Below are 57671 nucleotides of genomic sequence, written 5' to 3' on the forward strand. Positions count from 1 at the left end.
TCGATTGCGATTGTCGTCGCTGAACATTTCAACAGTTTTAAAACGCCTATCGAGATCATTGCTTCCGATATCGACAGCGGGGTACTTAAAAAGGCTGAAATGGGCATTTATCCTTTAGAGCGTATCGATACTGTCAGCGATATTCGCAAGAAACGGTTTTTTCACCGTGGAAGGGGTTCACAGTTGGGTAATGTGCGCGTTGTGCCCGAATTAAAGCAGATGCTCAAGTTTACCCGCATCAATTTACTCGATTCTTTTTGGCCGCTAAAAACGCCAATCGATGTGATTTTTTGCCGTAATGTAATGATTTATTTCGATAAAGAAACGCAGGAAGTCATATTAAAACACATGATGAACTCCCTTAGCGAGGATGGGCTTTATATTGCGGGACATTCGGAAAATTTTAATATGTTCCCGCAAATCATCACTGCCGTTGGTCAAACAACCTATCGGCCAGTGAAGGGGCTCATGAGTGCTAAAACCTAATATCGAATATGCTATTGCAGAGCCGAATCGCTATCACGATCATCATTTTGGTTGCGATGCGGTAAAAATATTACCCGGCGAATATTTTGCCACCCGTGAAAATACCATGATAGTGACAGTGTTAGGCTCCTGCGTCTCAGTGTGCTTGTATGATCCTAAGCTCAAAATTGGCGGAATGAATCACTTTTTATTGCCAAGTGACAATAGCAATTGTACTGGGGTGCTCGCCGATTCTGCCCGTTACGGCGTGTATGCCATGGAGTTGTTAATCAACGACTTACTCAAGCTTGGCGCACAGCGCAACTCACTCGAAGCTAAGGTGTTTGGGGGCGGTAATATGTTACGCAGTTTTACTGTGCACAACATAGGTGAGCGTAATGCTGAGTTTGTGATTGAATATCTCAATCTTGAAAATATCCCTATCGTTGCTGCCGATTTACTCGATGTGTATCCGCGCAAAGTATATTTTTTTCCCCATACGGGAAAAGTGAAAGTCCGTAAAATTAAATCCATGCATAACAGCACAATTCTTGACAGGGAAAGTGAGTATCGTTTACGGGTTCGTAATTTACCTTCGGGCGGTGACGTTGAACTATTTGGTGATTAAGTTATGACGATCAAAGTGTTAGTTGTTGACGATTCTGCGCTAATGCGCAGCTTGCTCGGTAAAATGATTGAGGCTGACTCTGAACTGTCTCTGGTTGGGCTCGCTGCCGATGCCTATGAGGCCAAGGATCTGGTGAATCAATTTCGCCCCGATGTGATTACCTTAGACATTGAAATGCCCAAAGTAGATGGTTTAACATTTTTGGACCGCTTGATGAAAGCCAGGCCCACTGCAGTAGTGATGATTTCATCGTTAACCGAGCAGGGCGCTGATGCGACATTTAACGCCTTGGCCTTAGGCGCGGTGGATTTTATCCCTAAACCGAAATTAGACTCGCCCCAAGGTATTCATGATTATCAGGATTTGATTTTAGATAAGATCAAATCTGCCGCGAAAGCCAAAATCATCAAGCCGCAGAAATTTGTTGAGCCAGTACGCCCTGTTTCAAGTAAGCGGCCAATATTGGCCAATACAACCCTGACACAGCATTTAGTCGCGATAGGCGCATCTACTGGCGGTACAGAAGCCATTCTTTATGTATTACAACATTTACCCGCGGCTATGCCGCCGATAGTGATCACCCAACATATGCCAGCGGGGTTTACCCGCACTTTTGCGGAACGTTTAAATCGACAGTCACGGATTACTGTCAAAGAAGCCGAGCATGGGGAACGACTCTTACCCAGTTATGCCTATGTTGCCCCTGGCGATCATCACCTTGAGATCATCAAAGTGGGTGGTAGTTATAAAGTTAAATTAACCCAAGATGAAAAGGTCAGTGGCCACAGACCTTCGGTCGATGTGATGTTTACGGCCTTGGCCCAATGTGCCGCGCCCAATATGAGCGCGATGATTTTAACCGGTATGGGCAAAGATGGCGCCGAAGGCATGGTGGCGTTACACCAAAAAGGCGTCACTACATTTGCCCAAGATGAACAAAGTTGTGTGGTATTTGGCATGCCACGAGAAGCAATAAAGTGCCGTGCAGTAGATTATGTAGTGGAGTTATCGCAGATGCCGAGCAAGCTCATTAACCATTTAAGCTCACTGTGACCGCCCACGCTGAGTGGGATTAAAAAGTAACGAATAGAACGTGAGTCTCGCAGGAAGAGCATTACGCCGAACTGATTTGTGCGCTGCAGTGGCTCATTCTGTTTAGGGTTAGTCAGTCGTAGAAACCACGAGCTGATTTCTACCTAAACGCTTAGCTTCGTAAAGGTTTTTATCTGCCAGTAACAGACAATCTTGAAATTCCTCACATTGATCCGAAAAGGCTAAACCGCCGCTGAGCGTCACCTTAAATTCGACGCCATCTTCAACAAATACGATATGGCTAAAGCTTTCACGGATCGCATTCAACTTGGCAATCGCCAGTGGTTTTTGCATATCTGGCAGCACTAACATAAATTCTTCACCACCGTAGCGGCCGGTAAAGTCAGTTTGACGTAAGGATTGTTGTAACAGGTGGGCAAATGCCAACAACACCTTATCACCACCGGAATGACCATAAGTATCGTTGACCTTTTTGAAGTGATCTAAATCGAACATAGCGATACAAACTTGAGAGTTAATCCGTTTCGCTACGTTAAAACAGCGTCTCGCCGCCACCAGAATTTGGGTATGATTTAACAGCCCAGTTAAGCTGTCGCGACTAGCCGAACTGCGAATATCATGACCCCGTTGCGCACGGGAAATCACCTGCGCGACGAATAAACTCGGTGCGGTTTGCTTTGAAATTAAGTCATCTGATCCCGCTTGTATGATGCTGACCTTATTCTGCATCGTATCGTCTGAGCTCAACACGAGAATTGGGCTCGAGGTGTATTTATCCAATTGGCGGATCATCTTTGCCAGCTCAAGCCCGTTCACTTCGGGCATGTACAAATCGAAGATAAACAAATCAGGCTCAAATTGCTCAAGGGCAGGCAAGACTTGCTCGGCACTGGACAACCCTTTTACCATCAAACCATGGCTGCGTAATAGGCTTGAAAAGTAATCCACCATAGATTGTTGATCATCCACCAGTAACACCTTAAGCGGCTGTTTCTCTGACATCTTGAGAGATTGATGGATTTTGCGCACCAATAAAGTGGTTTCCGCAGGTTTAACAAAATATTCGCTGACGTTGGCACGAATGGCCAATAGCCGCATGTCAAAATCCCCCCGCGAGGATAAAACAAATACTCGGGTATTGTTCTTCTCAAACTCAGTGGCAGCTTCGAACAAGGCCTCTTCAGTCCAATCTGGTAGAATTAAATCTAATAAAATCAGATCGAAGGGCGTTTTATTTTGCACCACCAGAAAGCTCGTGAAATTCAAAAAATGCTGCACACTAAAACCGAACTCTCGCAGCTGCTTTGTGATCATAGCGCCGACATTACCATCGTCTTCTATGATTGCAATATGGTGCTCATGGCGCGCCTTTGATGGTTTATAGGGGCTTTGCTGCATTTGCGCCTCCACTACCGGCGCCGACGGTTGGCCGCGCATATTGTTTTGTAACAACTGGTGGAAGAGGGTATCTAAGCCTTTGATAGTAGGCAGTTCGGGGGCTGGCGCATTGAGCAGCCCCTTAAGCAGCAACTCCAGTTTATCGACTATGTGTTTGGTATCTGACAACCCAAAGGTCTCGCTCGACCCTTTTAAGTTATGCACCTCTCGGTACACGGCAGACAGCATGTGTGCGTCCCAATTTTTACGCAATGAAATCCACAAGGTAATGATTTGTTTCTTTTTATCCGGCAGTGCATGTAAAAACTGTCGTTTAAGTTGCTCTAACGAATCTTCAAAACTCATAGGCAATAGATATCCTAAATAATTGAGCCCTAGGTCTTAATCTCTATGTAGACGCTACGCTAAGACGTTAAAACCCGTTCACTCCCACACTGAAATGGAAACTGCTCTGGAGAAGCATGTAACAGATTCAATCAATTGCACTTATCTTTACACTCACTCATAGAGTGTAAACCACTGCGACAAAAACGACGGGGAAATGCTGAGATTGCATAGGCATTGATAAGAATATTGGGTCGAATAGCCGAAATCGGCACAGTGATCGCGAACAGTATAATGCTAAATATTTTATGCAAAACAGCATGATAATGATGACATGTATTTTTTATCAAATACGACTGTGATAAGTTAGCGTCTGTAAAAACAATCACTTGTTGCAAAAGGATCGTTGTCAGTGAGCACAGTGTTTTATAATAACCACGCCGAAATACTCGCGGCACAGTATTTGTCTAAAACCTTTGAAGAAGTGCATTCGAGTTGGTTGCATCATCTTTTGCCTCTACTTACTAAAAATACATTGTCGATATTGGATGTAGGAGCTGGTTCTGGCCGGGATGTGTATTATTTAGCCGAAAAAGCACAGGGCAAAGAGACACAAATTATTGCAGTCGAACCTGCGGTTGTTTTAGCGAAAATGGGGCAGGTGTTAACTCGGGATCTACCCGTGCGTTGGATTGAGGATGGTTTACCTCAGTTGCAAAAAGTGGTTGGCCTAGCGCAACAGTTTGATCTGATTTTACTCAGCGCTGTGTGGATGCATTTATCTCCCTCAGAGCGCCCACTTGCACTAGCAACACTCTCACGCTTACTCAATTCGACTGGACTTTTAGTCATCAGTTTGCGCCATGGCCCAAGCCCCGATGCGCGCGTTATGCACCCAGTCAGTGCCGATGAACTGCTCACACTTGCTGCAGATTGTCAGCTACGACTTTTAGATTTGAGCCAAGATGAAACCGATAAACTCGGTCGCTCACAAGTGCATTGGCAGACGTTAGTTTTTACACCCAAACTGATGCCAAACGTAAATGCACCTGAAGCAAGCGTTATTATTCAGGAGCGACTGAATGCCGATTGATGCGAGAAGACAAGTTGAATTTATTAGCTATTTACAACGTCTGTTAGTTGAAGGGGATTTCGTTGCAACTTACAAATTTGCCTTACTGCATGCGATCGCCGATATCTGTATCGAACGGCCATTAATACTCAATGCCGAGCCTGCGCTGAAAACCGCCATCAGTATTGATGATTTGGTAGAGAAGTTTATTGAACTTTACTGGCAACACTCTTTGCCTTTTGGTGCCAATGATGGGTATTTTGTCTTGATCCAAAATAGTGGAAAGCAATCAGCCTTGATCAACAGTTTGATTGAACTACGCCATCAAGGTGTTAACAGTCTATCCCAGTTAAAAGCGCATCTTAGTTATCCAGCTTTATTGCGTAAAACGCGCGGTACGTTTAAAGATGGCCCCTTATGGCGCTTACAAAACTTGTCACGTAATGAAGAATGTTTTCTTTATCCCCATGATAAAAAGAAAAATTACATCGAGTTGAATCCGGGGATCGCATTTTGCTTCAGGCGATTTCACGATTTAGTGGTGTCATTGGCTCGTACTCAATGGGTACAAAAAATCGCCGAGTTTCCCGCAAATCAGGTCATTATAGGCAGTAAAGGCAATTTAAGTGAGTTTCTGTTTGGTAGCGACAGACAGACGATCACCCATGCTAGACCTGTACTGCTTGATATCCAAAAAGGCCAATGCTTCTATTGCCAAAAATCATTAAAAGAAACAAGCGAAGTGGATCATTTTATCCCTTGGGCACGATATCCTAATGATTTAGGCCATAATTTTGTCCTCGCACATAGCAGTTGTAATAATCAAAAACGCGATCATCTTGCCGCTCAGCACCATAAAGATAACTGGTATGAGCAGAATATTATCCAGCATGGCCAAACGTTACACTCTGAACTCAGTCGATATTTTGTCTGTGAGAGTGATCGCTCTGAAGCCATTACGACTTGGGCTTATCAGCTAGCAGGACAAAATCGCTCGCCTCTCTGGCTCGATAAAAAGACCTTTGTGCCTTTTAATGCATTAGACAATGACCTGTCAAATACAGCAATTTAGAGCATGCTCACAGTTTTATGGCACTTATTTTTAGTACTCGCCAAGGTAAGCAACTGTGCTGCAATTGAATGAGCAACGCTGCCAAGCTAAAGTAATCAATGAACTATTTACATGTTATCTTGGTGGCATTACATTTTATCTTCATTGATTTTGTTACCTGTTGATAGTAAAGGTTTACTTTCTGCAAAGGTAATTGATTTCAAAGAGAATAAGGAGTATTTGGTAGACATATATGGCGCACTCGTTCAGTGACAACAAGCAGATGAATGCACCATGGAATTTATTGATAATACATGTCTAGTTTTGGAGGTTCGATGATGAAATCGATTTTCTTACTGCCCATATCTGTGCTTGTGCTGATAGGTTGTACAACGCCTAAATCGCCGAGCGAAGTCTATGACGAGTACAATGCTAAGGTACAGCAGGGGATGAGTTATCAAGAGGACAAGGCTTACTATACCCAACGTAAGCAAGCGGATGTTGAGTCTAAGTTCCCACAGTATATGCAGCAGATGAAGCAGTCCCGCGATGAAGTGATCGCATCTTATCTTTCATTTTCAAAAGCCGCTGCCAAGTGCAAAGCACTCACCTTAGTGTCGCAGGTGATAGAAGGGGATACGGCCGTTCTTGAATATGCACAAAAAGATCTCTGTGGTAATGCATCGGAGGCGAATGAAAAACAAAGAATTAGCATGATAAATGAAGGTGGTTGGAAAATTGATGAGCTCCAAATTAGTCTCTAAATCATTTGGAATGTCGTATCTATGACAGGATTTTATGAGTTTTTTAGCCTGCCAAACGGAGTTGAAGTTACTTGCCCCCATTGTGCTGGCTGCGCCACTTTTACCTTTGCCCATGTTTTTCGTTTAGAGAAAAAAGATGTGCATTTATTTGAGGGTAGGCAGTTTGAGATCAAGCTGTTTAATCAAAGATTTGCCCATAAATGGCCTGGAGTGCAGTTTTTCCCTCCGCTATTGGATGCTTCTTGGCGGGAAAAATTGCCAGAAAAATACCAAGGTACTTCGACTTGGGAACATAGGGCAAACAGTGCTTTTACAGATGGTACAGATCTTGGTCTTATTTGTTGTTATCAGTGTATGGCAAAACAGAAACATCGACTTGAATGGCCCAATGACGCATTTTATTCCCTTGAGTTTAAAGGTCATTCACTTTGGGCATTTAATAAACAGATGATGCTTCAGATCCGTGATTATATTCAGGCCAAAGATCGCGATGCGGTATTCGAGTCTGAGCCGATAGTCATTCGACATTTGCCGACAATTTTTAAACTGGCTAAAAATCGCGAGATATTGGTTAAAAAAATTAATAAGCTAATGAGTAACTAGTCAGATTTAGCCCAACAAAAAGTCGTCACAGGATAACCAATGACGACTCTTTAATGCGATAACGCTCGGTTAATCGGCGTAAGTTAGCCTAATAACATTACGCGCTCTTTCTCGCTTCCATTTCAGCTTGGCTTGAAAGGTACTCATCGAAAGTGCCTTGGAAGTTAATCACTTTTTTATCTTTAATATCAATGATACGTGTTGCGAGTGACGATACAAACTCACGGTCATGACTGACGAATATCAAAGTGCCTTCAAAGTCTTTCAACGCATTATTGAGTGCTTCGATGGCTTCCATGTCCATGTGGTTAGTCGGTTCGTCCATGATCAGCACATTGATGTCTTGCATCATTAACTTACCGAATAACAAGCGGTTTTTCTCTCCGCCTGAACAGTTACGCGCTTTCTTGTTCGCGTCATCTTCAGTGAACAGCAGACGGCCTAACATGGCGCGTACCATAAGGTCGTTGTGCTTAGGTTGGCGCCACTGTGACATCCAATCCATTAATGTGTAGTCATTATCAAATTCGTCACTGCTGTCTTGTGGACAGTAGCCGATTGATGCGTTTTCTGACCACTTGATCACGCCTTTATTATGTTCTAAATCATTGACTAAGCAACGTAGGAAAGTGGTTTTACCCACGCCGTTTTCGCCGATAATCGCTAATTTTGCACCGGCTTCGAGGATTAAGTCGCCGCCTTCGAATAGCAGCTCACCATCAAACCCGTGGCCCAAATCTTCGAGGATCAGTGCTTGGCGATGCATTTTCTTGCCAGCATCGAAACGAATAGAAGGGTGGATACGGCTAGAAGATTTGACTTCATCGAGCTTGATTTTGTCCATTTTTTTCGCGCGCGAGCTGGCTTGTTTTGCCTTAGATGCGTTGGCACCGAAGCGGTTAACGAAGTCTTGCAGCTCTTCGATTTCAGCACTTTTCTTGGCGTTACCCGACAATAATTGTTCGCGCAGTAATGCCGATTGTGCGAGGAAGTATTCGTAGTTACCTGGGTAAATGCGCAATTCGCCATAATCGATATCCGCCATGTGGGTACAGACGGCATTTAAGAAGTGCCTATCATGGGAAATAATGATCATGGTGCATTTACGTTTGTTCAACTCGGTTTCTAACCAGCTAATGGTATGGATATCCAAGTTGTTGGTTGGTTCGTCGAGCAGCAGAATATCTGGGTTGGCAAATAGCGCTTGGGCTAACAAGACCCGCAATTTCCAGCCCGGTGCCACTTGTTGCATTAGACCGTAATGGAAAGATTCTTCAATACCCGCTTCGAGCAGAATTTCACCGGCGCGACTTTCAGCGCTGTAACCATCCATTTCGGCAAATTCACTTTCAAGATCGCCAACGCGCATGCCATCTTCTTCAGTCATATTCGGATTGGCGTAAATGGCATCGCGTTCCTGCTTGACTTTCCACAGGGCAACATCCCCCATGATCACCGCATCGATCACACTGTATTGTTCAAACGCGAACTGATCTTGGCTTAGGGTACCGACTTTTAAGCCGGGCGTGATGGACACATTGCCAGAGGTTGGCGCTAATGCTCCGCTGAGGATCTTCATAAAGGTCGATTTGCCACAGCCATTCGCGCCGATCAAACCATAGCGGTGACCATTGCCAAATTTCGCTGAAATGTTTTCAAACAATGGCTCAGGGCCAAACTGCATCGTGATGTTCGCGGTAGAGATCAAAGGAGCTTTCCTAGGTATTTGCTAACGGGGATTGTGACAAACAAGCCTCAAAATGAAACATGCGCTTCACCCACTCTAAGCCAAAATAGTAAAGTGGGGATAATAAGGTCGCGGAGTATACAGACTAAGGGCTAAATATGCGAGCTAGTATGTGATGCGTAGCCATAAATCGAGCCGTTTCAGTTGCGTTTATTTGCGGATCGGTGAAGGCGTGAGTTTTTAGCTGTTTGCATGATATCGCAGATATGCCGAGCTAAACTGCCAGCTTGCGGTATTATTTCTTTGCACTTAAGCCGACGCCAAACCTTGCTAGCGCAAATAAAAGAAGGCGTTTAGCGTATTTACCGTTATTATTCCCGCAGTTTTGTCGAGCAGCAGATTTTACGGCTAAAATTTAATGGCTCAGTTTGAAGGCTGTAGGACTGTAAGACCTAAATGTCGCGAGTTTTGTAGCGAATTAAGTCACTCGTTTAACCACTCAATACCGTAAACTAATACCTTAAAATCAGCCAATTGGGCTGGATTTGGAATTCCCATGATAGAAGAGCAACAGAACAACCCATTACACGGCCTTAAACTCGAGACAATGATCACTGAGTTAGTCGATTTTTATGGTTGGAAAATTTTATACGCGGCATTAAAGCTAGGCTGCTTTAACACTAACCCGACCATTGAGGCCTGTATCATTTTCCTCAAAAAGACCGAATGGGCGCGGGAGAAAGTGGAAAACTTCTACCTATACCGATTCAAGCGTATGCCTAAAGCCGTCGGTGAACAGTTTGATCTTAAGCCACGTGAACGTGGTTTTGCCTCGGGTATCGTCCCGCGTAAACCGATGGAACTCACCATAGAATCTATCGCTAAAATGCAGGCACAAGCCAGCGCCGAGTACGAAGCGGGTAATAAACGTCCTAACTCTGGTTATGGCTCAGGTAAGAGCTTTGGTAATGGTTCAGGTAAAAGCTCAGGCAAAAAACCTACGGGGGGACGTGGCACCGGCTCTGGATATGGTTCATCGAATAGCAACTCACAGCGCCGCAGCGAACCCCGAAACGATTTAAAAATGGCTGAGCGTTCAGGACCAAGCCCATCGACGGATGACAACGATCCGTGGGGCACTAAACGCGGCTAATCTCATATCTGCCGAATTGAGTGGGCATAGCTTTCACAGGCGTTAGTTTTACATTCGTTATTTACAGTGACTAGCCTCAGCTTGCTATTTGTATACCCGTAAAAATTAGCTCAGGTATGAGTTAGCTTTTGTAAGAGTCGTTTTGAAGTCATGGCTCTGGTTGTATGATAGAACATCTGATTTATCGCCTGATTTAAAGAGAAGAGGTTAGCTGTTGAATACAGCCAACCTCTTTTTTATGATTAACTATTCACTTTATTGCATTGAGGTGAGAAAAATTTCGGGGATTATAGTTTTAGATTTGCATATCATGTGCATAACCAGTTAATTCATCAATTTGCAATCAGATGGTGCCGGTTGCTCATGTTTACGACCAATACCAGCGCCTTCTCTAACTCCTGTGCTTTATACTTTGTGCCTTTTGTTCATCTTCGTCGCTTAAATGTCCAGAGTTAACGTCAAGATGTTTGACGATACAGCTCCAAGGTAACCATTTAAATGTTTGATTATCATTGGGTAAGTAGTTTTAGCCGTCTTGCTCCACCAGCATTCCCTGTTGCCAAACGCCGCTGCCGACTTGCAGATGCGTAACGGCCAAACCATAGGTTTCGGCGCTGCCGTCATTCAGCGCCAAGGGATATTTCAATCACTACTATATGCGAACTGCGGTTAGGCTTAGCGGCTGGTATTCTTTTGTGTCTAATGCGGGATAACTTAAGTTTGCCTGACATAGCTGAAAAACTGATAATGAGCCCAACCACCTTAAAAGGTGTTTGGCCGAGATGGATTTAAACTTTGGCCAACTTGCCGATATTTGCTGATGAGACCCGTTTAATCAAAGCACGCTATGACTTAGCGACACCTGCGCAAGATGCCCACAGTATTACCACTTCTTTATTCTTCAGCGACGCCAGTGATTATAGGCGTTCCTTTAAACGCTGGACTGGCCCATTACCCACTTATTTTCGCAGCTGGCTTGCTTAAGCCATAAGCCATTAAAAACTATCCTACTTATATCTCTAAGCTGATACTGTCGCTGTTTGCCTATTCCAAACACGAATAACCATGCATAAAAAACGTAGATAAGTGAGAAAAATCCCGAGGTTATATCCCATATTTTGAATATTTAGCGCATAAACAATCAATTTGGCGTTTTATGGCCATTGCTGGTGAATCTTATATTTTATGCGGTTTTATAGGAGGGTCTGTTGATTGCAGTTTTATCTATTATGCAATGATTTAACCGAACGAATAACTAGACACTTTTTTCCATCGCTTTTTTGACTGTGCCATGGTCTCAGATAAACAATGGCATTTATACTCGTTTTCCTATTGCAAAAAACGTGGTGAATAAAAGGCTGAGATGGAGGAACTGAGTGATGAGTGACGAAAAAATCACTGGACTTTATTTCATCGAGAAACTTCAACGCATTTGGATTACTTTTACATTTAGACATCCAGAGCCAGTAGATGACATCGACCATAAGACGTATATGGAGCTGCTAGATAAAATAAAAAATTCAGATGGAACGCGATATGATTTGTACACCTATCTCCTATCAAAGCAAAACAAGTGCACAGACATTCTCCAATTTCTTAAAACACACCAGAACTGAGAATAATTTATCTCAAGAAGATTTATGTAGTCTGCTCAGGCAAAAAAGCTGCCTGTTCGATATGTTAGATTCCATCACTATTAGCCGTTGGGAGCGGGGCGTTAACATTCCATCCCTAGCTAAACAGTCTGAAATCGTTGAAATATTTGGCTCTGAACTGTTTGATATTTATCGGGAGGATAAGAAATTCATCAACGAAGGTTTAGCGTTAATTAACCTTTTTGAATCGACCATAGAACGCAGTGATCATCCGTACTACCGTAATACTCCTTATCGTGTCGAGTTTATCGAAAGCCACCATCAAAACTTTATGACCCTGCTGCAACTTAGTTTGGTTTATGAAAGTAACCCGCGTTTATCCTTTGTGAGCCGTAAGTTATCTCAACCATTTTTTCGTGGACTCTCATTGGTGGTGGCTTTTAGCTTTGGGGATCAAATCATTGGACACAGTCTATTCTGCCGCACTCAAGGCAAAATTGCCCTCGAATTTATGAATGATGAGGTGGACTTGTTTGAGGTCATTAACCATAACAGTCAAGCTTTGCCAGATACCTTAATGGTGTTCTCCTCCTTTGGTGTAACGCCTTATATTGAAAATTATATGATGTCTGTTTATCTCAATGAATTGGCCACGAGTCGCTCACTTAAGTTTTTGAGTTTTAATATCTGTGATGAGTCACTAAAACGAAAATTGACGCAATTTAAGTTGCCCATATTTAAAGTAAGAACGATAGAAGGCGGCTTCAAACCAGTCAAAAACTATTCGTTTTTCTCCAGTCGCACAGAAGTCATGGCGAATCGTAATTTACTTAAGCTTTCTGTTATCCCTACATCCAAATCCCAGACGATCGATCCCATTTTCTTTATGCAGTTAGAGACCAATATATGAATATTCTCATCATAGATGATCAACGCTTTATTAGAGAAACCATGAAAGCTGATATCCATAAGTACTTAGCAGAGGACAATGTGGAGATCTATGAAGCCAGTAATGGTAATCAAGGAATTGAACTGATCTTAGCTGTAGAAGCAAAACTTGATTTAGTCATTTTAGATTTAAAAATGGATCAAGGTGACGGTATTGCGGTGATTAATATGTTGGCCTCCGAGCCCCGATTTACTGCCATTCCGATTGCGGTGATAAGCTCCTCGGATAAACGGACTTTAGAACTGGTGGATAGCATTATCACGGGTTTGAAACTCAACTTGCTTGGCGTATTTGCTAAACCTATCAATGTGAATGACATTTTAACGCCATTGCTAGACGCCTCCGACGATAGAAACCGTGCCCATCAAGATGAGTCTATCGTGCAAGACATGGCGGCGAATATCAATGTGCGGCAATTGCTCAAAAATGAACAATTAATTTTGTGTTATCAACCTAAGATTAACCTTAAAACAAAGGAGATCATCGGTTTTGAAGTGCTTTCGCGGCTTTGCGATCAATCCAATGGCTATATTTATCCCGACGTTTTTTTGCCATTGGTGAATCAGCAGGGGCTAAATAGCTTGTTTTCGCGGATGGTTATTTCCCAAGCATTGCAATGTTGGTCGCGCCAACCGTTATTAATGGCGTTTGCCCTGTCGATTAACATTACCGCAGATGATTTGACTTGTGATGAACTCATTGAGTACATCATCGAATGTGGTCGTGAGTATAAACAAATCCATTTGATTTTAGAGCTCACCGAATCACAGGAAATCATTAACCAAGATAGAGTACTTAACTCAATTGCACGGCTGATCATCAATAATATTGATATTTCCCTCGATGATTTCGGTAAAAGTTATTCTACCTATGATCGTCTTGATGCCATTCCCTTTAAAGAGATCAAAATTGATAAAAGTTTTGTCTCCGATATGGATATCAATCACCAACATTATCTCATCGTAGAATCCACCATCGCGCTTGCGCAGAAGATGCACGTAAAGGTGGTTGCAGAAGGCGTTGAGACAAGTGCAATAGAGTTAATTCTCTCTGAGTTGGGATGTGATGTTGCCCAAGGTTATTTGTACAGCCCCCCGATTGAAGGTCGTTATCTTATTGATTGGATTGCTCAATATAATAGGAGTGCCTAATGTATGAATGCTAATACTGAGTTACCCAAGGCCTTATCTGTATTCTTTGAGCAATACAGCCAAGAACAGCAATCGCGACTGCGATTGACACTGATTGCTGAATTACAGCGAATGCGACTTGAGCTAGAACAATATGAATCTTCTGACAATATCGAAGGGCTGAAACATCAATTTACGGGTATTGCGCGCTACTTGCAGCTTAAAGATATGCTGTCTGTCATGGATGTTTGCGAGCGAGAGCAGTTTGAATATCAGTTATGCAGCTTGCTAAAGGCCGTAATGGATTGCGCTAATGAGCTTTAAATATAGCGCTTGTATCAATATGTTCAGTGGCTTATGGGTCACTCTGTTGGTGCTGTGGTTAACCTTGTCCCACTCACGTTATGAATTTGACTCCATTTACAATAAAAAAGCAGAAGCGGTTTTTACTTCTTCACGGGATATGTTCTTACAACATGAAATTATGTTGGATGCGCTAAAATCGTTTTTTTATGCTTCGAGTGAGGTAACGTCACAGGAATTTGAGGTTTTTGCTAAGGACTTACTGAAGATCAAATCTGCTGTCGCTTTTACACTGACCCCCGAACTTGAACTGGCCTATATCTCTGATCAGACAATGGCGCCAGAACTTAAGCCACTTAAATTAGTCAAGAATAGTAAAGGGGAACTTCAGGCTAGCCTTGCCGATTACACGTTAGCGGTTGTTAATATCGATGGGCCTAATACGCTTTATTTAGTCTATGCCATTTCTCATCAGCGGATATTAGCGCGGATTGAGCAGGAGCAGGGTGTATGTATTAGCTATCAATTTGAACAATCGTTATTGCAAAGTTCATCCTGTAACCATGAGTTTTCCACAGGCATATTTTCAATGTTTAGCTACTCAGATAGCCGAACTTTGGATATTCCTGGATACCAAACCCGTGTGAATTTACGCATAGAATATCAAGTGCCACAAAAAGAGGTTGTCGAGCTAATCGTGATTATCTTACTGATAGCTTCTCTTGGTATTACTCTGTCTTTTCTTTTGTACTTTAAGTCTAAAAATCAGCATATTGTAGAGCAGATTAAGCTCGATAATCGATCTAGATTAGCAGTGCTTTCCAGCATAAATCATGAGATCCGCACTCCTATCAATGCCATTCTTGGCTACAGTCGCATGTTAAAAAAAGCGCGTTCACAACCGCAAAAACTGGACGAAATTATCGATAAAATGACCTGGTCAGCTAACTTACTTTACTCGGTTGCCGAAAATACTTTGAATTACAGTAAGGCTGAAGCTGGGCAGTTAAAATTGAATCGGCATTTAGTCAATTTACACGAATATCTGAGCAATATTGAGGATTACTATCGTGCTTTTAGTGCGACATCGGGTAAACGTTTACAGGTTGTCGTGAATGAGTCTCTGCCGAAGTTTATCGAGCTCGATGGGACTAAGTTATTCCAACTCATGACTAACATTATCAATAATGCCTTTAAATACAGTACGGGTAGCGAAGTACATTGTTATATGGACTTACGTCTTAAACGTAACCATAAAGACCATAGTCCTATGCTTAGGGTACTGATCCGCGATTTTGGCGAGGGTATGTCAAAGGAAGCGCAGCGCGCTTTAGTTGATCCCTTTATGCACGCATCTAACTCATATACAACAACATCGGGCATGGGATTAGGACTCTATACTTGTAATCGATTGCTTGAGCAGGTTGGCGGTAAGTTTATGTTGCGCAGTCAAAAGGGCAAAGGCACCACAGTGCTGTTACATTTTCCCTGCCAACTTACCGAGGTGAAAGAACGATTAACGATTCAATATGATCAACAAAAAGTGTTAATCATAGATGATAATCTGTTTAACCTTGAGATTTGCAAAGCCATGCTAGAGCACTATCATTTTCAAACCTTCAGTGTTGATAACGCAGCGCAAGCACTTAAGATGTTGATTCACTCATTGCCACATATTGTTATTGTGGATTACCGTTTACAAGATATGAATGGCTTGCAACTTATCAAACAGATGCAACAAACATTACAAAACCTTGCCAGTGATACCCAGATTGAGCATCACTGTCGCTTCTTTTTACTTTCAGCTAATGATAGCGATGATATTCCTGAGTTAGCATTATTCCCTGAGGTACATTTCATGCAGAAACCTTTTAGTGCTGAAATATTTCTCAGTAAATTGGCCGTAAAATCGTAAATTATCAAAGTATTGGATCTGATTTTTAAAGCTTATTTGCCGAATGTGTGGGATTTATATCGCGGTAGAGCCAATCCCGTTGCGGTAATATGGGGGTAAAGACAAAGACGCTGTGATTAGTGTAGAACGCTGCTAATCTAAACATGTCGGAGATCTTCTCTAAAAGCGTCATTGCTAGGAATAATCGATGGAAAAAGAATCTCTTGAGTCTGTTTACCCCTTTTTAACCGAAGCCTTACGGCTAAGCGAGAATGGCCTCGCTGTTTTGGACAAGCACAATCATTTTATCTTTTATAACCATACCTTTGCGAAAATGTTTGGTTTTGTTGATCAAGACATGGCTGGCCGGCATTTTGACGACATGATGCACTTTGCCTTTACCCATAAGCAAGGGCCTAAAATTGATCATGAAACCATAGAGGAATGGCTTGAACTTATTCATGCGAATCAACGTAAATCAGCTTTTCGACGTTTTGAAGTGGATCTGGTCGACGGTAGCTGGTTGCAACTTTCTGAGCAGGTTTATCACAATGGCGATATGGTGATTGTTTGCACCGATATTACCCCGTTAAAACAGGTCGAATTTGCCCTAAGGAATGCGCAGACTGAGTTGAATCGACTCGCACTCACCGATGAATTAACCGGTATTGCCAATCGACGGCATTTTTTCCAGCAGTTAGAGCATGAAATCAAACGCTTGAGTCGTCTACAGTTACCTTTGTGCCTTGTCATGATGGATATCGATTATTTTAAACTCGTTAATGATCACTATGGGCATCAAGTGGGTGACAAGATACTGCAGCATTTTACCCAATTTATCAGTGCTCGCACGCGCCCATACGATATCTTTGGTCGCTTCGGCGGTGAGGAATTTGCGCTATTACTGCCAGAAACGTCGGTCGATGTCGCGCAGAAAATTGTGACGCGTATGATGTTAGCGCTTGCGAATGAAGATATTTCAGCGATAGTCGCCGATTTTCACTATCAATTTTCGGCAGGAGTGAGTGCGTTAACACCTGTGATCACTCATCATGCCATCGAAGAAAACAGCGGTATTTTAGCGCTTCAGTCTGTGCCTTCACCGATTGAAATAGGGAGTCAGTGCCGTTCAGATGCTGAAAAGCTGGTGGCCGAGGCCGATAAAGCCTTGTATCACGCTAAAACTACGGGGCGAAATCGTGTCGTGGTTTGGGATGATGTGATATTAACGGCTAAAGCTTAACGAACCCTGTGGTTGTCGAAATCTAAGCATTGCGATACCAAACCGAGTGGCTCCTATTCTTAACTTGATATTGCACTTAATGCAGCGTTTTGTTCCTGTGCATTTTAACCTAAAATAGCCAGCTTAATGTGTCTCTCACTGCCATAGGGTTCAAGGTAAGTCGTGTTAATTAATCAGCAATATAACCGCCATGGACCCGATTATCGATTTGGTGAGCAAGTCACTTTTCTTGATATTAAACAAACCTTTGGTTTTAGCCATGTCCGTGTTGGCCGCTGGGTGACGCGGGATGAATCGCGCATTGCTGCGGATTTAGTGTTTGATTCGCTCGCCGATCTGGCCTTTATCTTAAAATTGCCACCTTTGACTTTAGGGTTGCGGGAAACCGTCAGCCTGGCCTTTGGTCATGGCGGCCAAAAGGGCGTTCAGGCCCATTATGCTCCCGCGACCCGAGAGTTAGCATTGGCTAAAAATGCAGGTGCTGGTGCTTTAGCCCATGAGTTTTGGCATGCGTTTGACCATTATATTGCCGCTAAATCATTCAAAACCACTAATAAGCGGTTTCAGTGTGCGAGCGATCTTTGGCTATCCGATCTGCCCATCATAGAGCATCCATTAAATGCTCGATTATCTGAGATCTTCAAAGTGACATTGTTGAGTGGGCAGGGTGATGAGCCCCATGATTATGTTCGCCGAGCGATTGCATTAGATAAAAAACATGGGATGCAGTACTTCTCTCGGCCAACGGAGATGATGGCGCGAGCATTTGAAGCCTGTATTGAATCCTATACTGATATTTCGAATCCGTATTTAGTGTCGGGAACCCGTTTTTCAGCAATGGCAAAGGAGGGGGCTTATCCCGATGAGGCCCACAGGCAAGTGATTTTTCAGGCGCTGATCAATTACTTTGAACCGTTGGGGATCGCATTAGGTAAAAATCCCTTAACTAGGGCGTGTTGACGCTTGAGTCATGCATTTAAACAGAAGTTGGTTTAGCGTCGCTAGAGGGCAGGCAAAATGTAAAACGACATTCGCCTTAGGTATTTTGAATGCGAATGGCAGTGGACAGGGGGAGGGTCACGAGCCGTTTGAAAGCTCGTTGCCAATCAAGCTCGCGTGCTTAGTCGACAGCGTTTGCCAACAATAGGCCAAACTATGGCGAATCGCATCAAGATATTGAGATGCCTGAGTATCCATTAAATACCAATAGCTGGGTTTTGATTCAGGCATGTGGTTGAAAAATAAAGCTTCAGCATTGATGATCTGGCTAGGGTGAGCAAATTGTAGCCAAATATTAATGGGTGTATGCGCCAGTGTGATTAGCCATTCAAGTTGCATCTGCCGCGTGGCTGGATTTAGTGCATCTGCGATTAATAAGCTCGACTCCTGTAAACGCACAAGCAAATCAAAGGGATTATCTGCGTTTATCCTAGGTGTGACTTGGCATGGTTGCATGTGGTTTATTGCGGATAGGCGAGGTAAAAATACGGACGCTAAGCTAAATTCAGGCCAGTCGAGCGATGGTACCAAAGCTTGGGCAATCCGTCGTTCGCCTAACCAATTATGCACCATGCAAGGTAAGTGATCGTCAGGCGGTAAATCATTGGGTCTTGCTAAACTCGGAAACAGCGACATCCGCTGCACTTGCACATGCTGAGACAATTGCTGCATCAATACTATTGTGGTTAACCCAGATGAAGGCCAGCAGCCAAGCTGAGGCGTTAATTCAATCGCAACTTGTGTCAAGGCTTGCGTAAGCAGACCACTTTGTGGATGACCTTGTACTACAAAGGCATATTTTGATTCAGCAAAACCACCGTTGGCGATATTCACTATCTGATTATTTACATTGCTGTTTTCAGCCCATTGAGTACCGTTAAAAATAAATGTCATACCTGTGGTCGCAGGCTGCCAATCGCCAGAAGCATTACCAATAATGGTCACTTGCTCAAAGGCAAGGGTGCCCGCTAGAGCTTGCAGATCTAATTTAGCGTGTGGCATCTGCAAATGTTGATGCATGTGGGTGTGAGACTTTGGCATAGGCGGAACATCTGTTTTACGAACTCAAAATGGACTTCATTGTAATGGATTATCCCCCTGAGCCCAAAGGGTTAATCCATTGAAGTTTACCGGATGCTGTTTTAATGCAGGATAGTTTAGCTTTAGGTATACCGCGCATAAAAGTGATGCGCGGTATTTGCGATTAACAATTAGACTAAAAATTATAACTCAGGCTAAGTTCGACATTTCGCGGTTCGCCGAAGAAACCTTGATTATAGAAATCAATACTAGAGTAGTAAGAAGCTATTTGGCGTAGGAACTCGGCGCTAACAATAGGCTCGAAATGAGCGCTGCTAACAAGGTTTTATCCATCATGATTCCCCATCATAGTATTTTGTGACCGGCATTCTAATTGAAAACAATTCCCAGTACATCGTATTGATAACAATTTGCATTACCTTTACACTCGCGAAATACGATAAGTGTTAGGAAAGTCACAAATGGCGAAGATCAGTAACCGATTCTGGTTTATGTTGCATGGTTGGGTGTCGCTCCCAATTTGGTTGTTATTTTGTTTTATCTGCTTGACGGGGACGATTGCGGTACTGAGTCATGAGATCACTTGGTTAACGAATCCTGCATCGAGGGCGTTGAACCCTAATGATTTACCCGTAAAACCGGTTAGTGAACTAATGACGATTGTTGAGGAAGCCTACCCAAGTGCGGCAGTCTCTGGTGCTATGACCTTAGAACCTTATATGGTCAATGTGATCATGTTCAGTGACGCTGATAAACCCTATGCCATGGCCTATGTCAATCAATACACTGGTGAGATCCAACAGATTAATGAAGGCATGACATTTGCCGGCTTTATCAGATCTTTGCATGCTTGGTTATTATTTCCTTGGCAAAGCGGTTACAGCTTGGGCTATTACCTTGTCTGTTCGATGGCGCTGTTTATGCTCGCGTCTTTAGTGACGGGACTCATTGTTTATAAACGTTTTTGGCGAAGTTTTTTTGCTCCGAAATTGCGAGTGAGTCAAGGTAAAAAGACACTATTGGCCGATTTGCATAAATTGTCTGGTGTGTGGTCTATTTGGTTTATCGCGATTATGGCCGTTACCGGATTATGGTATTTAGTCCAAGCCATTTTTTGGCATGCAGATATTGATATCGAGCCACATGCGCCATTGGTTGCTGCTGAGCAATTGCCCTTTATCCAAAAGGGTGATGTGAATCCCGTTGATCCAAGCGTGTCATTTGCACAAGCCTTAACATTAGCGCAAACGCACTTTCCAGACTTTCAACCAAGCTATGTGATGAAACCAGAGCATAATCGTGACATGTATCATCTGAGTGGTAGCGGCGATCACATTTTTTACGATCAGTATTCTTACAACCTCAGCATTAACCCTTGGACGGGGGAGATTGCAAAAACGGCATCACCCGAGACGATGACAGGAATACAAACGCTAATGCATATCGCAGATCCTTTGCATTACGGTACCTTCGGTGGTATCTGGACAAAAATCATTTGGTTTATTTTTGGGGTGATCCTATCGGGTATGTCAATCACAGGATTTATGATGTGGGGACTGCGTAATGTGCGTGCAATTAAAAAAATGGAATCCCCCAGTACTGTGGCAGATAGGTTAGAGGAGGTACGTTAATGGCTTTCATTCATTCAACTTTTTGGCAAAAAAATAAATATAAACTGAGTGGGTTTATTCTATTGCTCCCCCTATTGTTTTTGTATCAGTCGCTAACACCTACATTTCCACCGGCCTGGCAGGCTCAAGAGTTAGGTGAATTTAAAATAGCCCCTTTACCCTTAGATCTAAAAGCACCCTATGTGCATCATGATGACTATGTGAAAGATTTTATGTTGGTTTTTGAAAAAGGTGAGGTAGGCAATATACGCCAAGGCTATGCCAATATTGGAACGCAGGCTTTGCCAATAGCAGATTTACAGCGCAGTGAGAATGGTATTTTGCACGGTAATAAGCATGGCCAACACGTACACGCCATCGCAACTAAGACACTAACCTCCGCCGATAGTCTGTGGATATCGATAGAGAATTGGCAAGGTGAGTGGCAAGTGGCAAAGTGGCCTCTGCCTGCCGAGCTAATAGTACAGACACACTGATGAGATAAAAACTAAACACTAATGGCGATCCTATGGAGTAATAATCTCAGGGTCGCTTTTAGTGGCGTAGATTAAGAATGATTAACCGAATACGGGTAAATAATAACCTTTTTCGCCGTAAACGCTCACTTTTGAAGGCATAAACACAACGGGGACGTTTATTCCTCATTAATAAATGATGAATTTGTTATATACATCACCAAAATACAAATGAAAGTGATTCGCAATAGTGTTACCGTATGTTCATCCTAAATAAACTCCCTAAATTACTATGCGCTTTTATCTACTACCTCTCGCGTCTGCCATTACTTTGGCATTAAACCCTTTGTCAGTCTTGGCTGCAGAGCCGTCTTCTGCTGCAGATGCAAATGATCAAAATATTGAAAAAATAACAGTGATGGGCAAGTACACTGTGAGTCGAACCATTGATACCGCCACAGGCTTAGGGCTGTCACTGCAGGAAACGCCACAGTCAGTGAGCATCTTGACCGCTGAACGGATCCAGGATCAGGCACTCAATACCGTTGTTGATGTGGTTAATAACACAGTAGGTTTGTCTTCATCTAAAACAGATAACGTTCGAAATGGCTTTATGGCCCGTGGTTTTGCGGTTCAGAATTACCAGATTGATGGCGTACCTTTATCTTGGAGTTTGGGGGGCGATGCAGGTGAGACTGTGTCTGATATCTCTCTGTATGAGCGTGTAGAGGTGGTGCGTGGTGCAACAGGCTTACTAACGGGGGCAGGGGATCCTTCTGCTTCAATCAACCTAGTGCGCAAACATGCCGACAGTGACGAACTTAAGGGCTATGTTGATGTTGCTACGGGTAGCTGGGATAAAAAACAAGTTACCGCAGATGTTTCTAATGGCCTCAACGACAGTGGCAGTGTGCGCGGTCGCATGGTCGCGAAATATGTCAATAGCGATTCTTATCAGGATCTTTATCAAGACCGTAAGACCATTCTTTACGGCGTAATTGATTCAGACATTACTGACAACACTATGCTGCGCGTTGGCGGTAGTTACAATAACAACAACCCCAAAGGAGCGATGTGGGGTGCGTTACCAGCAGTATTCAGCGATGGTTCGGCTACTGATTGGGATGTTTCTACTACAACAGCGGCAGATTGGAGCCGTTGGGAAACGACTAACATCAACTATTTTGCTAACTTGAACCATTATTTCAGCAATGGTTGGCAGTTGGTGGCGAACTATAATCGCATGGAATATGAAACCACCACCAAAATGATCTATATGTCTGGCTTGCTGAATAAAGAAACCGGTGCAGGTTTGAGCGGTCAGCGTTATCACAGCCATGGTGAAAGTAACTCTGATAATTTCGATTTTCAGTTGAAAGGCGATTACCAACTCTTTAACCGTGAGCATCAATTTGTGACTGGTGCCTTATACAGCAAACAGAAATCCTATGCTGATACCTATGAACCCATCCGTGAGAATATGACGGGCTGGGACTCAAAGGCAGTTGAAAACTTTTATGATTGGCAAAGCAACGCCTTTGAAGAGCCTGAATGGTCAACAAACGCCAATCGCCAGTTGAATATGGATACTGAGCAGAAAGGTTTCTACGCAGCAACTCGGCTAACACTTACCGATGATTTAAAAGTGATTGCCGGTGGCCGTATTTCTAGTTGGAACCGCGAAGGGGTCAGTTATGGTACTGATACCAACTTTGGTGATGATGGCGTGTTCGTTCCTTATGTTGGCGCCTTGTATGACATAAACGAAGAGCATCGTGTTTACGCCAGTTATACCGAAATATTTAATCCGCAGAATAAACAAGATGCTAGCGGTAACTATCTGGATCCACTCGAAGGTAAAGCCTATGAAATCGGTTTAAAGAGCGCTTATCTGGACGACCGTCTACACACCACTGTGGCACTGTTTAAGATTGAACAGGATAATTTTGCTAAGCAAGATACAGACTTTGAGCCGACGGATGAGCAAAAAGCAAATGGTCAGACAAGTGCTTATTATGCAATACAAGGTACTAAAAGTACTGGCTTTGAGTTAGAAGTTGTAGGTGAGTTTATTGATGGCTGGAATATTTCGGCAGGTTACTCTCAATTCACCGCAGAAGATGCAGAAGGCAAAGAACTTGAAACCACGAGCCCTCGCAAACAGTTTAAACTCTTTACTACCTATCAGTTTGTCGATCATTTACCTGAATTAACTGTTGGCGGTGGCGTTAACTGGCAGAGTGATAGTTACGCACAAAATGGTAGTGTTGTAATTGAGCAAGATGCTTATTCACTAGTTAACCTAATGGCTCGTTATAATCTGGCGGAAAATATGGATCTACAACTTAATCTCGAAAACCTGCTGGATGAAAAATACTATGCCTATATGTCTGCAGCATCCTATATGCCTCTTGCATACAGTGTGTATCACTACGGAACCCCACGTAATGTGACCCTGAGCTTTAATTACCGCTTTTAAATTGTCCGCTAAGTAAAAGGAGTAGCCGAGTGATCGGCTACTCCTTTTTATCTTCTATTATTGTTATTCTAAATATTTTAATGGCTAGTTTAGTGCGTATTAACGACTCAGTACTGATATCGGTAAATATTGGGCTAGTTCATCTATGGTTCGTTCCCAAATCTAATACTGTTATTAACTGAAAGCGGGAAGATGATGCCCTTCAATCTAGTTATGGAAGTGCAACATATTGTATTGGTAGTTTTCCCTCTTTCTTGTGCGCATTGTATTGTCAACAATCAGTGCGGCAACGAACAGAGTCAATAGAAAAATATAGGTATACTCATGCCATTAGCCTTATTACAAGGTTGTGGCTTATCGCCAGCTTTTTAAATGTTATATAGATTAAGCCGTTGTTAGACCTATAAAGTATTTTATGTTGATGACAAGTTGTCAATAATTCATATCTATTAATAATAGACATCAGCGTTTGACTATTTAGTTAATAATCATTTCAAAACTGCACTTTTAATGAGACATAATGTCATAGTAAATATGGGCTTGTTTAGTAAGTTTACTTTCATCAATGCATAGAAAAGTGATTAATTTTTCACAGTAAAGACCAAGGACTCCCGTTTTGAGGAGAATAATATGCAAATAGAAACGCTTTATGATGTTATGCAATGGACTAGAAATATACACCAACAGCTGCATGCATTTGCGGCACATTGCGCACTTACAAATGATAGCGAAAGAAGCGGATTACTGTTGGAGTATATTTCAGCCCACGAGCAAAAAATGGCACTGGTTATCAGACAGTTCGAAGATAATGGCAATAGCAATGCACTTAACACTTATTGTCGGCATTATTATGAAAAAACCGCTATTCCTTTTAAAACCATAGGTGAACATCCGTTTAAGAGGATGGATACGGATGAAATAGCGATGGCCACACTTGAGTATCATAAAAATATTGTAGGGCTGTTTGAATATCTACAACATTGCAGTTCTGCACCTTCCGTAACTGAATTTCTTAGCAATATACTGTCCCTTGAAGAAGCTGAAAAGCGATTGCTGGCACGTAACATGAAACAAATTGATGACTTCTAGTATGCCTGTTAAAAATCACATCCTTGTACCTATTACTCGGTGTAGCCTCGGTATTTATTCTGTAGTTCAGATATTGAAATCTTGACTTCATGTGGGTAACAAGTAGATCTGCCATCACAATAATTATTGATTAGCCTTGAAACTAGAGTGTATGACTTAAACTGCCACCTTATTAAGGATTAACATGAATCAACCCCTGATCATTGATTACTACTCTGATATTCTTTGTGTGTGGGCTTGGGTTGCACAACAACGTATTGAGGAGTTAAATAAAAAGTTAGAAAATAAAATTCATTTTAAATATCATTATCTTGATGTATTTGGTGATGTTCACACAAAAATTGAGACGCAATGGAAACAGAAAGGTCAATATAATGGTTTTGCTGAGCATGTACATAAATCTGCATCTATCCGTGATGACGTTCCCACAAACTCAAAAATATGGACAGAAGTCAGACCGACAACGTCGGCCAATGCTCATTTAGTGCTTAAAGCCATTGAACTTATCTATGACAAAAACACCAGTATCGATATGGCATTGAAATTTCGGAGTGCATTTTTTATCGACGCATTGGATATTGGTAAGCTTGAAATACTTTATGATCTGGTTGATTTCTATGGGCTGGAACAGAAAAAAATCATCTCAAGCGTTCATGATGGTTCAGCTATAGCCGCATTAATGAGCAACTATCAAAAGTCAACACAACAAAATCTACAAGGCAGTCCAAGCTTTATTATCGACGAAGGTAGACAAATATTTTATGGTAACGTAGGTTATCGTGTTCTTCTTGTGAATATAGAAGCATTATTGAAAAAATCAGCAGTAGAGGCTAGTTGGTGCTAAAAACCTTAGACTACCAGCTGTGTTTTTTTAAGCTCTACAAGATGCTATAAACACCTCTAGATCATTTTAACGTTTTGTAGTTATACCTCTTAGTTCATTCTGAGCTTATTCACTGAATATTCATATGTTTAATGGCATCGATGACATACCAAAATGTAGCTACATTAGGTATCAGCTGATGTTTCATTGTGTTTTAAGTTAAATTGCGGATTAAAATATTTATAATGTGTACGTTATCGCACAGACACACTTTTAGATAAATTATAAATTGGATACAGAGTTTAGATTGATATGCCTTTAATGGGTAAGCTTTATCTTAATAAGATATTTTATGTTATTTATTTTGATGTTGTGGCTCATCATTAGGATGTCGTTTAGTTGGAAAATCACTAGGTAATTAAATAATGGAATTCAGTCATGGTTAATACTAAATTTCAGTAAATAAAATGATCGCCACAATTTATACTTAAGATAAAATTCAAGATTGCTACAAAATATTTTCCTATTTAAACCAATGTCATATTGTAGCATTCATACCTAAGTTGACACGGTATGATTGATGTGGAGCCAGTCACACAATTTTATGAAAACACCGCGGAATTAATTTTAGCCTAATTTCTATGTCGCTTTACTGATATTTACCAACTAAGATTTTTACTAAAAATATTTAAATGTTTACTAAACGCTATTTACTAAAAATGAACAATAGCTCATAGCTGATTGTTAGCGCTCATTATTATTTAGATGTTATATCAACAACAAAAGGAAATTGACCATGAACAAAGACCAGATAGAAGGTTCAATAAAAGACGCAGCAGGCAAAGTGCAGCAAAAAATTGGTGAGATCGTTGGCAACCCGAAACAGCAGATGAAAGGGGTTCAGAAACAGATAAAAGGTAAAACTCAAAAAGCAATTGGTAATGTAAAAGAAGCGGCTAAGGATGCCGACAAACACAGTTGATGTCAGCGGCTTTTACAATTAAGTAAGCACCTTAAGCATAAAGTTTGGCAGCTTAATGTGGGTATTTAAAAGGATCTTAGTCATATTGATTAAGATTTCTAGTTCGAGTTATATCCATAATGTCTAGGAGACTCTCATGAGTATAGGAACAATATTATTGGTGGTTTTGATTCTGATGCTGATCGGTGTGGCTCCGACTTGGCCACACAGTAAGAGCTGGGGGTACGGCCCGAGCGGTGGATTAGGTTTGGTAGTATTGATCCTCGTTATACTCCTTCTACTCGGTAAAATTTGAGTGATAAAGCCTAAGTCATGTATGACCTCAATATTGAGTCGTCATTTCTAATTGCCGTAGGTAGCTAAAAATAGTGAGTGATGTTTTTAGTCGTTTAAAAATGGCTGACATCGCTCGTTTTTCTTGCACGGCAGTGCTCGCCATACTGAGATTGAAAGGTCCTGTACGCCTAAGATTTACACGCGAGATATTTCGTTAAGGTAGCATGAGGTGAAGTCCTTCACGCTAAAAATGAAAGTCACTAAGTCCGTAGAATACAGTGTCCGTAGTAATACATTTGCACGCTAGTATTCTGCAAGGCTGTATGAAATGAGCTAAATGGTGCAATAACACATACAGAGGTTTGTATTATAAGAACGGCAGCTTAGTGACTAAAGGCGTTTGCTCACGAAAATGGCTTACTCAAACAGCCAGATTGAATACTTATTTGTGAACAATAGGTGTGTGAGCAACAGGCGTATCTGTAAAAAGGTAATGTTTTAGCTGTTTATCAAAGCTCGGATCTTGTCTCCTTATCCATTCTTGTAGCATTGCAGCATGTTCTTTTTCTTCGTCTCGATTATGTATAAGTATCTCTCTCAACTCATTATTTTTGCACGCATCAACTCTTTGGTTATACCAGTCTATTGCTTCAAGCTCTTCCATCAGTGATGTAAGTGCACGGTGCATGTCCTTGGTTTTATCGGTGAGTTCAGTAATGGGTTCATGATAACCTTCATTCGACATTGGGATTTCCTCGATAAATGCAGATAGGATCGCTCAATATTGAGCGGTGATGATAATTGCAGATGATTGTCTTAACGCTATTTTCAACGAACAGACTTTGAATGCATTATTCTGCGACCTTAACCTTCGAGTGTCTGTTCGATGCCGTACTTAGTCAAAAATTTATAGGCAGCTCGTTTAAAAGGATTGGAGAGGGCGTAGAAATACCACTGCGAATATTTGATTTAGCACAGGATATTACTTTGGATGTTGAACTTTGAGATATTTTGGAATGAATTTTAAACAAAAAAACAAGGGTAGATTAATTGTATTTAGCTTGATAAGCAGAGGGGGATTAATGAAATACATAATAAGAAATGGTACACCCGAGTGGACTCGAACCACCGACCCCTACCATGTCAAGGTAGTGCTCTAACCAACTGAGCTACGGGTGCACTGTTTGAATTTCAAATTTAGACTCTTTGAAGAGAGTGGTACACCCGAGTGGATATCGTGCTGCTAAACGATCCTTGCAGGTTTCGACTGAAGCCTGAATTGCTAAACATTGGGTAAAGCATTAGCAGGACATAGCCGACAGGATTTGAGGTCCTCTGTTAATGTGGGGCACAACTTGTTGACGAGCTTAGTGGTTGGCGTAAGGTGATAGGTCTTTGTAATATACTGGTTCACGATTACGTTAATATGGATCCTGACATTATTCCCAGCGTGATAGATCAGGACTATAGCTACAAATTGTTTGTCTTTGCAGAACAATGGCTTCATTGGCTTAATCAAAAGGATAGCTGCATAGATTCGTGATAACGATTAGTATCACGGAGTTCGTGACGTATATTCTGAGCTTAGACTCACCTTAACGACGTCATAGATGAGTCTAGCATAAGGACCAATAGCGACGATCTGTCTGTATAATCACCATTCCAATAGTTAACTTTAAGCCATTCCTCAAAAACCTGAACTATCAGCCTAACTATCCAATGCATAGATGGTAGGCGTTACCGAGTGTGAGTCGCGTATAGATTACTAAGCATCATGGCGAATGCCATGGATAGAGCAAGCGCAAATACAAAGCTGGGATAGCTAACGTACTGAAGGACTCTGTTGACTGAGTTCCTGACTGAGATTTCCCGTGGGAGGGTGTTTCGGTGGCTGCCAAGGGCACAATGTCAGAAGGTTCAACATTGATACTGGCGGGTTTGAAAGTGTTGGCTGTTGCATGTTTCACAAACAATTCTCTTAAGTTTATTGGCATTTCGCTAAGCCAAACTTATTTGATTGCTGTGGGTTCGATAGAAATCGATTCGCAACGCTGTTAATTTATCAGAGTGATATCATCTTTTGCGGACAGGTTTCTCTGCAACCTGCTGCGTATTTTTCTCAATCATCCGCTTGATGTCAATCACCAGATTGACCACGCTAACTCAAAGCACCGATTTTCAGCTCTTCTAGAACTTACTGCTGATGCGTCTTTGTCACTATTTGGCAGAAACAGCAAACCCTTACAAAACAATTGCCTCGATAAACTTGTTGCTGATGTTAAAAAAATTATCATCCTTTGATAAAAATAATATTGTAATACCATTTGCCTATAGTAGTATTGTAGTACTAAATGATATTAACAATATTTGTGATCACATGGCTGATTGCAGAGTTCAATGTACGGGGATGCTAATGTCTAATGTTTTAGGGTCTTATGCGTTAGGGCTGGATTACGGCTCTGATTCTGTTCGCGCGTTATTGGTTGATACACAAAACGGCGCTGAAGTCGCTACCAATGTGGTGTATTACCCACGCTGGAAAAAGGGACTGTATTGCGTCCCAGCTAAAAATCAATTCAGGCAACATCCTTTAGATTACATTGAAAGTTTAATTGAGGTTGTACAAGGACTTTGGGCTAAAGCACCAGCGGGCGCAGCGGCAAACGTTTGTGGTTTAAGCTTTGACACGACAGGCTCAACACCGATTGCCGTTGATGAAGCAGGCGTGGCATTAGCGCTAAAAGAAGAATTTTCGTCTAATCCTAATGCGATGTTTTTACTGTGGAAAGACCATAGCGCGATTCTTGAAGCCCAGCAAATTACAGCTGCGTCTAAAGTCGCCAAAGAGAATTACCTTAAATATGAAGGCGGGATCTACTCATCTGAGTGGTTCTGGGCCAAAGCCTTATACGTACTGCGCCATGACACTGAAGTGAAACAAGCAGCTTACAGCTGGGTCGAGCACTGTGATTGGATCACCGCGTTAATGACTGGCACAATTCACCCTAAGGTATACAAAGCGGGTCGCTGCGCATCAGGTCACAAAGTCATGTGGCACGAGTCATGGGATGGTTACCCACCTAATGAATTCTTTGTTGATATCGATCCTTTACTCGACGGACTACGTGACCGTTTACCCGTTGAAACCTGCACCTCAGATAAAATCTGCGGCACCTTAACCCCCGAGTGGGCAGCCAATCTTGGACTATCAACCGACGTTATCGTGTCGTTCGGCGCGTTTGATTGTCATGCGGGTGCGGTGGGGGCCAATGTGAAGGAGGGCGTACTCACCAAAGTGATGGGCACGTCGACTTGCGATATCACAGTTGCCAGTTATGAAGACATTGGCTCCCGCTGTATTAAAGGCATTTGTGGTCAAGTCGATGGCTCAGTCATGCCAGGTTTAATTGGTCTTGAAGCAGGGCAGTCAGCCTTTGGCGATCTCTACGCTTGGTTTAAGGACCTCACCACTTGGCCGATCAAACATATCAATACTTCAGCGTTATTTGACGAGGAAGTGAAAGCCAAACTGATTGCACAGCTCGAGGATGAAACCTTAACTGAGCTGGGTAATGCAGCAGCGACTATTCCAGTGGGTGACACTGGCATCGTCGCGCTCGATTGGATTAACGGTCGCCGTACCCCCGATGCCGACCAATCTGTGTCTATGGCGATAAGCGGCTTAACCATGGGTAGCCACGCACCGCAAGTGTTTAAAGCCTTAGTCGAAGCCAGTGCCTTCGGCGCCAGAGCCATCATCGAACGCTTTAAGGAAGAGGGCGTGCGAATCGATCAAGTCGTCACGATTGGCGGTATCTCTAAAAAGTCAGATTTCATCATGCAAACCTGCGCTGACGTGTGGAATTGCAATATCGACGTACTGGAAAGCGAGCAGAGCTGTGCCTTGGGCGCTGCAATTTATGCCGCAACCGCTGCAGGCGTGTATCCCGATGTGTTAAGTGCGCAAGCCGTGATGGCCTCGAATGTTGCCAAAACTTATGCACCCAATCTTGCCAATGCTGAAAAATACCAAGCGCTTTATCAAGCGTATTTAGCCCTAGGGCATTATGTTGATGGAGCGAAATAACATGTCATTTCTTGAACTGAAACGCGAAGTTTATGAAGCCAATATGGAGCTTGAGAAGCGCAATTTAGTGACTTACACCTTTGGTAATGTGTCGCAAGTTGATCGCAGGCTCGGTGTAATTGGCATTAAACCGAGCGGTGTGCCCTATGAGGATCTCAAGGTCGAAGATATCGTTATTGTCGATCTTGAAAACCAAATTATCGAAGGGCGTTTACGTCCGTCATCCGACACCAAAACGCACACTTATTTATACCGTCAATGGCAGAGTATTGGCGGCATCACCCACACACATTCGACTTATGCAACTGCATGGGCGCAGGCGCAAATCGCCATTCCTTGTTTGGGTACCACACAAGCCGATTATGTTTACGGCGAGATCCCATGCACTGCTGTGATGCGTGATGACCAAATCAGTCGCGATTACGAAGAAGAAACGGGCGTACAAATTCTCGATTGCTTTGTTGATAGAAATCCAGGCGAGTCACCTATGGTAATCGTTGCGGGGCATGCGCCATTCACTTGGGGAGACAGCGCGGCAAAGTCGGTTTATCACGCTGTATTACTCGAAGAAATCGCGCGAATGGCTTATCTGACCAAAACCTTGTCGCCAAGTATCAAGCCATTAAAACAAGAGCTTATTGATAAACATTACTTACGTAAGCACGGTAAAGACGCCTATTACGGCCAAAACAGTGTCACTAGTAAATAGTGAATAAAATCAATCAGCTTCACGTTACCAGAATCATCAAATTTATAGGGTAGAGAGAAATATGAAAGCATTCAAACAAAAGCAAGTGTGGTTTGTGACCGGTTCGCAGGATTTATACGGGCCTAAAGTGTTGGAGCAAGTGGCGAAAAATAGTGAGCAAATTGTCCACGGTTTTAATCAGTCAGACGCGATTTCAATGGAGGTCGTCTATAAACCTACAGTTAAATCACCCCGCGAAATCTATGCGGTTTGCCAAGCGGCCAACAGTGATGAAAACTGTGTAGGCGTTATCCTGTGGATGCACACGTTCTCGCCTGCCAAAATGTGGATTGCGGGTTTGAATGAACTCAGCAAACCCTTCATGCATTTGCATACTCAGTTTAATGCCGAGCTGCCTTGGGCCGACATTAACATGAACTACATGAACACCCATCAAAGTGCCCATGGTTGCCGCGAGTTTGGTTATATCGGCACCCGCATGCGCAAAGAGCGCAAAGTGGTAGTAGGTCATTGGCAAACAAACGATGTACAAGCCCAAGTGGACGATTGGTGCCGTGCTGCGGCCGGTTGGAACGAAAGCCAAAATCTTCGTATTGCGCGCTTTGGCGACAACATGCGCCAAGTGGCAGTAACTGAAGGCGATAAAGTAGCGGCGCAGATTCAATTCGGTTACGAAGTGCATGCCTACAGTTTAGGTGAGCTAAATGATGCAATTAATGCGGTTGCCGATAATGATATAACTGCCCAAATCGACCGCTACGCGAGCGAATATGTCATTAGTAATGAATTGTTTAACGATGAATACCAACTTGACCGTTTAAGAAAAGAAGCGCAAATCGAACTGGGCTTAACCCAATTCTTAAAAGATGGCGAGTTTGGTGCCTTTACTAACTGCTTTGAAAACTTAACTGGCATGACGGGTTTACCTGGGCTAGCGACACAACGTTTGATGGCAAACGGAATCGGTTATGGCGGCGAAGGCGATTGGAAAACCGCGGCTATGGTTCGCATCATGAAAGTCATGGGCCAAGGCCGCACCGGTGGCACTTCATTTATGGAAGATTACACCTATAACTTTGGCGTGACAGACCAAGTGCTCGGCGCGCATATGCTTGAAGTGTGTCCGTCTATTGCCGCCGCTAAACCACGTTTAGAAGTACACCGTCATACTATCGGTGTGCGCTGCGATGTTCCGCGTCTGCTATTTACCGGTAAAGCGGGACCGGCCATTAACGTATCGACTATCGATCTTGGTAACCGCTTCCGTATTATTCTCAATGAATTAGATACTGTAACGCCGCCACAGGAATTGCCAAATCTGCCCGTTGCTTCTGCACTGTGGGAGCCGCGTCCAAATCTGTCTATTGCAGCAGCAGCTTGGATCCATGCGGGTGGCGCGCATCACTCAGCTTACAGCCAAGCCATTAGCACTGACAATATAGTCGACTTTGCAGAAATGGCGGGGGCTGAACTGGTGATCATCGATGCTGATACTCGCATTCGTCAGTTTAAAAATGAGCTTCGCCAGAATTCCGTATATTACGGTTTAGCAAGAGGGCTATAATCTCAAGCTAATACTGAAAAGCCGCCTCAGGGCGGCTTTTTTAATTTGTGCACGTTAATGTGTGAGCGTCAGACGAGTTGAGCTGGTCAATTTATTTCAGTCTTAAAGGTTGGGAAAGCAGTATGTACGCAGATTTTGATGGCATTATTTTCGATATGGACGGCACCTTGGTCGATAGCGGCCAGTTACATGAACAGGCATGGCGACAAACATTAACCCACTTTGGGATCCCTATTGATGGCGCATTAATGCGATCCTTGGCGGGCGTGCCGACAATTGGCACCCTTGAAATCTTAATTGCCCATTTTGGTGTAACACCGACCGCCACATGTGAAGCAATGAATGACTATAAAGAAGCCTTGGTTCGAGAAACCATGCACCTCTATGTTAAGCCAACCCGTTTAGCCGAATTTGCCAAGCAGAATAAGGGCAAGCGCCCGATGGCAGTGGGTACAGGGGCTTATACAGAGGAAGCGGTTGAGATTTTAACCCTGTGCAGCTTACTCGAGCTAGTCGACCATGTGGTTGGTGCCGATCAAGTCGTCGCGCCCAAACCTGCACCAGATACGTTTTTGCGCTGCGCCGAGTTGATGGGGATTACCCCTGAGCGTTGTATCGTGTTTGAAGATGCAAAAGCAGGTATTCAAGCAGCACAATCAGCGGGCATGTTTGTGGTCGATGTCTTGATCGATTTTGATATTAAAAACGATTATTTCCTAACGTAGCCATCCTACTAAAAACCTGTCGAATATAGGCATAAAATGAGCCGTAGCAGGTAAATTAACCCTGTCCATCGCAGCCTTACAGTGTAAAGAAAAGCGTGAGAGTGGGGTGAAAGCGAAAAGATGAATTAGCGCGAAACCCTCATAAATTCTTGGCTTTATAAAAATTACCTGTTACGTTTTTAAGGAAAGGTAGTATCATAACATTTGATCAATTTCGGCTATATCGGGACATAAGAGGGCGCAATGGCAAATCAGGCAAACAACCGACCGCAGAATATCCACAACTGGGTGGCCAGCGAACTTGGCTCGCGTATTGTTGGCGGATTTTATGCTCCGGGTGAATATATTCCCAATGAGAACACCATTTGTGAAGAACTTGAGGTGTCTCGCACTTCGCTCAGAGAAGCCTTTAAAGTGCTTACCGCAAAGGGCTTAATTGAATCGCGTCCCAAACTGGGCACCCGTATTCGTGAGCGCCGCCATTGGAATATGTTCGATCCCGTGATTTTAAATTGGTTTTCTCAATCTAAACCCTCACCCGAATTTTACACGTCGTTGTATGAAATCCGTGAGGTTTTTGAGCCCGCTGCTGCCGAACTTGCCGCGAAAAAACGTACTCCAGCGCAACTTAAAATCATTGCGGCAGCCTATGCCAAGATGGAAGCGGCGCAAGTGGGCACAGATGAGGTTTATACCTCGGATATTGACTTCCACATGGCGATTTTAGATGCGACCAACAATGAGTTTATGGTCTCTTTAGGCGTATCAATTCAGTCGGCTTTACTCGAAATTTTTAGATTGAGTAGTACCATCCAAGATGATTTCCTCGAATCACTGCCAGGCCACAAGGCCATTTATACTGCGATTGAAGCAGGGGACAGTGAACGTGCTAAAGCAGAAATGAATAAACTGCTCTCCACCTCCCAAGATACGCTAAAGAAGAATATCGAGCACAAATAGCATCACGCACATGCTTGGTGGCAACAAAAAGGTGATCCGATATTCGGCTCACCTTTTTAGTTTCTACAACTGTCCTCACACCATATTAGCCATCATCAGAGTATTACTGCGCCGAAGTAATGCCTTCCGTCGTCATCTGAATTCGTTTAATCGTGCCATCTTCATTGTAATAAAGCGGGTCGATGGCAACGGTTCGTCTAAACTCACCGCCGCCATTTTGCGAGGCGCCAGTATGATAAATAAAATAAGATTTGCCTTTAAATTCAATAATTGCTTGATGATTTGTTGGTGAGTTACCTGCCACTTCATTCAGTATGCCTTGGTACTTCCACGGGCCTTTTACATTATCGCTGATCGCGTAGGCGATTTTTTCGGGGAAACCTGAGGCATAAGAAAGGTAATAGGTTTTATCCTTTTTATGCACCCATAACGCTTCGGTGAAATTAGGCACATCGATAGCGTGAATAGGGCCATCGAGTTCGATCATATTGGGCTTTAGTTTGGCATAACGAGGCTTTGAGTTACCCCAAAAAATATAGGCCTGCTGATCATCATCGATAAATACCGCTGGGTCGATATCATCCCAGTCGATGTCGATGTCGGTATCGGTTGTCATATCATTGGTGATCAGTGCCGTCCCACGCGCATCCTTAAAAGGGCCTAATGGACTGTCTGCAACGGCCACACCAATCGCAAAGCCATTAATCTTGGCGTGTCTTGCTGTAACATACCAATAAAACTTACCCTCTTTTTCAATTACATGGCTTGCCCAAGCATCGCCTTTTGCCCAACTAAAATCCTTAACCGCTAACTTACTGCCGTGTTCGGTCCAATTCAGCATGTCCTTTGAACTAAAGACTAACCAATCGTGCATCTCAAAGAAGGTTTTGTTGTCTTTGGCCACATCATGCCCAGTATAAAGGTACACAGTATCCTGATGGACCATAGCGGCAGGATCGGCAGTAAACACTTCGGGGAACACAGGATTAGCGGCAAATGCCGCCGAATTAAATACTAAACAAATACTCAAAAGTGCCTTTTTCATAATTCCTCTATTGTTTTTTGACATTTTAGTATTATAGTAATACCAATACTTTTACCCACTAGCAATCTTTAAAGCGCAAATGATTAACGACTGTCTTTTTGCCACTTTGGGCGAGGACAGAGCGGCATACAGTGGCGAGGTAAGTGTCAATGCGGTAACCGAGTGCATTCACTAAGGCACAGATTGTTATAACGAAGGTGTGAAAATGAATAATAAAAAAACGAAAGCACTTCGTTCTGCGAGTTGGTTTGGGAGTGATGACAAAAATGGCTTTATGTATCGCAGCTGGATGAAAAACCAAGGCATACCAGACCATCATTTTCAAAATAAACCTGTGATCGGCATCTGTAACACTTGGTCAGAACTTACACCTTGTAACGGCCATCTGCGCGATTTAGCACAAAGGGTCAAAAACGGCATACGTGAGGCAGGGGGAATACCGGTTGAATTCCCCGTATTTTCCAATGGCGAATCCAATTTACGTCCAAGCGCTATGCTGACACGTAACTTAGCAGCGATGGATACTGAAGAAGCGATTCGCGGTAATCCGATTGATGGTGTTGTCTTATTGGTTGGCTGCGATAAAACCACCCCCGCATTATTGATGGGCGCCGCCAGTTGTAACTTGCCGACGATAGTCGTCACTGGTGGACCTATGCTCAATGGTAAGCACAAAGGTAAAGACGTGGGCTCAGGAACTCTAGTCTGGGAACTGCACCAAGAGTATAAAGCGGGCAATATCAGTCTTGCAGAGTTTATGAATGCTGAAGCCGATATGTCTCGCTCAACGGGCACCTGTAATACCATGGGCACAGCATCAACTATGGCTTGTATGGCGGAAAGTTTAGGCACAAGTTTACCGCAAAATGCCGCCATTCCTGCCGTAGATTCACGGCGTAATGTGTTGGCCCACATGTCTGGCATGCGTATTGTTGACATGGTGCATGAGGATTTAACGCTGTCGAAAGTATTGACCCGCGAGGCTTTTATCAATGCGATAAAAACCAATGCGGCGATTGGCGGCTCGACCAACGCGGTGATCCATTTAAAAGCGATAGCAGGTCGTATTGGTGTTGAATTGTCATTGGACGATTGGTCACACGGCTACGATGTGCCCACCATAGTGAATCTAAAACCTTCAGGTCAGTACTTGATGGAAGACTTTTACTATGCAGGAGGTTTGCCCGCAGTGTTAAAGCAGCTGTTTAATAAAAATTTATTGAATAAAGACACTTTAACAGTGAACGGCCAAACCCTGTGGGCAAATGTAATGGATGCGCCTTGCTACAACGAAGAGGTCATCATGAACATCGATGCGCCCTTAGTTGAAAATGGTGGGATTCGGATATTAAGGGGAAATCTTGCTCCCCGAGGCGCAGTAATTAAGCCTTCGGCGGCCAGTCCTCATTTAATGAAACACAGTGGTAAAGCTGTGGTTTTTGAGAGTTTTGATGACTATAACGCTCGTATAAACTCTCCAGAATTGGATATTGATGAAACCAGTATTATGGTGCTCAAGAATTGCGGCCCCAAGGGATATCCGGGCATGGCGGAGGTGGGTAATATGGGATTACCACCTAAGCTATTGAAAAAAGGCATTAAAGATATGGTCAGGATTTCCGATGCGCGCATGAGTGGCACCGCATTTGGCACTGTAGTCTTGCATGTTGCACCCGAAGCGCAGGATTTAGGTCCCTTAGCGGCGGTGCAAAATGGCGATATGATCACGCTTGATACCTTTGCGGGTATTCTGCAACTTGAGATCAGCGCTGACGAATTAGCAAATCGATTGGCTAAGTTAGCCTCGGTGAAACCCGTTCCCATCGGCACTGGATATTTGTCTCTTTTTAAAGAAAGAGTGCTGCAAGCGGACGAAGGTTGTGACTTTGATTTTCTAGTGGGATGTCGAGGTGCTGATATTCCGGCACATTCCCATTAAACATGGCACCTTTTTCTTTTATAATGAAACCAAATAATTATTTTAAAAAAAGGTTGAGTTATGAAGTTGAGTAATCAGTACCCGAGCTTAAAAGGAAAGACCATTTTTATTAGTGGTGGCGGTACGGGTATTGGCGCCTGCTTAGTGAGATCTTTTTTAGAGCAGGGCGCAAAGGTTGCATTTGTAGATATTCTTGTGGATGAGTCAAATCAACTGGTTAACAGCTTATTGACTAATCAAGCTGATGCAGTCTTAAAGTTTTATCCCTGCGATCTGATTGATATCGACGCACTAAAAACGGTGTTAGCAACAGTAGAACAAGAATTAGGGGCGATCTCAGTCTTAATCAATAACGCCGCCTGCGATCAACGTCATAGCATAGATGAAGTGACGCCCGAGTATTGGGATCACTGTTTAAATACCAATTTACGACATTACTTTTTTGCTGTTCAGGCTGTTAGGCAGCAAATGCAACGCCTCGGTGGTGGTTCAGTGATCAACTTAGGCTCGATGAGTTGGCACAATCGTCAGTCTGGCATGGCGGGTTATACCGCTTCTAAAGCCGGCGCTATGGGATTGACCCGAGGACTCGCCGCAGATTTAGGTAAAGATAAAATTCGAATTAATACCCTAACGCCAGGCTGGGTGATGACTAAACGTCAATTAACCCACTGGGTAGATAAAGATACGGCAAAACATATCGAAGATAATCAATGTATCAAAGACTATGTGATGCCAGAAGATATCGCAGCCATGGCATTATTTTTGGCTTCAGATGATAGCAAACTCTGCACTGCACAAAACTTTATCGTTGATGGTGGTTGGATTTAGTCATTAATAATACCGTTTGTGGTTCATTAAGTCGTTATTTATTACGCGTGGATAGGCGAGGAGTGCTGCTGATAAAAATTTAAATACTAAAAGGTGACACTACCGTTATGCAACTCTCAATATCAACGCAAAAATTAACTCATGCCGCATTTCCTGGAGAGTTGCATTTAATCACCTTAACCAATAGCCATGGTTTGGAGGTATTATTATCTAATTATGGCGCGAGCATTTGGTCGGTTAAACTTCATGACAAAGAAGCACAACCGATTGATTTAAGTTTGAGTTACAAAAACATTCAAGATTGGGCAAAAAAACCTTATTATTTTGGTATTACTGCAGGCCGCGTTGCGAATCGAATAGGCGGTGCTCAATTCTCACTCAATGGCAAACACGTTCAATTAACGCCAAACGAAGGTAATAATCAACTTCATGGCGGCGCCCAAGGATTAAGCCATTGTCTCTGGCAATGTGAAACCCTGCGCTACCAAGATGCTGTCGCGGCAAGTTTCACCATAATCAGTCCTGATGGTGACCAAGGCTACCCAGGTGAGCTAGTGATAAAAGTTGAATACAGATTAAATGAAAACAATGAGTTAATTATTACCTATGAAGCAAAATCGGATCAAAAAACGCCAGTTTGCTTAACCAATCATACTTATTGGAATCTAGCCTCCGATAAACAAAACGGAATACTAGGCCATTCTTTGCAACTCCAATCAAAACATATTTTAGCCTTAGATGCAGAGCAAATTCCTACGGGTGAATTAATCCAAGTAGAGAATACCGCCTTTGATTTTAGACAACCTAAAATGATTTTACGTGATATTCATACCTTAGATAATGGCTATGATCATTATTTTGTCATGGATAAAAAATACAGTAGCACATCAAATTTAAACGTCATTGCTAATTTGGCCGATCCTATTTCAGGACGTGAAATGGAAATAAGTACGACAGAACTAGGATTACAATTTTATAGCGGAAATTTTTTAGATGGCTCGCATTTCGATAATCACGGTCAGCCATTAATTCAATATCGCGGTTTATGTTTAGAAACCCATGGCTATCCAAACGCCGTTAATATTGATCATTTTCCGACTGTGATCCTAGAAGCCAATATCTTGTACAAACAAATTACGGTACACACATTTAAAAACATTTGAGTTTTATAAATTTTATAACCAGTAAATAACGAAACGTTTTAAGTTTGATCTTCTGAATTAAGAAGGTCTGGGGATTTTTGTCACTAAAATTTTGAAAGGGAATAATAATGAAAAATTTTAAACTAGTTTCAGCGTTCAGTTTATGGGCAGTTAGTGCCAGTTGCGCATTCGCGACAACTGTCGGGTTTTCACAGGTAGGGTCAGAAAGCGGTTGGCGAACTAGCTTCAGCGAGGCAGTAAAAGCAGAAGCCAAGCAAAGGGGCATTGACTTAAAATTTGCCGATGCACAGCAAAAACAAGAAAACCAAATCAAAGCCGTACGTAGCTTTATCGCCCAAGGTGTGGATGCGATTATTATTGCGCCAGTAGTCGAAACGGGTTGGAAACCGGTACTGAAAGAAGCCAAACGTGCCCACATTCCTGTTGTTATCGTTGACCGTAATATTAAGGTCGATGACGATTCATTATTCCTGACCCGCATTGCCTCTGACTTTACCGAAGAAGGCAGCAAAATCGCCCAATGGTTAATGGATAAAACCCAAGGCAAATGTGATATCGCCGAACTACAGGGCACTGTTGGTGCCACTGCCGCCATCGATCGTGCAGCCGGTTTTAATGCCGTTATCGCAAATTATCCCAATGCCAAGATTATCCGCAGCCAAACGGGTGAATTTACCCGTGCTAAGGGTAAAGAAGTGATGGAAGGTTTCCTTAAAGCACAAAACGGCCAAGCACTGTGCGCCGTTTGGGCACATAACGACGAAATGGCACTTGGCGCCGTGCAAGCCATTAAAGAAGCTGGACTAAAACCGGGGACAGATATCTTGATTGTTTCGGTTGATGGCGTACCGGATTACTTTAAAGCCATGGCCGATGGGGAGGCCAATGCGACAGTAGAATTGAGCCCCTATTTAGGCGAACCAGCCTTTGATGTTATCGATGCATTCCTTAAGGGAAACAAAGACCAATCTAAATTAATTAGCACTACGGGTGACGTTTATACCCAAGAAACCGCCGCCGCTGAATATGAAAAGCGTCGCCTGCGTTAATCGACGATAACGCGTTTCCTGGGGAGACAAGCTATGAGCCTTATCTTAGAACTGCAGAATATCAGTAAGCATTACCCCGGCGTGAAAGCGCTAGAAGAGGTGAGTTTACGTTTATATTCAGGGGAAGTTCATGCCCTCTTGGGCGAAAACGGTGCGGGTAAGTCCACACTGGTGAAAGTGATGACAGGGGCACAATCCAAAGATGGCGGGGATATTATTTTTCTGGGTGAACAACAACATTTTTGTACGCCGATTGAGGCACAGAAAATCGGGATCAGCACAGTTTATCAAGAAGTGAATCTGGTTCCGAATCTTTCCGTGGCGCAGAATTTATTTCTGGGCCATGAGCCTAAACGTTTTGGGTTAATTCACTTTAAAAAGATGTATGCCGATGCCCGCAGCGTATTGACTCAGTTTAAGCTGGATATTGATGTCACTGCGCCACTGTCACAATACTCTATAGCCGTACAACAGCTTATCGCCATTGCCCGTGGCGTAGCCATGTCAGCCAAAGTGTTGGTATTAGATGAGCCAACGGCCAGCCTTGATGCGGATGAAGTACAAGTGCTATTTGGCATTTTAAAACAGCTTAAACAAAAGGGTGTGGCCATAGTGTTTATCACCCATTTTCTCGATCAGGTTTATCAGATAAGTGACCGCATTACGGTGCTGCGAAACGGTCGTTTTATTGGTGAATATCTCACATCTGAGTTACCCCAATCCCAATTGATTGAAGCTATGCTCGGGCGTTCATTGCTAGAGCAACTGGTTGATAAAAAGATTGAAGATAATCCAGCAAAGGGTACTTCAGCGGTACTGTTATCCCTTGAGGGCGTGTCCGTTAAAGGCTCCATTCAAGCCATGACGCTCACTGTACCTAAAGGTCAAGCAGTGGGTCTTGCTGGCTTGTTAGGTTCAGGGCGCAGTGAAGTTTGCAATGCAGTTTTTGGACTGGATTTGCTTGAAAGCGGCAGCATTCACTTAGCAGGTAAAAAATTAAATCTTTCACAACCTGTTGATGCGATTCATGCGGGGATCGCGCTGTGTCCTGAAGATCGCAAAATTGACGGCATCATTGGACCTTTATCCATTCGCGAGAACATCATTTTAGCCTTGCAGGCGAGGGTGGGATGGTGGCGCTGTTTATCGAAAGCGAGGCAAGAGGAAATTGCCCAGTTCTTTATCGATAAATTGCAGATCGCCACGCCCGATGCCGACAAACCCATAGAGCAGCTCAGTGGCGGTAATCAGCAGAAAGTGATCTTAGCGCGCTGGCTTGCCATTGAACCGATTTTGTTAGTGCTCGATGAACCGACCCGCGGTATCGATATCGGCGCCCATGCCGAAATTATCAAACTGATTAGATCCCTGTGTGACGATGGTATGTCGCTGCTCGTTGCCTCCTCCGAATTAGATGAACTTGTCGCATTCTCCAACAAAGTCGTGGTGATGCGCGACCGTTATGCAGTGCGTGAATTAACGGGATCAGAACTCACCTCACAACACGTTATGCAAGCCATTGCGGAGGGATAAATGAAAAGCTCAGCAGAAATGATGTCGCCGGAGGCTTTACCTATGAATAGCCAGCAAACAATGACCAAAGAAAAAACAGACCGTTATCAAGCGGGTAAGTCAAAGTCCTTCGGTCGTTATCTTTGGCCTTTATTAGCGTTAGCCTTATTGCTGCTAGTTAACTTGTTTATCGACAGCAGTTTTTTCCATTTAACCTATCAAGATGACCGTCTTTATGGCTCCTTGATTGATATTTTAAACCGCAGTGCGCCAGTCGCTTTGCTCGCGATTGGCATGAGTTTAGTCATTGCCACAGGTGGGATTGACCTCTCTGTTGGTGCTGTGATGGCAATCGCAGGCGCGGTCTGCGCTAACCTTTTGCTGGTGCCGGATATCAGCTTAGTGACAGTGGTATTGGCGGGTTTGATGGTTGGCCTCGCGGCGGGTTGTATTAATGGTGCCTTGGTCAGTGTTTTAGGCATTCAGCCCATTGTGGCAACTTTACTGCTTATGGTTGCTGGGCGCGGCGTCGCTCAGCTAATCAATCAGGGGCAGATCATTACCTTTCAACATGAAGCATTTGCGGTAATCGGTGTTGGGCAGTTTTTAGGCTTACCTATGCCGATTTGGATTGTCATTGGCATGTTGCTACTGACCCAATTATTGCTGCGCAGAACCGCTTTGGGACTTTTTATTGAGGCCGTAGGTTGTAACGCCAAAGCGAGTCGTTACCTTGGTATTAATGATAAATCCATCAAGCTGTTCGTGTATGCCATTGCCGGATTATGCGCAGCGTTAGCCGGCATGATAAGCACTGCCGACATTCAAGGATCAGACGCTAATAATGCGGGCTTATGGCTTGAGCTCGACGCCATCTTAGCTGTAGTGATTGGTGGCGCAGCGTTAACTGGTGGCCGTTTCTCACTTGTGTTGTCGATCATCGGCGCGCTGATCATCCAAACCTTGGCCACTACGATTATCGTCAGCGGTTTACCTGCCAAATTTAACCTGTTGATCAAAGCCATAGTGATCTTAAGTGTACTGTTACTGCAGTCTGAGAAATTTAGACGTCAGCTATCGGGACTATTCAAACTTCGCACCTTCAACAGCGCCAAGGCTGGAGACAAAAAATGATCGCTAAACGTTTTATTCCCCTATGGATCACGGCCTCCTTACTGCTAGTGATGTTTTTGATAGGTTCAATGCAGTTTGAAGGCTTTGCCAGTGTCAGAGTCGTGACTAACTTATTCCGTGATAACGCTTTTTTACTGATCACCGCACTCGGGATGACGTTAGTCATCATCTCCGGGGGCATCGATTTATCCGTAGGCTCAGTGATTGCCTTAAGTGGCGTGCTCACCAGCGTGTTAATTACCGAATATCACTGGCATCCACTGCTCGCCTTTGCACTGGTTCTGCCCCTTGGCACACTCTTTGGTGCCTTGATGGGCAGCATTATCCACGTTTACAAGCTTCAACCCTTCATTGTGACCTTAGCGGGGATGTTTTTAGCACGTGGCATGGCAACCACCATCAGTGAAGAATCAATCGCGATTGATCATCCGTTTTACGATGCCATTGCTGATTTGAGCATTGCCTTACCCGGTCATGGTTCGCTTGATATTAGCTCACTGATTTTTATTCTGTTTTTCATCATTGTTGCCGTCATGATGCACTACAGCCGTTTCGGAATCAATGTGTACGCCCTTGGCGGTAATGCGCAATCGGCGGAGTTAATGGGGATTTCTATCGCGAAAACCACTATCTGTATTTATGCGCTCAGTAGTTTTCTCGCAACGTTGGCGGGAATTGTATTCACCTTTTATACCTTTTCCGGTTATGCGCTCGGAGCGATTGGAGTCGAGCTCGATGCCATTGCCGCTGTGGTGATTGGCGGCACTTTACTTACCGGCGGTAGGGGCTTTGTGTTAGGTACTGTGCTTGGGGTGTTTTTAATGGGGGTGATCCAGACCTACATTACCTTTGATGGCACGCTCAGCAGTTGGTGGACCAAGATAGTGATTGGATTATTACTATTTTTCTTCATCGTGTTACAAAAACTCTTGAATGGACGTAAACCTAGCCATGGATAAGTTAACCTCAATGACTCGCTCTAAACCTATTAGCTATAAGCATGTTAGCTCTCAACATGGTAACGCTAATCAAATTCACCCTAAATCAAGCCGTTTTTCGGCACTGGCGGTGTCAATTGCGCTGTCGGTTTGTATGGCAGGCCCTGCGAATGCAGTGCCTGTACTTGAGCATAAAGCTGTCGTTCATCAGGCCATTACCGCACAAAATACCAAATCCACTGTTCAAAACGCGCCTTTTATTGCCCGCAGCGCCGATCCTTGGGTAATTAAAGCCGACGATGGCAGCTATTACTTTATCGCCTCTGTACCTGAATTTGATCGAATAGAACTGCGCCATGCCGCCACGATTCAGGCTCTAAGCCAAGCAAAGCCTAAGATCATTTGGCGTAAGCATGAGTCTGGGCCCATGAGCATCGACATTTGGGCGCCCGAACTACATAAGATTGATGGCCGTTGGTATATCTATTATGCCGCCAGTGATAAAGACCTGCGTTTTCATAACCGTATGTTTGTATTAGGCTTAAATGGCGATGATCCGATGACGGGTGAGTGGGAGGAACTCGGACGCCTTAAGACAGCGCACGATGCATTTTCCTTAGATGCCACCAGCTTTCAAGTAGGCGAACAGCGTTATTTTATTTGGGCGCAGCAAGATGAGGCTAAAAGCTACAATACGGGATTGGTGATCGCCAAAATGATGTCGCCGACGCAGGCGTCAGCAGCGGAAACCATCATCACCGAACCTTTGCTCGACTGGGAAAGATTAGGTTTTAAAGTCAACGAAGGCGCTGCCGTGCTCATTAAAAATGGCAAAGTCTTTGTGACCTATTCCGCTAGCGCCACAGATGATCGATACGCTATGGGCTTGCTGTGGGCGGATAAAACGGCCGATCTCCTCGATCCCAATAGCTGGCACAAAGCACCCACATCCGTATTTAGCAGTAATCCAGTACTTAAACGTTTTGGCCCTGGGCACAACAGCTTTGTACTGGCAGAAGACGGTAAGACGGAGTTAATGTTCTACCACGCCCGCAATTACCTTGAACTACAAGGAACGCCACTCACCGACGGCAATCGCCACAGCTATTATCGCGCGATATATTGGTCAGCAGATGGCATGCCACAGTTTGATAATGAGCTCAGCGATGAACAAACGTTTGCTAAGTGAAGCTAAAAACTTCTCCTAACTAAAATTGTATAAGCACAATAATAGGGCTAAGCAGTAGCGTTGAGCTAGAACAGAATTAGGATTAGCGGGGAGCGTAGCGTCCTCTGCTAGTCCTTGACTTTTAAATACTATTCAAGTGGTTGACTTATAGAATATCACCATTAAATATCCTCAGTAACGCCTAATGCTGGTTTTTACATCGCGCTCGTTCTGATAGCTTTCACGATATGGCATTGTGAATGGAAAATTTCTACAGGCCCCAATTGAGATGAGTTTGCGCATATCATCTACCTAATTCCTCTTTTTCTGTTATCTTGCGTTTATTGATGCTTAACCACTAATGCAAACCTAAGAAGGTTGAAATGAATTTAGCGAGCACACTAACTGATGTATCCTCGATAAAAGATTATTTAGGTTTATTTACCTCAATTATTACTATTATTAGTATTTTTATTGGCTTAATGATTTGGTATTACAAGAAACGGCCAAGTGTTGAAGCTAATGTGGTAGTTAAGAAAGATTTACTAAAGTTGAGACTTAGAAATCACAAGGATTCACTGGCTGAAATTGATCATGTTCGGTTGGTAAGAAAGAGAGCATTCTGGCGAGTCCCAGAGTTTAACGACAATAACTATGGTTATTTGGTTGATTCGAAAAACGGAGATATTTTCCCTTTTCAAAGTGACGAACTAAATATAGCTATTAGCCCTAATGAGAGTGTTAAAGAGTTTAACATTTATTTCTCTAATATTGCTGGTTTATATGATGACTTTTTACCGTATGAATATCTATCATTTCAAAAAGTAAAGTCTCTTAGTAAACCAGTCAAAATGCCCAATTGTCATATTGGCATATATCTTAAATCCGGAAGAATTGTATGTGTGTCCCTACCAGAGGAGTTTTATAGCTACTATCGGCGAAAGGAGGGAAGTTTATTCGATACAGATTACGATATATTAATGGGGCAAGGTGATATAACTCTTACATTTAATTCGATGGAAGCCAACATGGAGCATTTGAAAAGGTTGCGAGAATCATATTACGTTGTACGTCGAAATTACCATTTATTGCTATGGTAATTTCGAACTTAAAATTTTTATGACCAAACTTAACCTGCTAGAATTGCTTTCCGATATACAGTCTTTATAGTAGTAACACTCAAATTTTGACTGGCGGAAACCTAAGGTTAAACCGCCATTTCCTACGATATGTGAATATTGGGTATCAGACTTTATTACTCTCACGCCATTACGGATATTCAGTGGTTCTCAGTAATCTTACTTCATATAAACCACCTGCAATCGAGCCAGCTTTAGCGACAAACTTAACGGTAAAGGGCTGAGTGGGGGCGCTCAGCATTTCGGCGGGAATAGGGTAGTCTTGGCTATAAAAGTCTGCGCCTTTTTCTCCACTCAATGTCACGGCTGCGAGTAACTTGTCGTTAATGTGGATCTCAAACTCTCGGCCTGTATCTAAGCCGAAGTAGGTGAGCCTTAACAGCGGTGCGGTTTCTCCCTTTGCATTCAACTGATAACTAAACCAATCGTGGGCGTGGCGCCAATGGCGAGTGCCATTGAGTCCAGCTTCACTCTTAGATGCCTTAAAGAAATGATCAGCTTCAGGTTGTTGCTCACCGGGTAAGACGATATCGAGTGTCTGCGCCGTAAGTTTAGCTTCCAATTGAGATTTCATACTCAGAGCTTGCTGTCGCTGTTGCCACTCATTAGGCGCACTTTGACCAAAATAAACCGTGTAACGACTGTCGTGGAGGCGAAAGAAGGGGATCAGCTCTAAGGATTTAGCCTGATTCATCCGCGCCTTGCCGGTAGAAAACTTAAGTTCACTGAACGGCAAGCGGGTGATCTGCTGTAAAAATGCGGTGCCATCGCTAATAAAAATCGGCGCTTGGTCGGATTCACACAGAGGGCCTTTGGCAATGTGGCCCATGCGGCTACTATCACCGATAAAGTTTAAGGATTCATTGACAATCGGCTGTGTTTTGGCCGCCAGAACAATCGGCCCATACAGGACTGAGTAATAAGAGCTTTTATCGGGTATTTGTTCTAACGTCACAGTCATGGGTAAGGTGATGCTGATCTTATCGCCCTTATGCCACTGACGTTTGATCTTGATGTACTGGCCTGCAACGGCGTTAAACTTTTGCGCTTGACCATTAATACTCAGCGTTAAATCATCATGTTGCACCCACTGCGGATATCGCACATTAAGGGCAAACTGCGCATCCTTGTCTAAGGTTATTTCTGAGGTATTAGCATCAGGGAACAAGGTTTTCTGCGTAACGGTAATACCTTTTTCCTGCCAATGTACCTCGGAGTCGACAAACAGATTCACATAAAACTCATCACCCTCGCTGGCGTAAATGAGTTCGCCATACTTAGCGTGATTTTCAATCCCAGAACCGACACAACACCACATACTTTGCTGGGCAGAGGAATAGACGCGGTAATGATCGGGCCTCATAGGCGTAAAGTACACAAGTCCACCGTTATCAGGGTGTTGAGACGACAAAATGTGATTATAAAGGGCGCGCTCGTAGTACTCGATATAAGCTAAATCGGCTTTATTTTCATCGAGTAGCTTGTTTTCATAGAGTAGCTTAGACAGTTTTAGCATGTTGTAGGTGTTACAGGTTTCGGGCCCTTCGGCCGATTCCAACATGCTGCTGAAATCGTCACTGGGATGCAAATGCTCCCGCACACTGTTACCGCCAATGGATGCCGTGCGCTTATGCACGACTTGCTGCCAGAAGAAATCGGCACTGTCTAACCAAACCTTGTTATTACTTAACTCTGCAATGCGGGCGACGCCGACGATTTTCGGAATTTGCGTATTAGCATGTAAACCCGTGAGTTTGTCTTTGTGGTGTAACAGTGGCTGCAGCAAGGATTGATCGGTATAGCGTTTAGCTAGAGCTAAGTATTTATTTTGCCCTGTGATGGCGTAAACATCGGCTAAGGTTTCGTTTAAGCCGCCATATTCGGTACGCAGCATCAGTTGCAACTGTTCATCACCCAGCTTATTGCTTAAATGCAGCATCCAATCGGCGAAATTCACCAGCATTTTTTTCGCGGTTGGATTATTGGTGTACAGATAGGCATCCCTTAAGCCTGCAAACACTTTATGGACATTGTACCAAGGCGCCCAAGCTTGGTTGAGGGTGAATAAATCAGCCTCTATCTTACCTTGCTCGATTTGCTGCCATAGCAGACGGCTATTGGGCACACCGCCAAGATAACCATTGCCATGGGCTTGCTGACACTTTTCTAACTCGGCCACCATGTAATTGAGTCGTGCTAATACGGCTTCATCGCCCGTCGCCGCGTACATCAGCGCAAGCGCTGAAAGATAATGTCCGCCGATATGACCATCTAAACCCGTATCTTCCCAATTAGGATAATTTTCAGCTGTGGTCGCTATGCCTGCATCCTTACGATAGGGCGCTAATAACCGTTCGGGATCCATCGACATGATGTAGTGCAAGTCGGTTTGCTGGGCATGCAGAAAAGGGCCGGCGGTAATACGCACATCATTAAGTGGGATAGTACTTGGTGCTGCAAAGCCGAGTGGTGTGAATAAACAGAGGCTTAAGAATAATGCGGATTTCATATCAGATCCCTTTAAAGTTTAGGCACGTAAAACTCATCTCACACTAGCTATTCGGTTTAGAACAGTGGGCAATAATAGACTTGCAGCTCACAAACATTTGCGTAATGCGGACACTTGCACCACAAAAAATATCGCTAATAAAAAGCCCCAAATAGAAGGGGCTTTAAACTCAGAACTTAAAATAAGAGCTTGAGCTAAGGGCATAAGCTAAAGGTTTTAGGTCAGCAGCTTTAAATGCAAGAACGCTCTATTCCTGAATAGAAGGTTTACCAAATACTGGCATACCCACATCATCCCAACGTAATGCCTTCACATAGGTATGGCGGTTAGGATCCCATAACGGGTCGCCTTCAATTTCAGTGTAGGTGCGCGCGTGGTAAATCAATAGATCGGTTTCACCATCTTCCGCTAAGGTAAAACTGTTATGTCCCGCACCGTAAACACCGTGCTCATAACAACTTGTCATCACAGGTTCTGATGATTTATGCCATTGAGTTGCATCGAGTAAATCGGCATTCTCATCAATAGACAGTAAACCCATGCAATAATTTTCATCGGTAGCACTGGCGGAATAGGTGATAAAGATTTTGCCATGACGTTTTAGCACGGACGGACCTTCGTTAACCCAAAAGCCTTTGATCTCCCATGGATATTCAGGCTTGGTTAACATGACAGGCGTTGAGCTTATCTTGTCTGGTGTGTCCATTTTGGCAATGTAAAGATTGCTATTGCCTTGGATGTCTGGGGCCTTTTGTGCCCACACATAGTACAGCTGACCATTGTGTTCAAAAGTTGTTGCATCGAGGCAGAATGTGTCGATACCGGTATCGAGCTGACCAAGGAACTGCCATTCGCCCGTCAGTGGGTTGGCATCATTACAACGCAGCACATACATGCGATGTTGAAACAGCGCATCTTTAATTTCTCGGCTCGGCGCAATTGCAACATAGAGATACCAAGCACCTTGATTAAAATGGATTTCTGGCGCCCATACTAAGTCAGAATATGCACCCGTATCCGGTTTATGCCACACATCAACCGGAGTCGCATCGGCAAGTCCTGCAATCGTGGTCGCTCTGCGTAATTCAATGCGGTCGTACTGCGGCACTGACGCGGTGAAATAATAAAAACCATCCGTGTGCTTATAAATAAAAGGGTCGGCACGTTGTTCAATTAAAGGGCTGAGCTTTAACATCTTTTACTCCAAACTATTCCAAAACCGGATTACAAAAAATGAACTTGAAAAATTAACATCACTGATCCAAATAGCAGATCTATCATTGAATCAACACCGCTACACCGAGACTTGTGGATCGCCATTACCGCCTTGAGTTGTGTGCTTAGGCTTAGGCGTGGCCTCTTCATTAAGAATTTCCATATCGGGTAGTGCTTGCTTGATATCTTCATAAACACGGTCAGATATTTTGTACTTAAACATCAACAACCCCATCAGCGCGTGGAAAGCACCAGGAATGACAGTTAACATCAAGGAAATCCCTGTCAGGGTGAAACTGCTTTGTACTTGCCCTGGTTGATAGTTGAAGTAAGTCAGTAACATGCCCACTACAAAACCTGCGGCGCCCATACCCGCTTTTTGGGCGAATGAGATCCCACCAAAAGCTAAACCCGAAACCCTATGACCTGTTTTAACCGTGCCGTAATCGACCGATTCAGAAATCACTGACCAAAAGACAGGAGCATGTAAATCCACCACAAAGGAGATCGCAAAATAGAGCACAAAGGCAAGTACGATATCACCTGGCTGCACGGTAAAGAACATCAGTACACTTAAAATACCAACGATGAGTTGGCTATAGCGGAACAGCTTAAGCTTACAGTAACGCTTAGTGATCCAGGTTGAGGCCACCATCGCCAGAATCGCGGCGCCAACACCGGTTGAGAGAAATGCCGACAGCATTTTGGCGTCGCCACCGAGGTAATATGTCGCGTAATAGGCGGCAACTGAGCCGCGAATAACGTAACCGACTGTGCCTATCACGCAGATAGAACACAGCACTAACCATTGATCGTTCTTTAATAGCAACTTCAATTGTGTACCAATAGGCTTAGTTTCTACTTTGTAGGCCACACGCTCTTTAGTGGTAAAGAAACAGAATAAAAACAACAATGTTGCCATTAATGCCATTACCCCCATGGCCTTTTGATAGCCAGCAGCAAGGTTATCACCGCCCCAAGATGCTGCCAGCATAGGCACAATAATGGTCACTAAAAAAGCGGCAATTTTAGCGAAGAACAGTCGATAGCCATTGGCGGATAAGCGCTCTTTGGGGTTGTCTGTTAATACGCTAATAATGGAAATATAAGGAATAGTGACTGTAGTGAAAATAATCGTCACCAGAATATAAGTGGAATAAGCCCAAATCAGTTTGGCGTTGTAGTCCCAGTCCGGTGTACTAAAGGTTAAAAAGACTGACAGTCCAAACGGCACCGCCATAAACAGGAAGTAAGGGCGATAACGACCCCAACGTGTGGTTACTTTATCGTTAATAATGCCCATGAGTGGATCGGTAATGGCATCGATTAAACGAACCAGCAAAAACAAAATCCCCACATCAGCAGGTTTTAGGCCAAAGATGTCAGTATAAAAGAAGGTAATAATTAACATCATTGAAGACATCACCACGTTTACGGCCATATCCCCAGAGCCGTATCCGATCTTTTCAATGACCGACAGTTTATGAGAACTCATCAGAAATCCTTATTATATTTTTTATAAACAGTGAGTTAATGTATCAGCAACACGTTATACCGTATTCCCCATGTTAATACATTCTCTAACTGTTAATTTTCCCATGTTGGATTGTTACTTATTTGTCTTGATAGTATGATAACCTTAATCATCATACAATAGCATAATAGCTATTTTGTTATATTTGGATCTTGTTTCATTAAGGAGAATTGATGCCACCACTATCTGTTTCATCTAAAAAACACCTTAAGCGGCTCAACTGTGCCTTGCTGCTCGGCCTTCTTGGCACTGTCAGTAGCATCAGCGCAAAACAGGTGAGTATTCATGATCCGGTAATGGCGCAAGAAGCGGAGAACTATTATCTGTTTAGTACCGGCCCTGGCATTACTTATTATTCTTCCAAGGATAAAGTGCACTGGGCATTAGCGGGCAGGGTATTCGACACTGAGCCCACATGGGCTCGCAGTGTTGCACCGGGTTTTAATGGTCACCTATGGGCGCCGGATATCATTGAGCATAACGGCAGTTTTTACCTTTATTACTCTGTCTCGGCCTTTGGTAAAAATACCTCCGCGATTGGTGTAACCGTCAATAAAACCCTTGATAAACAATCAAAAGATTATCAGTGGCTTGATAAGGGCATGGTGTTGCAGTCTATTCCCGACCGCGATGCATGGAATGCCATTGACCCGAATATTATTGTCGATGAACAAGGCACGCCTTGGATGAGTTTCGGTTCATTCTGGCAAGGGTTGAAGCTCGTTAAACTCAATAGTGACTTTATCTCGATTGCTGAGCCGCAGGAGTGGCATACCTTAGCCAAGCTAGCACGTCCTGCACTGCTAGCAGAAACCGAACCCGGCCCAGCGCAAATTGAAGCCCCGTTTATTTATAAAAAAGCGGCTTTTTACTATTTATTTGTCTCCTACGGTCTTTGCTGCCGTGGTGACGACAGTACCTATCATTTAGCGGTTGGCCGCTCGAAATCAGTGACGGGCCCTTATCTTGATAAAGCCGGTAAAGACATGGCTCAAGGTGGCGGCTCCGTGTTGCTTAACGGTACTAAGGCATGGCCAGGATTGGGGCACAACAGCGTGTATCAATTTGATGGAAAAGATTATTTAGTCTTTCACGCCTACGAATCCGCCGATAATGGCTTACAAAAACTCAAAATTGCTGAACTGACATGGAACCAAGGTTGGCCAGTGGTCGACCCTAATGCGCTCACCCAATATCAAAGTGTATTAGTTGACTCAGTAGGAAATAAATAACAATGACTCATTCTCTGACTACATTATTCGCCGTAATGGCGCTGTCATCCTGCTTGGGGGCAGGTATGGTTCAAGCATCGCCCATATCAACGGACGATAACCGCATCACCAGCGAAACGTTTGCCAACCCTTTGTTTAGAAATGGCGCAGATCCTTGGCTTGAATACTTTAATGGTAACTATTATCTGACCACGACAACGTGGACTTCTGAATTAGTGATGCGCAAATCGCCCACGATTGCCGGGCTTGCCGATGCTCCCGCGCACAATATTTGGACTGGTACAGATAAATCCCGTTGCTGTAATTTTTGGGCATTTGAATTCCATCCGATGCAAACCGTCAATGGTCTACGCTGGTATGTCATTTATACCTCAGGCGTTGCAGAAAACTTCGACGGTCAGCGCAATCATATCCTTGAAAGTGAAGGCAGCGATCCCATGGGGCCATACACCTATAAAGGTACGCCTATGCCGGATCATTGGAATATCGACGGCAGTTATTTGGAATATAAGGGACAGTTGTATTTCCTCTGGTCTGAGTGGCACGGTAAAGATCAAGTCAATTTAATCGCTAAAATGAGCAATCCTTGGACCGTTGAAGGCGAACATAAGGTGATCACTCAGCCTATTTATGCGTGGGAAAAGTCTGGTCTAAACGTTAACGAAGGACCAGAAATCATTCAGCACCAAGGGCGCACCTTCCTTGTGCATTCGGCAAGTTTTTGTAATACAGAAGATTACTCACTTGGCGTGGTCGAGCTCACGGGCGCCGATCCTATGGATCCCGCAGCGTGGACTAAATACGACAAGCCTTTTTTCAGTAAAGCCAATGGGGTTTATGGTCCTGGACATCACGGATTCTTTACCTCCCCCGACGGCAGCGAAGATTGGTTGGTTTACCACGGCAACTCTTCACCCACAGATGGTTGCAGTGGCACACGCGCCGCCAGAGCCCAACCCTTTAAGTGGGATGACAAAGGCCTGCCTAACTTTGGTGAGCCAATGGCAGATAAGCAACCCTTACGCGTTCCTAGTGGCGAGTTTGGGCCATTGAAAGCCCAAGTTGAAGGGGTAAAATACCGCATTGTTAACCATGATACCGACCAGTGCCTCATCACCAATGCCAAGGGCGATGTCAGCGTTAGCCGTTGTGACGATAAAGCCAGTACTTGGGTGATTGATCCCACCAATGACGGGCTTTATCGATTTGCTAACGTGGCCGAAGGCACTTTTCTCACCCAAGAAAATTGCCAAGACAGTGAAGCATTGGGCGTGAATGCTGCGCCTTGGGTGGCTTCCCGTTGCCAACGTTGGTCAGTGGATGCCAGTCATGATGGCTGGTTCCGTTTTGCCAATGAACGTTCTATTCAAAATCTACAAGCCGCCAATTGCAGTACCCAAAAGGGCGCAGCTGTGGTTACTGGTGAAAACCGCGTCAGCGATTGTACTGACTGGCGGATTGAACCGGTATCCCATTTAGCCATTGTAAATGCCCATAGTGGACGAGTGGTGTCGGCGCAACAATGCGACGTTAAAGCCAATGCCAATGTGGTTCAACATGAATATACCGCCAATGCCTGCCAGCAATGGCAAGCAACATCCACCACTGATGGTTATTACCGCCTGCAATCGAAGCAGCTAACGGCGAACAAACAAGCCCAATGCTTAGTGAGTGTTGATGGCAACTTACAGCTGGGTGGTTGCGAGCAGGCGGACAGTGAATGGCGAACTGAGTTTATGCCAAATGGTTCACTGCGTGTCGTCTCGCGTAAGGGCGGTTCATCGATGAAAGTGGCAGGCGAGTCCTATGCCAATGGCGATAATATCGTTGAGGATGTCTGGAAAAATACCATTTCGCAGCAGTTCTATTTCAGAGAGGTGAAATAGCAACAAATAGTTTGTAACGGGTGCTTGAAATGTCGTTTGAGTTGAGGTCGCTTAACGACATCTTGGTTGAGCCTATGTTGCTCAGCGCTGTGCAGTAACTGTTTAACAGTTACTGCTTTTTTATACCTCTACCACTTACTCATCGCCTGCCAAACTAATCGAATGGCCGCAAAGTAAGCACAATGCTAAAAGCGGCCACCAATCCGCTAGCGACACCCCCATGCCTTCAAACACCGCAATTTTAACTCCGTGCTGCAGTGACATCACCATGGCAAAGGTTGCGCCACCAATGCCAAAACAGGCCGTAAAAAAGAGGTAAATGCGGCGCTAAGGGTGAGTAGGGCAAACATGTCAGCGGGGATCACATCAAATGAAAACCATGAAGAGGGCATAAGTCGTATTCGAGAAGTGTGAGGGTGCCAACAGTAGCAAAATCGCTTGAGGCTTTCAAAGCTCATAAGCTGTCACTTAGATTCCCACTGGTGTCTCAACGAGTTAGGGTAAGTCCTGCCCAGACCACTTAGTAAAGTCGATCTATGAAAGTTAACCAATAACTGATTTAGCTGCATCGTTGATGCATGTCGTGATAGTAGGCCATCATGTGGATGACCAAAAGAAAAAGCTAATCAATTGATTAGCTTTTTTAAGTTCTTTTATGGCTGAAGCATCAGACTTAGAAAGAGTAGCGCGTACCAATCGCAAAGGTGCGGCTAAACAAAGATGAACCACTATTATACAAGTTAAAGTCAGTATAAGCAGAGTGGAACTCTTCACCGGTTAAGTTAGTGGCATCGAAGGTAAGTACCCAGTCAGGGGTAACATCCCAGCTAAATTGAAAGTCCATGTTCGCTTCTGAGTCGCTGTAAATCCCCGTTGGCATTGAACAGCAGAAGTTATAACCCGTTAGGAACTTGTCACGGTACACATAGGACAAGCGTGCAGAATATTCTTCTTTTTCATAGGCTAATACCACACTGTATGAGTTTTTAGAGACACCGACTAACGGCTTAGTTTCATAACCAATTAGCTCGCCCGCACCGCCATCAGTATCAGCGGCAAAGATCGGATCTTTGGTTTTGCCATCTATGTAGGTGTAACTGGTTTGTATGCCAATACCTTGCAACCAACTAGGCAGTTCATCGGGGAAGTAGGTAAAACCAAGCTCTAAACCATCTAAGCTACCTTTACCCGCATTGGAAGGTTGTGTGAGTACGTATTTTGCGTTGTACTCTGGATTAGAATTGTCTGTTACTTCGATGTTGCGACTCGTGGTGTAGACAAAACCATCGACTTCACGCTTAAACAGTACGCCATATAAGCTGCTACTTGGCGCAAAATAATATTCTAATGACAGATCGTAGTTCTGCGATTCAACCGGTTTTAAATCAGGGTTACCGCTCGATGCATAACCAAACTCAGCCTCTGTACCAGCATTTGGAGGTGTCAGTGTCATGGTAGGGTTTAAATCACCAAAAGCGGGGCGACTGATTGTTTTTCCATAAGAGAAACGTAATAACAGGTCATCCGTTAAATAGTAACGCGCCATAAAGCTTGGCAGCACATCGGTTGCATCGGTTGATTGCGTTACTTTGCTTGCCGCAGATTCATTAAAAGCCAAATCGGTACTGCTGTTAACCACACGCACACCTATCTGACCATCTAAAGGTAAACCAAAGAGCTCAGTGCTGTAGTTCGTTTGCAGGTAGGCCGCCATGGTTTGTTCTTCAATATCAAAAGAACGCGAATCTAAATAACCACCGCCATTGACAGCTAGGCCATAGTATTCACGCATCTGCCCTACATTATCCAATAAATAACCGCCGTCAGCTGACAACCAGTTGCTTGGCACATAGGCTTGACCGTCATAAAAGCCAGGTTCCGTAGTTGTTGATAAGCCAGTAATATCCGTTAAACGACAATTTGAACCATTGATAGAGCAGTTACCACTGCTTTGATCTTTCGATTTCGATTTGGCGGTACGTTTATCATAACGCACACCAAAATCGATCGTGTCAAATAGACCTAGTTCAATGGCATAGTCGCCATCTAAGTTCCACGATATCGCATCGCCTTCATCTTTACCGCTATTATCAAACAAACTGCCCATATTGAAGTCGGCAGCGTTGGTCAAACTGCCTTCATTAATATCGGTTGTGCTAGGATCATCTAAATACGCAAAGGCGGGATTACCTGTGCCATTGTAGTTAAAATCTACGGCTAACTGATTGCGTACTGCATTGGTTTG

Annotated in this window: 49 protein-coding genes and 1 tRNA gene (1 of these 50 running past the window's edge); 39 read left to right on the forward strand and 11 right to left on the reverse strand. The window is 43.6% G+C overall.

Annotated elements, in window-relative coordinates:
- From ACHA99_RS17965 to ACHA99_RS17975, 3 genes are all read left to right on the forward strand, one after another.
- The coding region (locus tag ACHA99_RS17965; RefSeq protein WP_393944210.1) for a CheR family methyltransferase at window positions 1-486 on the forward strand (486 nt) is incomplete at its 5' end.
- Entirely contained in the window at window positions 473-1093 is a 621-nt protein-coding gene (gene cheD / locus ACHA99_RS17970; RefSeq protein ID WP_393944212.1) for a chemoreceptor glutamine deamidase CheD, read from the forward strand. The genes ACHA99_RS17965 and cheD, both read left to right, overlap by 14 nt.
- 3 nt (window positions 1094-1096) lie before the next feature.
- A complete protein-coding gene (locus ACHA99_RS17975) occupies window positions 1097-2146 on the forward strand; it encodes a chemotaxis response regulator protein-glutamate methylesterase (RefSeq protein WP_263148274.1) in 1050 nt (349 codons plus the stop codon).
- A 108-nt stretch (window positions 2147-2254) separates the two neighbouring features.
- Here the strand turns inward: ACHA99_RS17975 and ACHA99_RS17980 are convergent, their stop codons facing one another.
- Window positions 2255-3889: a diguanylate cyclase gene (locus ACHA99_RS17980; protein WP_028759909.1), complete on the reverse strand. Its 1635-nt coding sequence runs from the start codon at window positions 3887-3889 to the stop codon at window positions 2255-2257.
- 391 nt (window positions 3890-4280) lie between these two features.
- Between ACHA99_RS17980 and ACHA99_RS17985 the strand changes: the two genes are divergently transcribed.
- The 4 genes from ACHA99_RS17985 (at window position 4281) to ACHA99_RS18000 (ending at window position 7358) form a co-directional block, all read left to right on the forward strand.
- Window positions 4281-4961 carry a class I SAM-dependent methyltransferase gene (locus ACHA99_RS17985; protein ID WP_393944214.1) on the forward strand — a complete coding sequence of 227 codons (681 nt, stop codon included), beginning with the start codon at window positions 4281-4283 and terminating at the stop codon, window positions 4959-4961.
- Entirely contained in the window at window positions 4951-6012 is a 1062-nt protein-coding gene (locus tag ACHA99_RS17990) for an HNH endonuclease (protein ID WP_393944216.1), read from the forward strand. The genes ACHA99_RS17985 and ACHA99_RS17990 overlap by 11 nt, the downstream gene beginning before the upstream one ends.
- A gap of 314 nt (window positions 6013-6326) precedes the next feature.
- Window positions 6327-6755 (forward strand): hypothetical protein, encoded by a 429-nt coding sequence (locus ACHA99_RS17995; protein ID WP_219250807.1) that lies wholly within the window; start codon window positions 6327-6329, stop codon window positions 6753-6755.
- A gap of 21 nt (window positions 6756-6776) precedes the next feature.
- Window positions 6777-7358, forward strand: a complete 582-nt coding sequence (locus ACHA99_RS18000) for a hypothetical protein (RefSeq protein WP_393944218.1) — start codon at window positions 6777-6779, stop codon at window positions 7356-7358.
- A gap of 97 nt (window positions 7359-7455) precedes the next feature.
- Here the strand turns inward: ACHA99_RS18000 and ACHA99_RS18005 are convergent, their stop codons facing one another.
- A complete protein-coding gene (locus tag ACHA99_RS18005; RefSeq protein WP_393944220.1) occupies window positions 7456-9066 on the reverse strand; it encodes an ABC-F family ATPase in 1611 nt (536 codons plus the stop codon).
- Window positions 9067-9601: 535 nt separating this feature from the next.
- On the opposite strand from ACHA99_RS18005, the gene ACHA99_RS18010 reads away from it, so the two are divergent.
- The 8 genes from ACHA99_RS18010 to ACHA99_RS18045 all read left to right on the forward strand — a co-directional run bounded on the left by ACHA99_RS18010 (window position 9602) and on the right by ACHA99_RS18045 (window position 18272).
- Entirely contained in the window at window positions 9602-10198 is a 597-nt protein-coding gene (locus ACHA99_RS18010) for a VF530 family DNA-binding protein (RefSeq protein WP_393944222.1), read from the forward strand.
- A 795-nt stretch (window positions 10199-10993) separates the two neighbouring features.
- On the forward strand, window positions 10994-11182 hold the full coding sequence (locus ACHA99_RS18015) for a hypothetical protein (RefSeq protein WP_249195761.1): 189 nt from the start codon (window positions 10994-10996) through the stop codon (window positions 11180-11182).
- Window positions 11183-11734: 552 nt separating this feature from the next.
- On the forward strand, window positions 11735-12703 hold the full coding sequence (locus tag ACHA99_RS18020; RefSeq protein ID WP_263202499.1) for a helix-turn-helix transcriptional regulator: 969 nt from the start codon (window positions 11735-11737) through the stop codon (window positions 12701-12703).
- Window positions 12700-13893 (forward strand): EAL domain-containing response regulator, encoded by a 1194-nt coding sequence (locus ACHA99_RS18025; RefSeq protein WP_173496905.1) that lies wholly within the window; start codon window positions 12700-12702, stop codon window positions 13891-13893. The genes ACHA99_RS18020 and ACHA99_RS18025 overlap by 4 nt, the downstream gene beginning before the upstream one ends.
- A gap of 3 nt (window positions 13894-13896) precedes the next feature.
- Window positions 13897-14196, forward strand: coding sequence for a hypothetical protein (locus ACHA99_RS18030; protein ID WP_393944225.1), 300 nt, complete (start codon window positions 13897-13899; stop codon window positions 14194-14196).
- A complete protein-coding gene (locus ACHA99_RS18035; protein WP_393944227.1) occupies window positions 14186-16090 on the forward strand; it encodes an ATP-binding protein in 1905 nt (634 codons plus the stop codon). Before ACHA99_RS18030 ends, ACHA99_RS18035 begins: the two co-directional genes overlap by 11 nt.
- Window positions 16091-16277: 187 nt before the next feature.
- A complete protein-coding gene (locus tag ACHA99_RS18040) occupies window positions 16278-17312 on the forward strand; it encodes a GGDEF domain-containing protein (RefSeq protein WP_393944229.1) in 1035 nt (344 codons plus the stop codon).
- A 162-nt stretch (window positions 17313-17474) separates the two neighbouring features.
- Complete coding sequence (locus ACHA99_RS18045; protein WP_393944231.1) at window positions 17475-18272, forward strand: CLCA_X family protein; 798 nt, start codon at window positions 17475-17477, stop codon at window positions 18270-18272.
- 117 nt (window positions 18273-18389) lie between these two features.
- Here the strand turns inward: ACHA99_RS18045 and ACHA99_RS18050 are convergent, their stop codons facing one another.
- Window positions 18390-19352 (reverse strand): hypothetical protein, encoded by a 963-nt coding sequence (locus tag ACHA99_RS18050; RefSeq protein ID WP_393944233.1) that lies wholly within the window; start codon window positions 19350-19352, stop codon window positions 18390-18392.
- A 461-nt stretch (window positions 19353-19813) separates the two neighbouring features.
- Between ACHA99_RS18050 and ACHA99_RS18055 the strand changes: the two genes are divergently transcribed.
- From ACHA99_RS18055 to ACHA99_RS18085, 7 genes are all read left to right on the forward strand, one after another.
- Window positions 19814-20983 (forward strand): PepSY domain-containing protein, encoded by a 1170-nt coding sequence (locus ACHA99_RS18055; RefSeq protein WP_263199462.1) that lies wholly within the window; start codon window positions 19814-19816, stop codon window positions 20981-20983.
- Window positions 20983-21459: a hypothetical protein gene (locus ACHA99_RS18060; RefSeq protein ID WP_105252512.1), complete on the forward strand. Its 477-nt coding sequence runs from the start codon at window positions 20983-20985 to the stop codon at window positions 21457-21459. The genes ACHA99_RS18055 and ACHA99_RS18060 overlap by 1 nt, the downstream gene beginning before the upstream one ends.
- A gap of 271 nt (window positions 21460-21730) precedes the next feature.
- Window positions 21731-23917, forward strand: coding sequence for a TonB-dependent siderophore receptor (locus ACHA99_RS18065; protein WP_393944235.1), 2187 nt, complete (start codon window positions 21731-21733; stop codon window positions 23915-23917).
- A 630-nt stretch (window positions 23918-24547) separates the two neighbouring features.
- A complete protein-coding gene (locus ACHA99_RS18070; RefSeq protein ID WP_393944237.1) occupies window positions 24548-25006 on the forward strand; it encodes a hypothetical protein in 459 nt (152 codons plus the stop codon).
- Between the two features lie 184 nt (window positions 25007-25190).
- Complete coding sequence (locus ACHA99_RS18075) at window positions 25191-25850, forward strand: DsbA family protein (protein ID WP_393944239.1); 660 nt, start codon at window positions 25191-25193, stop codon at window positions 25848-25850.
- A 775-nt stretch (window positions 25851-26625) separates the two neighbouring features.
- Window positions 26626-26811, forward strand: coding sequence for a CsbD family protein (locus ACHA99_RS18080; RefSeq protein WP_131524760.1), 186 nt, complete (start codon window positions 26626-26628; stop codon window positions 26809-26811).
- Window positions 26812-26953: 142 nt separating this feature from the next.
- Complete coding sequence (locus ACHA99_RS18085; protein ID WP_301553935.1) at window positions 26954-27106, forward strand: DUF3309 family protein; 153 nt, start codon at window positions 26954-26956, stop codon at window positions 27104-27106.
- A 423-nt stretch (window positions 27107-27529) separates the two neighbouring features.
- On the opposite strand, the gene ACHA99_RS18090 is transcribed toward ACHA99_RS18085, so the two are convergent.
- Complete coding sequence (locus ACHA99_RS18090; protein WP_028759930.1) at window positions 27530-27832, reverse strand: encapsulin-associated ferritin-like protein; 303 nt, start codon at window positions 27830-27832, stop codon at window positions 27530-27532.
- A 357-nt stretch (window positions 27833-28189) separates the two neighbouring features.
- A tRNA-Val gene (locus ACHA99_RS18095) sits at window positions 28190-28266 on the reverse strand.
- Window positions 28267-28471: 205 nt separating this feature from the next.
- Between ACHA99_RS18095 and ACHA99_RS18100 the strand changes: the two genes are divergently transcribed.
- Entirely contained in the window at window positions 28472-28630 is a 159-nt protein-coding gene (locus tag ACHA99_RS18100; protein WP_286994089.1) for a HepT-like ribonuclease domain-containing protein, read from the forward strand.
- A 229-nt stretch (window positions 28631-28859) separates the two neighbouring features.
- Here ACHA99_RS18100 and ACHA99_RS18105 read toward each other — a convergent pair whose 3' ends face one another.
- Window positions 28860-29054, reverse strand: a complete 195-nt coding sequence (locus tag ACHA99_RS18105; RefSeq protein ID WP_393944242.1) for a hypothetical protein — start codon at window positions 29052-29054, stop codon at window positions 28860-28862.
- Between the two features lie 446 nt (window positions 29055-29500).
- On the opposite strand from ACHA99_RS18105, the gene ACHA99_RS18110 reads away from it, so the two are divergent.
- From ACHA99_RS18110 to ACHA99_RS18130, 5 genes are all read left to right on the forward strand, one after another.
- Complete coding sequence (locus ACHA99_RS18110; protein WP_113940502.1) at window positions 29501-31174, forward strand: ribulokinase; 1674 nt, start codon at window positions 29501-29503, stop codon at window positions 31172-31174.
- Between the two features lies 1 nt (window position 31175).
- Window positions 31176-31883 (forward strand): L-ribulose-5-phosphate 4-epimerase, encoded by a 708-nt coding sequence (locus ACHA99_RS18115; protein WP_012587645.1) that lies wholly within the window; start codon window positions 31176-31178, stop codon window positions 31881-31883.
- Between the two features lie 61 nt (window positions 31884-31944).
- Entirely contained in the window at window positions 31945-33447 is a 1503-nt protein-coding gene (araA, locus tag ACHA99_RS18120) for an L-arabinose isomerase (protein WP_012587646.1), read from the forward strand.
- Window positions 33448-33569: 122 nt separating this feature from the next.
- On the forward strand, window positions 33570-34172 hold the full coding sequence (locus ACHA99_RS18125) for a beta-phosphoglucomutase family hydrolase (RefSeq protein ID WP_012587647.1): 603 nt from the start codon (window positions 33570-33572) through the stop codon (window positions 34170-34172).
- Window positions 34173-34415: 243 nt separating this feature from the next.
- Window positions 34416-35132: a FadR/GntR family transcriptional regulator gene (locus ACHA99_RS18130; RefSeq protein WP_012587648.1), complete on the forward strand. Its 717-nt coding sequence runs from the start codon at window positions 34416-34418 to the stop codon at window positions 35130-35132.
- Between the two features lie 103 nt (window positions 35133-35235).
- On the opposite strand, the gene ACHA99_RS18135 is transcribed toward ACHA99_RS18130, so the two are convergent.
- On the reverse strand, window positions 35236-36177 hold the full coding sequence (locus ACHA99_RS18135; protein WP_393944245.1) for a glycoside hydrolase family 43 protein: 942 nt from the start codon (window positions 36175-36177) through the stop codon (window positions 35236-35238).
- A gap of 205 nt (window positions 36178-36382) precedes the next feature.
- On the opposite strand from ACHA99_RS18135, the gene ACHA99_RS18140 reads away from it, so the two are divergent.
- The 9 genes from ACHA99_RS18140 (at window position 36383) to ACHA99_RS18180 (ending at window position 47011) form a co-directional block, all read left to right on the forward strand.
- Window positions 36383-38116, forward strand: coding sequence for an IlvD/Edd family dehydratase (locus ACHA99_RS18140; RefSeq protein WP_263185838.1), 1734 nt, complete (start codon window positions 36383-36385; stop codon window positions 38114-38116).
- 60 nt (window positions 38117-38176) lie between these two features.
- Entirely contained in the window at window positions 38177-38947 is a 771-nt protein-coding gene (locus ACHA99_RS18145) for an SDR family NAD(P)-dependent oxidoreductase (protein ID WP_113940438.1), read from the forward strand.
- A gap of 107 nt (window positions 38948-39054) precedes the next feature.
- Entirely contained in the window at window positions 39055-40110 is a 1056-nt protein-coding gene (locus ACHA99_RS18150; RefSeq protein WP_393944248.1) for an aldose epimerase family protein, read from the forward strand.
- A 107-nt stretch (window positions 40111-40217) separates the two neighbouring features.
- A complete protein-coding gene (locus ACHA99_RS18155; protein ID WP_113940440.1) occupies window positions 40218-41159 on the forward strand; it encodes an ABC transporter substrate-binding protein in 942 nt (313 codons plus the stop codon).
- 33 nt (window positions 41160-41192) lie between these two features.
- Window positions 41193-42692: a sugar ABC transporter ATP-binding protein gene (locus tag ACHA99_RS18160; protein ID WP_113940441.1), complete on the forward strand. Its 1500-nt coding sequence runs from the start codon at window positions 41193-41195 to the stop codon at window positions 42690-42692.
- Window positions 42693-43805, forward strand: a complete 1113-nt coding sequence (locus ACHA99_RS18165; RefSeq protein ID WP_393944251.1) for an ABC transporter permease — start codon at window positions 42693-42695, stop codon at window positions 43803-43805.
- The gene (yjfF, locus tag ACHA99_RS18170) at window positions 43802-44764 is read left to right on the forward strand and encodes a galactofuranose ABC transporter, permease protein YjfF (protein ID WP_263222875.1); all 963 of its coding nucleotides are present in this window, start codon (window positions 43802-43804) and stop codon (window positions 44762-44764) included. Before ACHA99_RS18165 ends, yjfF begins: the two co-directional genes overlap by 4 nt.
- Window positions 44757-45932 (forward strand): family 43 glycosylhydrolase, encoded by a 1176-nt coding sequence (locus ACHA99_RS18175; RefSeq protein WP_393944253.1) that lies wholly within the window; start codon window positions 44757-44759, stop codon window positions 45930-45932. The genes yjfF and ACHA99_RS18175 overlap by 8 nt, the downstream gene beginning before the upstream one ends.
- 362 nt (window positions 45933-46294) lie before the next feature.
- Window positions 46295-47011 carry a hypothetical protein gene (locus ACHA99_RS18180; protein WP_393944255.1) on the forward strand — a complete coding sequence of 239 codons (717 nt, stop codon included), beginning with the start codon at window positions 46295-46297 and terminating at the stop codon, window positions 47009-47011.
- 169 nt (window positions 47012-47180) lie between these two features.
- Here ACHA99_RS18180 and ACHA99_RS18185 read toward each other — a convergent pair whose 3' ends face one another.
- The 3 genes from ACHA99_RS18185 to ACHA99_RS18195 form a co-directional block, all read right to left on the reverse strand.
- Window positions 47181-49559, reverse strand: coding sequence for a beta-L-arabinofuranosidase domain-containing protein (locus ACHA99_RS18185; protein ID WP_393944257.1), 2379 nt, complete (start codon window positions 49557-49559; stop codon window positions 47181-47183).
- Window positions 49560-49806: 247 nt separating this feature from the next.
- Complete coding sequence (locus tag ACHA99_RS18190; protein ID WP_393944259.1) at window positions 49807-50754, reverse strand: family 43 glycosylhydrolase; 948 nt, start codon at window positions 50752-50754, stop codon at window positions 49807-49809.
- A 99-nt stretch (window positions 50755-50853) separates the two neighbouring features.
- Window positions 50854-52269: an MFS transporter gene (locus ACHA99_RS18195; RefSeq protein WP_393944261.1), complete on the reverse strand. Its 1416-nt coding sequence runs from the start codon at window positions 52267-52269 to the stop codon at window positions 50854-50856.
- A 212-nt stretch (window positions 52270-52481) separates the two neighbouring features.
- On the opposite strand from ACHA99_RS18195, the gene ACHA99_RS18200 reads away from it, so the two are divergent.
- Window positions 52482-53540, forward strand: a complete 1059-nt coding sequence (locus tag ACHA99_RS18200; RefSeq protein WP_393944263.1) for an arabinan endo-1,5-alpha-L-arabinosidase — start codon at window positions 52482-52484, stop codon at window positions 53538-53540.
- Window positions 53541-53542: 2 nt separating this feature from the next.
- Window positions 53543-55426 carry a family 43 glycosylhydrolase gene (locus ACHA99_RS18205; protein ID WP_393944265.1) on the forward strand — a complete coding sequence of 628 codons (1884 nt, stop codon included), beginning with the start codon at window positions 53543-53545 and terminating at the stop codon, window positions 55424-55426.
- A gap of 673 nt (window positions 55427-56099) precedes the next feature.
- On the opposite strand, the gene ACHA99_RS18210 is transcribed toward ACHA99_RS18205, so the two are convergent.
- On the reverse strand, window positions 56100-57671 hold the 3' portion of the coding sequence (locus ACHA99_RS18210) for a TonB-dependent receptor (RefSeq protein ID WP_393944267.1). It continues 1197 nt past the right edge of the window; the window shows 1572 of its 2769 coding nt (coding positions 1198-2769); its start codon lies beyond the right edge, outside the window — the gene reads right to left on this strand; it ends in the stop codon at window positions 56100-56102.

The organism is Shewanella sp. S23-S33, from assembly GCF_043359565.1.
Taxonomy (GTDB): domain Bacteria; phylum Pseudomonadota; class Gammaproteobacteria; order Enterobacterales; family Shewanellaceae; genus Shewanella; species Shewanella oncorhynchi.

Excerpts from the sequence above, each read along its gene's own strand:
- ACHA99_RS17975 (WP_263148274.1), top strand. The coding sequence starts at position 1,097 with ATGACGATCAAAGTGTTAGTTGTTGACGATTCTGCGCTAATGCGCAGC.
- ACHA99_RS17980 (WP_028759909.1), bottom strand. The coding sequence starts at position 3,889 with ATGAGTTTTGAAGATTCGTTAGAGCAACTTAAACGACAGTTTTTACAT.
- ACHA99_RS17990 (WP_393944216.1), top strand. The coding sequence starts at position 4,951 with ATGCCGATTGATGCGAGAAGACAAGTTGAATTTATTAGCTATTTACAA.
- ACHA99_RS17995 (WP_219250807.1), top strand. The coding sequence starts at position 6,327 with ATGATGAAATCGATTTTCTTACTGCCCATATCTGTGCTTGTGCTGATA.
- ACHA99_RS18000 (WP_393944218.1), top strand. The coding sequence starts at position 6,777 with ATGACAGGATTTTATGAGTTTTTTAGCCTGCCAAACGGAGTTGAAGTT.
- ACHA99_RS18010 (WP_393944222.1), top strand. The coding sequence starts at position 9,602 with ATGATAGAAGAGCAACAGAACAACCCATTACACGGCCTTAAACTCGAG.
- ACHA99_RS18020 (WP_263202499.1), top strand. The coding sequence starts at position 11,735 with ATGATTTGTACACCTATCTCCTATCAAAGCAAAACAAGTGCACAGACA.
- ACHA99_RS18025 (WP_173496905.1), top strand. The coding sequence starts at position 12,700 with ATGAATATTCTCATCATAGATGATCAACGCTTTATTAGAGAAACCATG.
- ACHA99_RS18030 (WP_393944225.1), top strand. The coding sequence starts at position 13,897 with ATGAATGCTAATACTGAGTTACCCAAGGCCTTATCTGTATTCTTTGAG.
- ACHA99_RS18035 (WP_393944227.1), top strand. The coding sequence starts at position 14,186 with ATGAGCTTTAAATATAGCGCTTGTATCAATATGTTCAGTGGCTTATGG.
- ACHA99_RS18040 (WP_393944229.1), top strand. The coding sequence starts at position 16,278 with ATGGAAAAAGAATCTCTTGAGTCTGTTTACCCCTTTTTAACCGAAGCC.
- ACHA99_RS18050 (WP_393944233.1), bottom strand. The coding sequence starts at position 19,352 with ATGCCAAAGTCTCACACCCACATGCATCAACATTTGCAGATGCCACAC.
- ACHA99_RS18055 (WP_263199462.1), top strand. The coding sequence starts at position 19,814 with ATGGCGAAGATCAGTAACCGATTCTGGTTTATGTTGCATGGTTGGGTG.
- ACHA99_RS18060 (WP_105252512.1), top strand. The coding sequence starts at position 20,983 with ATGGCTTTCATTCATTCAACTTTTTGGCAAAAAAATAAATATAAACTG.
- ACHA99_RS18065 (WP_393944235.1), top strand. The coding sequence starts at position 21,731 with ATGCGCTTTTATCTACTACCTCTCGCGTCTGCCATTACTTTGGCATTA.
- ACHA99_RS18070 (WP_393944237.1), top strand. The coding sequence starts at position 24,548 with ATGCAAATAGAAACGCTTTATGATGTTATGCAATGGACTAGAAATATA.
- ACHA99_RS18075 (WP_393944239.1), top strand. The coding sequence starts at position 25,191 with ATGAATCAACCCCTGATCATTGATTACTACTCTGATATTCTTTGTGTG.
- ACHA99_RS18080 (WP_131524760.1), top strand. The coding sequence starts at position 26,626 with ATGAACAAAGACCAGATAGAAGGTTCAATAAAAGACGCAGCAGGCAAA.
- ACHA99_RS18090 (WP_028759930.1), bottom strand. The coding sequence starts at position 27,832 with ATGTCGAATGAAGGTTATCATGAACCCATTACTGAACTCACCGATAAA.
- ACHA99_RS18110 (WP_113940502.1), top strand. The coding sequence starts at position 29,501 with ATGTCTAATGTTTTAGGGTCTTATGCGTTAGGGCTGGATTACGGCTCT.
- ACHA99_RS18115 (WP_012587645.1), top strand. The coding sequence starts at position 31,176 with ATGTCATTTCTTGAACTGAAACGCGAAGTTTATGAAGCCAATATGGAG.
- araA (WP_012587646.1), top strand. The coding sequence starts at position 31,945 with ATGAAAGCATTCAAACAAAAGCAAGTGTGGTTTGTGACCGGTTCGCAG.
- ACHA99_RS18125 (WP_012587647.1), top strand. The coding sequence starts at position 33,570 with ATGTACGCAGATTTTGATGGCATTATTTTCGATATGGACGGCACCTTG.
- ACHA99_RS18130 (WP_012587648.1), top strand. The coding sequence starts at position 34,416 with ATGGCAAATCAGGCAAACAACCGACCGCAGAATATCCACAACTGGGTG.
- ACHA99_RS18135 (WP_393944245.1), bottom strand. The coding sequence starts at position 36,177 with ATGAAAAAGGCACTTTTGAGTATTTGTTTAGTATTTAATTCGGCGGCA.
- ACHA99_RS18140 (WP_263185838.1), top strand. The coding sequence starts at position 36,383 with ATGAATAATAAAAAAACGAAAGCACTTCGTTCTGCGAGTTGGTTTGGG.
- ACHA99_RS18145 (WP_113940438.1), top strand. The coding sequence starts at position 38,177 with ATGAAGTTGAGTAATCAGTACCCGAGCTTAAAAGGAAAGACCATTTTT.
- ACHA99_RS18150 (WP_393944248.1), top strand. The coding sequence starts at position 39,055 with ATGCAACTCTCAATATCAACGCAAAAATTAACTCATGCCGCATTTCCT.
- ACHA99_RS18155 (WP_113940440.1), top strand. The coding sequence starts at position 40,218 with ATGAAAAATTTTAAACTAGTTTCAGCGTTCAGTTTATGGGCAGTTAGT.
- ACHA99_RS18160 (WP_113940441.1), top strand. The coding sequence starts at position 41,193 with ATGAGCCTTATCTTAGAACTGCAGAATATCAGTAAGCATTACCCCGGC.
- ACHA99_RS18165 (WP_393944251.1), top strand. The coding sequence starts at position 42,693 with ATGAAAAGCTCAGCAGAAATGATGTCGCCGGAGGCTTTACCTATGAAT.
- yjfF (WP_263222875.1), top strand. The coding sequence starts at position 43,802 with ATGATCGCTAAACGTTTTATTCCCCTATGGATCACGGCCTCCTTACTG.
- ACHA99_RS18175 (WP_393944253.1), top strand. The coding sequence starts at position 44,757 with ATGGATAAGTTAACCTCAATGACTCGCTCTAAACCTATTAGCTATAAG.
- ACHA99_RS18180 (WP_393944255.1), top strand. The coding sequence starts at position 46,295 with ATGAATTTAGCGAGCACACTAACTGATGTATCCTCGATAAAAGATTAT.
- ACHA99_RS18185 (WP_393944257.1), bottom strand. The coding sequence starts at position 49,559 with ATGAAATCCGCATTATTCTTAAGCCTCTGTTTATTCACACCACTCGGC.
- ACHA99_RS18190 (WP_393944259.1), bottom strand. The coding sequence starts at position 50,754 with ATGTTAAAGCTCAGCCCTTTAATTGAACAACGTGCCGACCCTTTTATT.
- ACHA99_RS18195 (WP_393944261.1), bottom strand. The coding sequence starts at position 52,269 with ATGAGTTCTCATAAACTGTCGGTCATTGAAAAGATCGGATACGGCTCT.
- ACHA99_RS18200 (WP_393944263.1), top strand. The coding sequence starts at position 52,482 with ATGCCACCACTATCTGTTTCATCTAAAAAACACCTTAAGCGGCTCAAC.
- ACHA99_RS18205 (WP_393944265.1), top strand. The coding sequence starts at position 53,543 with ATGACTCATTCTCTGACTACATTATTCGCCGTAATGGCGCTGTCATCC.